Raw genomic sequence first — 57,671 nt, 5'->3', positions numbered from 1 at the left:
ACTCGCTGGCAACGCGCCGGGCAGAAGGTGAAGCCCGGCTTCAAAATAGCAGGTAAGCTGGTTCTGTTGACCGCGTTACGCTACGGGCCTGCCGGCGTGGCGGGATGGGCGGTAAAATCCGTCGCCCGTCGTCCGCTAAAAATGTTGCTGGCGTTTGCGCTGGAGCCAGTACTTCGTAAGGCGGCGAATAAAATTTCGCAGCGTTACAAATAGCGAGTCTGGTCATAATATTTCGTTAAGATCTGGCGTATAGTGTGTGCGAAATACATTACGTGTCAGGACGGAAGTATGTTGAAAAAAGGAATATTTGCGTTAGCGTTATTCGTAGCCATGCCGCTTTATGCCGCAGAATACTGGATAGATGTCCGCATTCCGGAACAATATCAGCGTGAGCATATTCAGGGCGCGATTAATATCCCATTGAAGGAGATTAAATCTCATATCGAAACGGTAGTTCCAGACAGGAACGATACGGTAAAGTTATATTGCAACTCCGGACGACAGTCGGGCATGGCAAAACAAATGTTGCTTGATATGGGGTATACGCACGCGATGAATATGGGCGGCATCAGTCGTCTTGATATGCCGAAAGTAAAAAAATAGATAATCTATTGCTCAATACTCATACTAACCGCGGCGCTTAATGCGCCGTTGTTGATCTCTCCGGGTAGTTGATAATAACGTTTTTGCACATATCTATAACGCAGGCTCGTTATTATTTTTTCTTCTCTTCAGGCTCAACAGGATGTCAATGAAGCGACTTAAAACTGAACTCAACGCGCTGGTCAATCGTGGGGTAGACAGGCATTTGCGTCTTGCCGTAACCGGGTTGAGCCGCAGCGGTAAAACAGCGTTTATCACGGCGATGGTTAACCAGTTGCTTAATGTCCACGCGGGCGCGCGCTTACCGTTGCTCAGCGCGGTACGTGAAGAACGCCTGCTTGGCGTAAAGCGTGTGCCTCAACGTGATTTTGGTATTCCCCGTTTTACCTACGACGAGGGGATACTTCAGCTTTATGGCAATCCTCCCGCCTGGCCCACACCGACGCGCGGCGTCAGTGAGATTCGGCTGGCGTTGCGCTATCGCTCAAACGACTCGCTGCTGCGCCATTTTAAAGATACCTCGACATTGTATCTGGAGATTGTGGACTATCCAGGGGAATGGTTACTCGATCTGCCCATGCTGGCTCAGGATTATTTAAGCTGGTCCCGTCAGATGAACGGCTTGTTGCAAGGGCAACGCGCTGAGTGGGCCGCAAAATGGCGGCAACTTTGCGACGGGCTCGATCCGCTGGCGCCCGCCGATGAAAATCGGCTGGCGGAGATTGCCGCCGCCTGGACGGATTATTTGCATCAGTGTAAATCGCAGGGATTGCACTTTATTCAGCCTGGACGGTTTGTTTTGCCGGGCGATATGGCGGGCGCGCCAGCGTTGCAGTTTTTCCCGTGGCCGGATGTGGACGCCTTCGGCGAGTCAAAACTGGCGCAGGCGGATAAGCAGACCAACGCTGGAATGCTGCGCGAACGCTTTAACTACTATTGCGAAAAAGTGGTCAAAGGGTTCTACAAAAATCATTTTCTACGCTTTGATCGCCAGATTGTGCTGGTCGACTGTCTGCAACCGCTTAATAGCGGGCCGCAGGCGTTTAATGATATGCGTCTCGCCTTAACGCAGTTGATGCAAAGTTTTCACTATGGCCAGCGAACTCTGTTTCGCCGCCTGTTTTCGCCGGTAATTGATAAATTGCTGTTCGCCGCGACGAAAGCCGACCATGTCACCCTCGACCAACATGCCAATATGGTGGCCTTGCTCCAGCAGCTTATTCAGGATGCCTGGCAAAATGCCGCGTTTGAAGGCATCAGTATGGATTGCCTGGGGCTGGCGTCGGTACAGGCGACCACCAGCGGCGTGATTGAGGTCAACGGCGAAAAAATCCCGGCTTTACGTGGAAACCGTTTGAGTGACGGCGCGCCGTTAACCGTGTACCCCGGCGAAGTGCCTTCGCGTTTGCCGGGGCAAGCGTTTTGGGATAGTCAGGGTTTTCAGTTCGAAGCTTTTCGTCCGCAGGTGATGGATGTTGATAAACCGTTACCGCATATTCGTCTGGACGCTGCGCTGGAGTTTTTAATAGGAGATAAGCTGCGATGAGCGAACCGTTAAAACCGCGTATTGATTTTGCAGAACCGCTAAAGGAGGAACCTACGTCGGCCTTCAAAGCGCAGCAAACTTTCAGCGAAGCGGAGTCGCGTACATTTGCGCCTGCGGCTATCGATGAGCGCCCGGAAGACGAAGGCGTGGCAGAAGCGGCGGTCGATGCCGCGCTGCGTCCCAAACGCAGCCTGTGGCGTAAAATGGTGATGGGAGGACTGGCGCTGTTTGGCGCGAGCGTGGTCGGGCAAGGCGTACAGTGGACAATGAATGCCTGGCAAACTCAGGACTGGGTCGCTTTAGGCGGCTGTGCCGCAGGCGCGCTGATCGTTGGCGCTGGCGTGGGATCGGTGGTCACGGAGTGGCGGCGATTATGGCGCTTGCGCCAGCGGGCGCATGAGCGCGATGAGGCGCGTGAACTGTTACATAGCCATAGCGTCGGGAAAGGTCGCGCATTTTGCGAAAAACTGGCGCAGCAGGCGGGGATTGATCAATCACATCCGGCATTACAACGTTGGTATGCCGCTATTCACGAAACGCAAAACGACAGGGAAATCGTCGGTTTGTATGCGCATCTGGTACAGCCGGTACTTGACGCGCAGGCGCGACGTGAGATTAGCCGTTTCGCCGCGGAATCGACTCTGATGATCGCCGTCAGTCCGTTAGCGTTGGTGGATATGGCGTTTATTGCCTGGCGTAATTTACGCCTGATTAACCGTATCGCAACGCTGTATGGCATTGAACTTGGTTATTACAGCCGCCTTCGTCTGTTCCGTCTGGTGTTGCTGAATATCGCGTTCGCGGGGGCCAGTGAGCTGGTGCGTGAAGTCGGTATGGACTGGATGTCTCAGGATCTGGCCGCACGCCTGTCCACGCGCGCGGCGCAGGGGATTGGCGCAGGTCTCCTTACCGCTCGACTGGGAATAAAAGCGATGGAGCTATGTCGACCATTGCCGTGGATCGACAACGATAAACCACGTCTCGGTGATTTTCGTCGTCAGCTTATCGGTCAGCTAAAAGAGACGCTGCAAAAGAGTAAGTCGTCGCCTGAGAAATGACCTTCCACAGGGCGCTGATTGCCTGGCTTTACGCCGCAGCGCCCGTTTTTCCGCCATGCTGTCAATATTTGTTGACAGAATCCTTCCTGCCAGCCGAATAGTGGCTTATCATCTATTTAATGGTTCATTATTCAGGTGAAGGTTCCCATGCGTCTGGAAGTCTTTTGTGAAGACCGACTTGGTCTGACCCGCGAATTACTTGATTTACTGGTGTTACGTAGCATTGATTTACGCGGAATCGAGATTGATCCCATTGGGCGAATTTATCTTAATTTTGCTGAGCTGGAATTCACCGACTTCAGCAGCCTGATGGCCGAAATCCGCCGTATTTCCGGCGTAACGGATGTCCGTACCGTTCCCTGGATGCCGTCCGAACGTGAACATCTGGCCCTGAGCGCGCTGCTTGAGGCGTTGCCGGAGCCGGTGCTCTCATTGGATATGAAGAGTAAAGTGGAGATGGCGAACCCGGCGAGTTGTCAGCTTTTTGCCCAGAACCAGGAGCGAATGCGGCACCATACCGCCGCACAATTAATCAACGGCTTCAATTTTCAGCGCTGGCTGGACGGTAATCCGCAAAGCTCCCATAACGAACATGTCGTGATCAACGGGCAAAACTTCCTGATGGAGATTACGCCGGTACATTTACAAAACGAAAATGACGAATACGTGTTGACCGGGGCGGTCGTGATGTTGCGTTCCACGATTCGTATGGGGCAGCAGCTACAGAATTTGTCCACGCAGGATCTGAGCGCGTTTAGTCAGATTATTGCCGTGAGCGCAAAGATGAAGCACGTCGTTGAGCAGGCGCGCAAACTGGCGATGCTCAGCGCGCCGCTGCTGATTACCGGCGATACGGGAACCGGCAAAGATCTTTTCGCCTATGCCTGTCACCAGGCAAGCCCTCGTTCAGCGAAGCCGTATCTGGCGCTCAACTGCGCTTCAATCCCGGAAGATGCGGTAGAAAGCGAACTATTTGGCCATGCGCCGGAAGGTAAAAAAGGCTTTTTTGAACAGGCGAATGGCGGTTCGGTGCTGCTGGATGAAATTGGCGAAATGTCGCCGCGTATGCAGGCGAAGCTGCTACGTTTTCTCAATGATGGTACGTTCCGTCGCGTCGGCGAAGATCACGAAATTCATGTTGATGTCCGCGTTATCTGCGCCACGCAGAAAAATCTGGTGGAGCTGGTGCAAAAAGGACTGTTCCGCGAAGATCTCTATTATCGACTTAACGTTCTGACGCTTAATTTGCCGCCGTTGCGCGATTGTCCGCAGGATATTATGCCGTTGACCGAACTGTTCGTGGCGCGTTTTGCCGACGAACAGGGCGTTCCGCGACCGAAACTGTCTGCCGATCTGAGTACGGTCCTCACTCGTTACGGCTGGCCGGGTAACGTTCGCCAGCTTAAAAATGCGATTTACCGGGCGCTGACGCAGCTGGAAGGGTATGAGCTGCGTCCGCAGGATATCCTGCTGCCTGACTACGATGCCGCGACGGTGGCAGTCGGCGAGGATGCGATGGAAGGTTCGCTGGATGACATTACCAGTCGTTTCGAACGTTCTGTCCTTACTCAGCTTTATCGTAGCTATCCGAGTACGCGTAAACTGGCGAAACGGTTGGGGGTATCGCATACCGCGATTGCCAATAAGCTGCGTGAATATGGTCTGAGCCAGAAGAAGGGTGAAGAGTAGAAAAAAAGAAGGCCTCCGGATAGAGGCCTTCTTGTGACAAAAGAGCACCGCCTGTAGCACTGACAAACGTAGCGCCAGCAGGCGCTGGCTTATGCCTTCAGGACATTAAGCGCGGCGTCGTAATCCGGCTCGTGGGTGATTTCATCCACCAACTGGCTGAAAATAACGTTGTCGTTTTCGTCAAGCACGATGACTGCGCGCGCCGCCAAACCTTTCAGCGGGCCGTCAACGATTTCGACGCCGTAGTTTTTCAGAAACTCGTTATTACGCAGAGTGGAAAGCGTAATAACGTTGCTCAGGCCTTCCGCGCCGCAAAAACGCGACTGTGCAAAAGGCAGGTCAGCAGAAACGCACAATACGACGGTATTCTCCACTTCTGTGGCCAGTTGATTAAACTTACGAACTGATGCGGCGCATACGCCAGTATCAATGCTTGGGAAAATATTCAGCACTTTGCGTTTGCCTGCATATTGGCTGAGGGAAACGTCAGACAAATCTTTTGCGACAAGAGTAAAAGCCTGTGCTTTGCTACCAGCCTGCGGAATAACGTTGGCAACGGTGACCGGGTTACCCTGGAAATGTACAGTCTGTGACATAATTATGTTCCTATTTACTTATAGTTAACGTCGAAATCCAGTTTAAGTCATTATTCATTAACACGGCAAATACTATTTGTAGCAAGCCGCGTCCGGCGCTATCAGAGGGGAAGAGATGAGATCTGTTAAGGTATATGAGGAAACCTGGCCGTTACATACGCCTTTCGTTATTGCGCGTGGTAGCCGAAGCGAAGCGCATGTTGTCGTTGTCGAACTGGAAGAAGAGGACGTAAAAGGCATCGGGGAATGTACGCCATATCCACGTTATGGTGAAAGTGATGCCTCGGTCATGGCGCAAATCATGAGTATTGTGCCTCAGTTGGAAAACGGGCTGACTCGCGAAGCATTGCAGAAACTGTTGCCGGCAGGCGCGGCGCGCAACGCGGTGGATAGCGCCTTATGGGATCTGCAGGCCCGCCAGCGGCAGCAAAGCCTTGCCGGGCTGCTCGGCGTGACGCTGTCCCCGGTTTTTACTACCGCGCAAACGGTAGTGATAGGCACGCCGGAACAGATGGCTGCCAGTGCGGCGGCACTATGGGAAAAAGGGGCGACGTTGCTGAAAATCAAACTCGATGCTCGTCTGATTAGCGAACGTATGGTGGCGATCCGCTCGGCGGTGCCGGAGGCGACGCTCATTGTGGACGCCAATGAATCGTGGCGCCCGGAGGGGCTGGCGGCGCGTTGCCAGTTACTGGCGGATCTGAATGTCGCGATGCTGGAGCAGCCGCTGCCCGCGCAGGATGACGCCGCCCTGGAAAATTTTATTCATCCGTTGCCCATCTGTGCAGATGAGAGCTGCCATACTCGCAGTAGTCTGAAAGCCCTGACGGGGCGCTACGATATGATCAACATTAAGCTGGATAAAACCGGCGGTCTGACCGAGGCGCTGGCGCTGGCAACGGAGGCGCGGGAGCAAGGATTCGGCCTGATGCTGGGCTGTATGCTCTGTACATCAAGAGCGATTAGCGCCGCGCTGCCGCTTATGCCGCAGGTGAGCTTCGCCGATCTTGATGGCCCAACATGGCTGGCGGTTGATGTTGAGCCCGCGCTACGCTTTACGACGGGTCAACTCCATCTTTAGGATGCCAGCGGAGCAGATTCGACATAGCCAGCAAGTATTTTTCGCTGGCTTCATCGGCAGAAACAGGGGGAAACTCGGCGGTAATGCAGTGCAGGTTGAGGTCGGCGCACCAGCTGCCAAACGAACCGGGCGTTTCGTAACCTACACTGGTTACCAGCGGCAACGCAAACGCATCGGCCAGCCACTCGCCTAGCTCGCTGCGACGTGGATCTTCAATGCAGGCTAGCGGATCGTGAAAAGAGACGACCCAGGCGGGTTGGAGTCGATGAATTAACTGGCAAAGCGCCTGGGTTTCCGGTTCTGAGCCGGGATGGTCGCCGGTTAGCAGCACGACATCACGCTCTTGCGCGCGGCTATTCCAGCGATAAACTGTCTCACCCGCTTTCCAGTTGGCGGCGGGAAAGTTACGGTTTAGATCAATGCCATTCGCATTTGCCCTTAACCCCAGTTGACAGCCATCAGGATTAACGGCAAGTACGACATGATGACGGCGAAGGGTTGGATTTAAGGTGCGTAACGCACAGGAGAGCGTCACCACGGATGAGGTTTCATCCCCGTGGGTGCCAGCCAGTATCAGACCGCTTTCGCGATTGGCGGCAGGCGCCGGAAACCAGATTAGCGGCGCGCCTAGTAGCGAACGTCCATAATGTTCAGTGCCTGGCGGAAATGCGCCGCGCTCGGCACGGGGGCGGGTGACAGTCATACGCGTTTCCCGAAGCTGAGACCAGTAGGGTAATCATCGTAGTGTTGTGTAAAACCCGCCGATTATCAAATGGTTTCTATTTACCCTCTTGTATGGCGCGATATCAACTTTCTGGCGGAAGATAATTGCATTTCTTTCTGCTGAAACAAATAATTACGTTGTCATTTAACTCATCTTTGAGGAACTTCTATGAGGCATTCTGTTTCAGTAACCTGTTGTGCGCTGTTGGTTAGCAGCTTTTCCCTGGCATATGCTGCGGATGTTCCCGGCGGAACGGTACTGGCAGAAAAACAAGAACTGGTGCGTCATATCAAAGATGAGCCCGCTTCGTTAGATCCAGCGAAAGCCGTTGGGCTGCCTGAAATTCAGGTGATCCGCGATCTGTTTGAAGGGCTGGTTAACCAGAACGAAAAGGGTGAAATTATTCCTGGCGTCGCCAGCCAGTGGAAGAGCAATGATAATCGTATCTGGACGTTTACGTTGCGGGATAATGCGCAATGGGCCGATGGAACGCCGGTGACCGCCCAGGATTTTGTCTATAGCTGGCAACGCCTTGTTGATCCCAAAACGCTTTCCCCCTTCGCCTGGTTTGCCGCTCTGGCTGGCATCACTAATGCGCAAGCCATTATCGACGGTAAAGTCACGCCGGATCAGCTTGGCGTCAGTGCCGTGGACGCGCACACTTTGCGTGTTCAGCTTGACAAGCCGTTGCCCTGGTTTGCCAGTCTGACCGCCAGTTTTGCCTTTTATCCGGTCCAAAAAGCGAATGTCGAAAGCGGCAAAGACTGGATGAAGCCGGGAAAACTGATTGGCAATGGCGCGTATGTGCTTAAAGAGCGCGTGGTAAATGAAAAACTGGTGGTCGTGCCTAATACGCATTACTGGGATAACGCGAAAACGGTACTGCAAAAAGTGACATTTTTACCCATTAACCAGGAATCGGCTGCGACGAAACGTTACCTTGCCGGTGATATTGATATCACCGAATCTTTCCCTAAAAATATGTACCAGAAGTTATTAAAGGATATTCCAGGGCAAGTTTATACGCCGCCGCAATTAGGGACTTATTATTATGCGTTTAACACGCAGAAAGGGCCGACGGCGGATTCCCGCGTTCGTCTGGCGCTAAGTATGACCATTGATCGCCGTTTGATGGCGGAAAAAGTCTTAGGTACCGGTGAAAAACCGGCCTGGCATTTTACACCGGATGTCACGGCAGGATTTAAGCCCGATCCTTCACCGTTTGAACAAATGAGCCAGGAAGAACTTAACGCCCAGGCGAAAACATTGCTGCGTGCAGCAGGCTACGGATCGCAGAAGCCGCTTAAATTAACTCTGCTTTACAATACCTCAGAAAACCATCAGAAAATCGCGATTGCGGTGGCGTCAATGTGGAAGAAAAATCTGGGGGTGGATGTGAAATTGCAAAACCAGGAGTGGAAAACGTATATCGACAGCCGGAATACCGGTAATTTTGATGTTATTCGCGCCTCCTGGGTGGGTGATTACAACGAACCGTCGACTTTCTTATCCTTATTAACGTCCACGCATACGGGGAATATTTCACGCTTTACTAATCCGACTTATGACAAAATCCTGACGCAAGCGACGATGGAAAATACCGCCGAAGCGCGTAACGCGGATTACAATGCAGCGGAGAAAATTTTAACGGAACAAGCGCCTATAGCGCCTATTTATCAGTATACCAATGGCCGGTTAATTAAACCGTGGGTAAAGGGATACCCCATTACTAACCCGGAAGATGTGGCCTATAGCCGTACAATGTATATCGTGAAGCACTGATGCGTACTGGTTTCTTGTTAACTCAAGGTAGCCAAGCCCGCCGCCTGATGCTGGCAGAAGGCATGGGGATTAAGCGAGCGCCTGATGCCGCCGTTCTCATTGCTGTGTTTTCAGCCAGGCGGCAATATCCTGTGTCGGCAGATGATGTTGTGCATTCCAGGTGTCACTCATCGGCCACCACATACCGTCACCACGCGCGAAGGCGACGCGATAGCGCAGCATTGGATCATGCGGATGTAAACGGAGCTGCTCCTGTAAGTCAGGTAGCGTCAATACGCCTCGGGTAAAGGTTTGCTGCGTCACGCGTTCGACCGTTTCCGCCAGTTTTGCATAAGAGGTCGTTTCCCCCGCGACAAAGACGACTTCGTTAGTGATACGCGGCTGATGCAGATAAATTTCAGTGGTCAGGCGACCAATATCCGCAGGCGACGTGACGGTGACCTGCATTTCCCATCCGCCGAGGGCATTGATGGTTTTTTTGGCTAAGTTGACCACACCAAAGGCTGGTTCGAAGAGAAAAGAGGTAAATATACCAGTTGAAACAATCACCCACTCTGTGACGTTTTGCTCGCGCAAAAGCGTCCTGACGTCATACTGTTCGTCCCACACCGGCTGGCCACTGCCTTTGCCGACCACATCGTAATTCACGCCAAACTGCCAGGGGAAATAGCGCTTAACGCCCGCCTCCAGTACCGCGCGGGTGATTTTTATCTGGGTACCCGCACCGGCGACAAACCCCATACAATTGATGATCGTATCAAAACCGTGGAATTGATCTTTTAACGCTGCAACCGAACTGCCTGCGATGTCGACCGGGATAAACCGCGCACCGGCATCTGCCAGTTGTTGATGAATGCTGGAACGTCGTTTGCTCTGTTTATCCCTGGATCGCCCTGACACAATAACGCTAACGGAACCATTACGCTGTGTGACCGCCGGAACCAACGACGCCAGCACTGACGCCCCCAGTTGTCCCGCACCCAGCACCAATACTTTTTCACCCACCTGATTATTGGATTGTTTCATTTGCACCTCTCTGTGTTGATTCACCTGTAGATAGAGATTACGTCAGGGATCTGCGTTCGATAAGACGCCGAAGACGGGTTAGACTGTTCTGATAAATGGGATAATTGGCGGGGGGAAAATGGACAAGCTGGAAGCGATGCAGGTCTATGTTTGCGTGGTGGATACCCATAGTTTTATCAGAGCCGCCGAAGTGCTGGGCGTGCCGCGCTCAACGGTATCGCGAGTGGTTAAAGAACTGGAATCCTGGCTTAAGATTCAACTTTTGCAACGTACAACTCGAAAACTTAGTGTGACCGCAGAGGGGCGGCGTTACTACGAAGAGTGCAAAAGAGTGCTGGCAGATATCGCGGCCATGGAGTCGTCATTTCCCGGCCGGGCGGCACAACCCAAAGGGCGTTTTAAAGTGGGGATGCCGCAATCTCTCGCCCGACATTGCATTATTCCCACGCTCCCGGCCTTTTTGCGCCAATATCCGGAGCTGGAGCTGATACTTTGTTCCAGCGATAGCGTGGAGGATATTATCCTTCAAGGGTATGACTGCGTGATTCGGGCCGGCAGGATCGATGATTCCACCACGCTGGTTTCCCGTCCACTTGCCAGCTTTAACTGGGTGATAGCAGCATCGCCCACTTACATTGAGCGCTACGGTAGCCCTGAAAATTTAGATGATCTGCAAAAGCACCATGCGGTCGGCTACCTGAACCACCGCACCGGGCGTACCACCGACTGGTTTTTTACGCGTGAAGGGAAGGATTACGCGATGCGGGTGCAGGAGACGCTGGTTGTCGATGATACGGACGCTTATATTCAGGCCGGAATACAGGGACTGGGGTTAATTCGCGTCGCCAGCTATCTGGTTGCGCCGTATCTGCACAGCGGGGCGCTGGTGACCTGCATGGACAACCATTCTTACGATTTGCCGCTTGCGCTGGTCTATCCGCAAAACAGGTTTCTGCCGCCTGCGGTACGCGCTTTTTATGACTGGTGCAAAACGGCGCTGAGCCAGCCGGAGCCTCTTCGCTAAAAAATATTATTCCGGATATCGCATTGCCTGTTCAGAAAACTTTTTTACAGACGGTCAAAATGACGGTACTGGTTTTTGACGCATAAGTAAAAGGCATTATCAAACAGGTGCTACACGGCGAGGATATAGCAAGCACGGAACGTTTGGATGCAATAAAAAATCTGTACAACTGTTATTAATGAACTTTTTGTATAAATATAATCGGATTTAACAATACTCATTGTACCTGTATTTTGCTCTTATCATGGCGTCTTTACGACGAAAGGGTGCTTTAGCGTGGAATATTCAATATTAAGTAACAACCTTAAAATGCCTATGGTGGGTTTTGGCGTTTTTAAGGTAACCGACAAAGAAGAATGCCAGCTGTCAGTGTTAAGCGCTATTCGCAGCGGTTATCGTCTTATCGATACCGCTGCGGTATACGGCAATGAAGATGCCGTTGGTGACGCTGTTCGTGAAGCCATCGCGACAGGTCTGTGTACCCGTGAGGAGTTATTTATTACTTCTAAACTGTGGGTGCAAGATATGGCTAACTACGATCTGGCCAAAGCAGGTATTGAAGCATCGCTGAAAAAATCCGGGTTAGATTATTTTGATCTCTATTTATTGCATCAGGCAATGGGCGATTATTTTAGCGCGTGGCGCGCGCTGGAAGACGCTTATGAAGCTGGTAAACTAAAAGCCATTGGCGTGTCCAACTTCTATGCGCATGTGTTAGCCAACTTCTGTGAAACCATCAGAATTACGCCAATGGTAAACCAGGTCGAATTGCATCCATACTTTGCACAACCCGCCGCGCTGGAAACCATGAAGCATTATAACGTTCAGCCTGAAGCGTGGGCGCCGTTAGGCGGCGGGAGACATAAACCGTATGAAAATGTCATGCTTCAAGGGATTGCCGATGCCCATCAAAAAACCATCGCGCAGGTTGTCCTGCGTTGGAACGTGCAGCGTGGCGTCACGGTTATTCCTAAATCCACTCGACAGGAACGTATTGAAGAGAACTTTGCTATCTGGGATTTCTCACTAACGGATAACGAAATGGCTCAAATCAACGCCCTTGATTTAGGCTACGTTGGCGAAGCGGTGAAGCATTTTAATCCTGAATTTGTTCGCGGTTGTCTTGGCGTTAAAATCCACGATTGATCCCGGCGCTTGCGGATGTTTTCTCGCATGAACAGCTTCTAACACGGTTGCCGGAGCGTAGACGGCAACCGTATGATATTCGCCTGGCCGTCAGGCGCCGAAGGCACCATCGATGGTGTGCATCGCGCCGGTGACGAAAGAGGCTTCCGGGCCGGCAAGCCATGCCACCATTCCAGCCACTTCTTCAGGTCTTCCGTGTCGTTTGATCGCCATGAAACTGTGCATCAGCTCTTTCATTGGGCCATCTTCAGGATTGATGTCGGTATCAATGGGGCCTGGCTGCACTACATTTATTGTAATCCCGCGGGGGCCAAAATCACGGGCTAAGCCGCGCGCCAGCCCTTGCAGGGCTGATTTACTGGCGGCGTACGCGGCCATTCCCGGTACGGGCATCCGATCGCCATTCACGGAACCGATAATAATGATGCGTCCACCTTCCGGCATGTTGCGGGCTGCTTCCACTGACGCATGGTAAGGCGCATGGATATTAATGCGGAACAAACGATCTATCGCATCGCTATCTTGTTCCAGCGCATCGCCGAAGAGAGCGACGCCCGCATTGACGACCAGAATATCCAGCGGTCCGTACTCACGCACGAGGCTGATGACGGCATCCCGATCGGCGCTATCCGTCTGGATGGCGGTGCTTCCGGTTTCCGCTGCCAGTTTTTCGGCGGCTTCATGCGATCCGGCGTAGCTGAAAACGACCGATGCGCCGTCAGCGCTAAAGCGTCGTACAATAGCCGCGCCGATACCACGACTTCCCCCTAAAACCAGTACAGATTTGTTGCGAAATAGCGTCATCAGGATGTCCTTTATGATATTGTAGTAACCACTACAATATGCGTAATGAAATCATGCCGTCAAGGAGTTATGTAGTAATGACTACAAAACATAGCCGAACGCCGGGTCGCCCTCGCCAGTTCGATCCGGAACAAGCCATTGAAACCGCTCAACACTTATTTCATTCACGCGGCTACGACGCGGTGAGCGTAGCGGATCTGACAAAAGCGTTCGGGATCAATCCTCCCAGTTTCTATGCGGCGTTTGGCAGCAAGCTGGGGCTGTATACTCGCGTATTAAAACGTTACAGGATGACCGACGCGATTCCGCTCGGGGCGCTTCTGCGTCACGATCGCCCGACCGCGAAGTGCCTTATCGATGTGCTGATGGAAGCGGCAAGACGTTACGCTGCCGATCCTGATGCCACTGGGTGTCTGGTTCTGGAGGGCGCTCATTGTAACGATAAACCGGCACGAGAGGCCGCCTGCGAGTTTTACATCGCTGCTGAAAACCTGATTCGCACTTATGTCGCCATGCGGTATCCGCAAGAGGCTGACCGGATGACGGACTTTATGGGGACGCTAATGGCGGGACTTTCCGCCAAGGCGCGAGCGGGGTATAGCCTGGAGCGTCTTCAGGAGAGCGTGCTTCTGGCTGGGGATGTGCTGGAGCGATTACTGCCGGATTAACGCAGTGCATCAAAAAACCTGAGCCAATCAGATACGGGCAAACAGGGAGCAATAGCCCTAATCATCCATCTTGCCGTTGCGGTATTCGGTAAAGTGCATCAAAAATAGAGGTGTCAGGGAAACGAGAAATGCAAAAATGTAGTCTTATTACGGTACTTAGCTTATCAGTGTTGATGTTAGCCGGATGTACAACGACCTATACCATGACGACCCGGACGGGAGAGATTATTGAAACGCAGGGTAAGCCGGAGGTTGACACCGCAACCGGAATGACGAAATACGCTGATGCTTATGGTTATCATCGCGTCATTAAAACCAGTGAAATAGTGCAGACGACAGAAGGCGCATCGAAGCTGGACTGGTAATGCGCTAAAGCAGTTAGGAGGCCGTGTCCAGTATGGGTACCGGATTGTTTCTGGGCCTGAATTGAATAGAGCGCCTGTATAGCCGAATTCCGGGTATCGGCTTGATTTGTGTTGTCAGTTATTTGGTTGTTCCCTGTATAGTGAAGATAAACAGTACTCATGGCTAACGGTCTGTTTTGGATTGCTAACTATCCCGGATTCTGCGCGTTTTATTTAGTCACAACCGTGGTTAAGAATATTTTGGGTCAGACTTACACGCCGGGTATTAAGATAATCCGTCGCATAGAGAGCTTGATCGGCATCATTCGGTTCAAGAAGAAACGGCGTAACTTTAGGTATGAGATCAGCAAACAGGTTATATTGATCCACAGAGGCAAAATGCCGGGTAGCGCTGGCCCAGGGCATTCGCATCAGCTCTGCGTAAGAAGGGGATAGTTGAACTGGCAAATCAAATTCTTTCAGATTAGCAAGCATCTCCTTACTCATATAAAATGTGACCCTGTTTCGCGAAAAGGTGTTAAGCACTGCCTTCAGTCGTTTAACTTTTGCTTCTTTACTCATGCTATTATCAAAAAAACGTGGTGAAAGCATAATAGCAATCGATGCATTTGATGAAATAACATTATGTAGTGGTTTCAGGGCTACAACAATCTGATCGTTTGTGAAGATACGCTGCGTACCAGAGGAAGTAGTATAGTTTCCACCCAGCCAGATCACATAATCTGTTGTTTTGAGGGGAAGCGCTTTTTCCGGTATATTACCCCTGTCAGGTGCCACTGTTTCAATTGCTAGTGAGTCTTGTCCCCAGACATTATTTACTTTAGAACTCAAAAAATTATATTCTGAAATATTCCTTAGTTTTAGTAGAGTTATCTGCGAGCGGGTAAAAAAGAGATTGAATCTCACTTTGTTCTGCAATTGCCGAAGTAATCTGAGCGTGTTCTGATCGATCAGATGACTATACAGACCAACCGTTTTTCCGGAAAGTATTGCTGAGGCATTGTTCGCAAGAAGCATCTCTTTTATAGCTCCTTGCCCAATAATCAGTATGCAACTGTATTTTTCTGGTCTGATTTTATCTATGGGGATATCGGTAAGATTGACCAGGTCAGGAGTGCCATGCCGCCAATTATCATGAATGACTGTGGCTCCGGAGGCGTCTCCTCCGGCTCCCCTGGTGATAATAAGAGGAGGGTAGGTACTGGCATGTGCGATATACGAAAAACAAGCTACCATTGCTAGCGCTGTGTTTCTGATGGTTGTATACATATCGTCTGCCCTGATTTCGAAAATATGAATAATGTCTCCTCTTATAATGTACATCAAAAAGAGAGCATTTTAATTAAACGTTATCTCAACGAGATAAAAGGTTAGCACGGGAAAGTATAGAGAGAATGTAATCATACCAACATTATAGATGTGGGAGCATGAAGGCCCCGCAAGCCGCCCGGCCAGCATACTCCCATTAATAGTTAAAGTATGGACTTTGCTTTTACCGTAAACTGTAGCCAATATTACCTGATCACTACACCGTACAGTACTGTCAGAAATCTATCCCCGGTGTCGCGTGCACGCAATTTATTTTTTTTCAATTCTTTCAAAATGTTAACTATATTTAATAGTCACTTATTTTACCAGAATCAATACTGAGAGTTTTATTACCGTTCTGAAAAGAGAAGACTTTTCAGATGAAATGCGTGGATGGTACGAAGTCATTACAGTACAGGGATGTAATAATAAAGATCGACAATGGATTCATTACTCTGTTGCTTTTGGACGGATGCCAAATGGAAGTATTCAATATCTTCTCCTTCTCTCCTGATAAGATTCAGTTTTGGCAATATACACATATATATTGTATTGGAAAATTGTTGATATTGTTCTTTATGACCAACGAAATGGAATTTTGCATATTTACCACATTTTATTACCCTCGACATGGGTATTTTGCCTCCATCGACGGAATTATGTTCCATACCAAAAAAACTGCTTACGGCGATGACCTGGTCTTTGGTATTATCCGGCTTAAAAGACGAGAGACAATACACATTTTCGCCCCACGTTCTGAGCGTCTCATGAATGATTTTCCATTTTATAGGCGACGCTTTTTTAGGAAGGTCATTTGTTGCGATCTGATGAGACGTTTGAAATCCGAAAATTTCTTTTGACGTAAGCTGACAAATTTCGAACTGATAATGCTCATCACAGTCAAGCCAGTAGGGAGGCCGTAGGTTTCTGAGATCCCAGAAATCAGCCTTGCGATAGTTATTGGGATTGACGCCAAATGTTTTTTTGAACTCTCGACTATAGGACTGCACTGAATCAAACCCCATTCTGAACGCGATATCTGTGACCGACTGAGAGGTCAGCTTTAGCAGAGTGGCGCTTCTGCTCAACTTGCGTTGTCTGATATATTTTCCGATTGAGACGCCACACTTTTCTTTAAAAAAATCCTGCAAACTCCTTCGCGAATAACCTGTTATAACAACCAGCTTTTCAATATCAATCCTCTCTTCAAGATTTTTTTCTATTTGCTCTAATACTGAGATTATTATGGCTTTTTTCATCATCATTCCTCTTTATTGAAGCCGAAAATATAAACATTTAAGGTGTTTGACATACTGTGTTATTAAACTGGTGGGTGGTTGTTAGCTTTTCTGGCAAAACAAGAAAGATTTAAATTGCTTGACGTTTCTGAATAAACTTTACACTTGGAGATCGGATTTTGCCAGTAAAGCTAAGTAATTAGCATGGCGAAGGGCATAATTTCACAGGCGGTTAAAATGATTGAATAACCCTGAATTTTTAGCCCGTGAGATTATAAATCTCGTAATCATTTCTAATGAATAAAAGGGAATTGTTTTGTACTTCAAAAGATCTTTATTAGCGTTAGCAATTTGTGCATCCGTGGTCTCAGTAGAGGCGGTGGCGAATACCAGAGCCAATGATATGGCTTCTTCTGCTACACCTGCTTCTGTTGGTCACCGTCCTGTGGCAACTACTAATGCAAAAAAAATAGAAGTGTCTGGGGAACTGACGACCGGTTCAACCCTCCAGATAGCGGATGTTTTTATTAGGGATGAGGATGGGGATCCCTTATCGCTGGATAAAATGAATAATGCCGACGATATTAAATGGTATCTGGTGGATAATGAGGCCGCCGATCCTTCTGGAACCCCGGCGGCAACCGGGACGGCTTTTACCATTCCTGCTGATGCAGGTGGTAAAAAAATTAAAATCGTTTACCGGATTAAGACGGCAACGGGGGTGCCGGATAGTGCATTCTTGCCTGCCACTGTCTTATTAACTTCTGCATCTTCTGGGGTGGGCGGCGACTCCGCCGCAGACGGTACAATTTCTAATAAGCTACGTTCTGTCACTATCAATGTGGTGAATGAAAGTGGTAAACCGACTGATAAACTCAACGGTACCAATGACGCCAACACCCCAGTGGTGGGCGGCACCCTTGAAGCGGTACTGGAGTGTGCCACCACAGCGGCGGCTGAGTGTGAGGTCAGTAATTATAACTTTACCTGGCAGATGGCGGATGCCGGGACACCAGATAAGTTCACCGATCTGAATAATACCAACGCTGAAAAACATAAATATATTATTAAAGGAACCGAGCAGAATAAACTGTTCCGTGTCCACGTTACGCCTAAAACGACGAAAGCCACGCCGGAGAATAAACGCGCTATCCGTCGCTGATTTTTATCGCTAAATAAACATCTTATTTAAATACTCCCCCTGCCAGGCAGGTGGATATAGCAGGAGACAATACAGTGGTTTTTTCTAAAAAACCCATTACTAAATATATAACCTGGGCCATTGTTACCAGTCAGATTCCACTGCCGGTCATTGCTGATAGCGATAATGAAATTCAGTCGTGGATTGCGGGGACGGCATCGTCTATTTCTCCGCATCTGCAGGAGGGGACGCTGGAGGATTATGCCAAAGGAAAAATAAAGGCATTACCAGGGCAAGCCGCTAATCATCTGGTGAACGAGGGGATGAAGAGCGCTTTTCCGGAGATTATTTTCCGTGGTGGCGTCAATCTTGAAGATGGCGCGAAATATCGCTCATCAGAGTTCGATATGTTTATTCCCGTCGAGGAAACGACATCGTCTTTACTCTTTGGCCAGCTTGGCTTTCGCGACCACGACAGCAGCAGTTTCGATGGCCGCACCTATGTTAACGTTGGTATGGGTTACCGCCAGGAGGTCAATGGATGGCTGCTCGGCGTCAATACGTTTCTGGATGCCGACATCCGTTATTCCCACTTACGTGGCGGCATTGGCGGGGAAGTTTATAAAGACAGTCTGGCCTTTTCCGGCAACTATTATTTCCCTCTCACCGGTTGGAAAACGTCAGCAGCGCATGAATTACATGATGAGCGTCCGGCATATGGCTTTGATCTGCGAACAAAAGGCACGCTTCCCGATTTTCCCTGGTTCAGTGGCGAGCTGACATATGAACAGTATTACGGGGATAAAGTTGATCTATTGGGTAACGGTACATTAAGCCGGAATCCCCGCGCCGCAGGTGCGGCTCTGGTCTGGAATCCTGTCCCCTTGCTTGAGTTCAGAGCAGGATATCGGGACGCCGGTAACGGCGGATCGCAGGCAGAGGGCGGTCTGAGAGTCAACTATTCCTTCGGTACGCCGTTACATGAACAGCTTGATTACCGCAACGTTGGGGCGCCGTCAAATACGACTAACCGGCATGCCTTTGTCGATCGTAATTACGATATCGTCATGGCGTATCGGGAGCAGGCCAGTAAAATCCGCATTACGGCAATGCCGGTGTCAGGCCTGTCCGGGACGCTGGTGACATTAATGGCGACGGTAGATAGCCGTTACCCGATTGAGAAGGTTGAGTGGTCGGGTGATGCGGAGCTTCTCGCCGGACTCCAGCTTCAGGGGAGTCTGGGCAGCGGCCTTATCCTTCCACAACTTCCGCTGACGGCGACCGACGGTCAGGAGTATAGCCTTTATTTAACGGTGACTGACAGCCGGGGTACTCGCGTGACCTCCGAGCGTATCCCGGTAAGGGTGACACAGGATGAGACCAGTTTCCGTTCATGGATAAATGTTATCAATGACGATGTTCAGGTTGAGGACGGCAACTTTGTTATCAGTACGCCGCTTCCTGCCGGAGAAGAGGGGAAGGTTATTGAGTGGCACTACGTGCGCGAGCGTTCTGAAGAGGAGTGGGCATCGCTCAAACCACGTCATATTAAGTATCAATCAGATACGCCGGGTCTGGCATTTAAAGCGCTCGGTGGTAGAGAGCGTGACGGCCATTGGATTGAACGGGTTCTGGTGACCCATATCGGCGATGATGCCCGCTCGCTCAAATTACATATTGAAGCAAGCGGACCAGACGATAAACATCCGGTGAAGGGTACCGTACTACTACGAGCGCAGTCAGACAGTATTGCGCAGAAGGTCACTTCTGTGGAGGTGCTTTTTACGCCGGGTACTGAAGAAGCCAACGGAAGCGTTACTGCGCCAGTCGTCGGAACAGAAATGCGAGCCAGAACGCTTTGTGTAAATAACACGGACTGTACTGATGCGTTTAATTATCAGTGGGATATCTCGGATGAAATGAAATCCTGGCAATCCGTACCGGGGGCGACAAAGGCCACCTGGCTTATCCCTTATAGCCTTAACGGGGAATCGCTACAGAATAAATATATCCGCGTCAGAATTATTTCTGATAAAGAAAATGCCAAGAGTTCTACCGCAGCATCTGATGCGAATTAATGTTTTAAAAAGGATCAACAGTGCGTATGTCGAAACATAATCTTATTATCTATAGCCTGCTTCTGGCGGCTGCGCCGATAAGCGTCTTGGCGGATTCGTCGACAACGTCCGCGGCAACCGTCAGGATGTTTTCTCCACCTACGGCGCCGAGCGTTGGGCACAGGCCTGGAACACCTCGCGATGGCTACGAATTGAAGTTTAATGGACTTGACTTTTCTATTGAAAAGTATACACCTTTTCCGGGAATGACTATTGAGAGGTATGCCAGAAATGTAGGCATCAGAGATCCGGATAATAACTATCAGTCTGCGGAAACTTTTACTACAGTATGTACGTATTATCAGATAAATAAAGATAACTCTCAGCATATACTTAAACGTGAAAAGCCATGTGAGCATAAATTTAATATCCAAAAGGAACATCGGGGTTCAAAGATTAAACTAGAAATTTATAATGAAACGGATATGGCTTCAGCGTCAGGGTACACGCCTGTGCCATCGGTATCTGAATTTCAGTATATTGAAACAGAAACTATATCTAATACGCCAAGTCGAGATTTAACAGTTATGAGTATAGATAAGTCTGTATTATCGCCGGGTGAAAGTGCCACCATCACAACTATTGTTAAGGATATCGACGGGAATCCTATAAATGAAGTTTACATTAATAAGTCTGTAGCGTGTGAAATTTTAGAGTGCTTATGGGATTATGGTCCCCTTAAGAAAGAAAATGCTCCAGGTAAATATACACAAGTTATAACCTATCGTGGGCATAGTAATGAGCGTATTGACATATCTTTTAAATATTCAGAGGCTTTTACGAAAACAATTTCCATCAGAGGAAGACCATAAAACTATATTAATCATTATGGGTAATGTAATTCTTTTTATCACCATCATCTTATTATGGATGTTTACCTGGTTTTTTAGCGGATTGCTAAATAATTATTATGGCTAAAATAATACAAACATTAAAAGGAGAGGTTTTTATGACGCCAACAACAACACAGGATTATATCTCATTGGGTCAGGAACACGCTGTCACCTTTGGCAAAACGCAGCTGACCCTCAAACCCGGTATACTGGCTGAAGGCGAACCATTACCCTGCACAAAGGGGCTGGTGAGCCATAATTTATTACCGGGTTACTGTATCCCGGGGATAAAAAAGCGGATTATTGTCGTCCCGTCACTGGATACGCCGGTTTGTGAATGGCAGGTAAAAGACTGTAGTGACCGCCTTAAATCAGCGGGTAGCCACTCAAACCGGGCGGTATATGTGCTGAGTATGGATACGCCATTTGCTCAGGCCCGTTTTATTCGGGAACATGATATTCATCCCGGCATAACCTTTGTTTCTGACTACGCTTGCCGCCAGTTTTTGGATAATTCCGGGCTGAAAATTAATGAGCTCAGTATTTTTGCCAGAGCGTTGATAGAGTGCGATGAAAATAATGTGGTTACGCGTGTTATTGTACCACGAGATATCACTCATCTTCCTGTTTACTAATCACTTATATCAGCACCGTCCCTGCACAGAGAACCGAATAACCGGCAATGCAGGGGCGCAGGCATCCTCCTGTAGTGCCCCCACATTTAACACATATACTATTGCATCACGCATAAGGAACTGAAAATGATGCCAGCGGATGGGGCAGGTTAACGTTATGGCACCCCTGAATTTCTGCAATAATCGTCTGGTAACCGGAAAGCCACTTATGACTTTGTGATTTGGCCTGCTGGTGCTGTAAATTATTTATCAATAGCTCCATTGATTCGCGGGTCTGCCAGTAATAATTATTAACCATTCTTCCGCTGGCGGCATCGGTATAGCTTTCCATCCCAATATAGCCATCAATAGACTGCGTATAGCGCTCAATCCAGCCATCCAGTTGATAAAACTCTTCGTCGTACTCTTTTTTTTCGAAAATAAAACTTGTCAGAAACAGCGACATGGTATTTCTCCTGTTACGCAATATCAATCAAACACCCATCAACGTGGATTCAAAACGTAAACCTGGCATCATTTTTTCAAGGCCGTCAGTCAGCATGTTTCCTGCCGCGTACAATTCATCAACCGGCATTTCCGGCAAGCTTTCAAGGATAAACCACATCGCTTTATCTGAAGCGCTTAGTCGGGTACGTACTCCCTGACGCCAGTTCCAGCGCCGACAGGTGACGCCTCTGTCATCGCGCCAGATAACTTCGCCCGGTTCTGGCGACTCGGTGGCGGGTTGTCCTTCTTTCAGAGTATCAAATGTTTCACTTCCGTCTGCGAAAACCAGCCGCGGCGATCCACAATAAGCCGCGCTATTTTCGCCGCCTACCGGTACGGCATAGCGCAGGCTCACCGCGTTATAAAGATCCACGACCGGGTCCAGCGACGCCATTGTTCCATCCTTCAACACGCGTTTTCGTAGCGCTTCAGCCGAGCAGGGGGTGCGCTTTGGTTTTGCGCCGAATGCTTTAAACACCGCATTCCAGGCGTCTATATGCGCCTGTGCCCACGTCGGTTGGCCGTTAATTACGGCCTGACAGGCCTCTTTTAGCGCGATTTCTCCGACCTGCGCATCGCGAATCGGAGCGGCAATAACATTAATACTTAATGCACGAAAGCCGGGAGCGATACGGGCCAGTTCCGGGCTGATTGACGGTAACATAGAAGACATCGCATAATCCTGTAATGACTATTTTCTTCTATGATATCGACCAATGACCAAAAAAGTCAATTTATCGACCACGGCGGGCGCCGACGTCAGCACAATAAATGAAGCTGTTTCCCAACGTATCAAACAATTTCGTAGCCAAAAAAAGATGTCGCTGGATGAGCTTGCGCGGCGTTCCGGCGTCAGTAAAGGAATGCTGGTGGAAATTGAAGGCTGTAAAGCCAATCCAAGCATTGCGCTGTTATGTAAGATCGCGGCGGCAATGGGAGTGTCCGTGGCGGATTTTGTCAACGTCGCCAGCGAGCCGATGGTCCATCTTATCGACCGGGATGCTATTCCGGTGTTGTGGCGCGGCGAGAAAGGCGGCAGCGCAAAACTGATGGCGGGAACCAGCGGGCCGGATATGCTGGAACTCTGGCAATGGATAATGCATCCTGGTGAACAGTTTGAATCGGCAGGGCATCCGGCAGACACCTGTGAATTACTGTTTGTTAATCAGGGAACACTGACATTAACAGTCGACGGTAGACGCTTTATTATTCGGGAGGGCTGCTCCGCTGTAGCCAGAACCGACATGCCTCATGCCTACGTTAACGACACTAATGAGGTGCTTGAATTTACCATGACGGTGAATGAAAAGAGCCGTTGATCACCGTAAGGTGCTAACAACCCGTCATCCGGACAGGGAAGCCTCGGTGCCCGATAAGCGTTATCGGGCACCGGCTATCTTTTATTTTGTCGCAGGCGCGGCCTCCGGGTCATCGATATAGAGCGTCTGGCTTGGGAAGGCGAAGTCAGCGCCGTTTTCCTGGACAATCGCAATAATTTTCAGGTAAACATCCTGCTGTACGGCAAGCCATTCCTGCCATACTGTTGTTTTGGTAAAGCAATACACCATAATATTCAGCGAAGAGTCGGCGAATTCATTAAAATAGACCAACAGCGTCTGTTTCTGATCGATATCTCTGTGCGCCTGCAGCATGTTTCTGATAGCGTCAACAATGAGGCCAATTTTGTCGGCATCTTCGTAACGTAATCCAATAACCGTTTTTATTCGACGGTTGGTCATCCGTCCCGGATTCTCAACGCTAATGGATGAAAAGACGGAATTAGGCACGTACAACGGGCGGTGGTCGAATGTGTTAATTCGCGTAATTCGCCAGCCGATTTCGGCGACCGTACCTTCGATATTTCTGTCAGGAGAACGAATCCAGTCTCCGATACTGAAGGGGCGATCGAAATAGAGCATAATACCGGAGAAAAAATTGCTCAGGACATCTTTGCCCGCCATACCAACAGCGATACCGCCGATACCGCCAAAGGTCAGCAGACCGGACAGACTCATGCCAAAATGTTCGCCATACAGTAAGACAATCGCGACAATAATGGTTATTTTTATGACCCGTGCCAGAATACGGGTACTGGTGACATCTCTACCTTTATTGACCTGTGCTTTTTCAAATTGGTTAATAATCAGGAAAAGTTTTATCGTCAGAATAAGCGCAATGAGCGAGGTGCAGATAAAATCAATGACCCCGGAAGAGATAAAACGCAAATTATAATCTTCAATAGCATTATTCAGGATGCTCCCGATGGTCCCAATAATAATTGCATAAATAAAAAACTGTGCCGCATGGAACGTGAATCCTTTCTTCCACTGTACGTTACGGCTGAGCCAAAATCTCACGACCAGCAACGCCATACCGCAACTGAAAAGTATCGCCAGATTAAATGCGTTTTTGAGAAAAAATTCAGTGAACATTATTGTTTTCCGCTCCTTCCTACGATAACAGCTCAGAATGACCTGATTAACAGGTATTTTACCCAGGATAAACGCGCAGATCATCGATAAGTAAAAAGAAGAAATAGTGCTATCAGCTTTAATCTCAGCGGTTTACTTTTTATGTAAATACAATGTCACGTTTTATAGAGCAGACATCGCGCGATTGTCATGGTATTGTTGCTATCAGGTAACAAAGTCATCTGTAAAGGACAATACTATGATCATGATGAAGCTGAAATCGGCGAAGGGGAAAAAATTTCTGTTATGCCTGCTGGCAGTGTTTATCGTTGCGGCATCGGTGGTAACGCGCGCGACTATCGGCGGTGTGATTGAGCAATATCATATTCCACTGTCCGAGTGGACAAGCTCTATGTATGCCATTCAGTCGGCAATGATTTTCGTTTACAGTCTGGTGTTCACTATTCTGCTGGCGATTCCTTTGGGGATCTATTTCCTCGGCGGAGATGAGTAACAGGAATAGGGTATTGGCCGGATGGCAGCGCCATCCGGCAGGACGGAAGAGGGATTAATCGTCCTCGTCGTCCAGTTCAACCGGTGTTTGATACTCATCAGGCTTAATGACTAACAGGTCGCAGCGCAGATGGTCAATGACCTGTTCGGCCGTGTTCCCCAGAAACGCGGCCGAGAGTCCGGTACGTCCAACGGTGCCAAGCACAACGATCCCCGCCTGGAGATGTTCAGCAAGATCCGGGATAACTTCTTCCGGCAAGCCTTTTTCTACATGCGTAACTTTTTCATCGATGCTGAATTTCTGGCGCAGCGCTTTCATCGCCAGTAAATGCTGGCCTCTGATGGCGTCGTTATACACGCTGGGATCAAATTCCGGCAGCTCAATGGCGATATTGATTGGCGTAACGGGGTAGGCGCCGACCAGGTGTACTTCGGTATGATTAACCTGCTCCGCCAATTGTAAGGTCTCTTTTACCAGCTTTTCGTTGAGAGCATTGTGATAGGGCTCTTCGCTTGCCAGGTTCACGGCGACCAGGGCTTTGCCGCCCTCTGGCCACGGCTGATCCTTGACCATCCACACGGGGCTTGGGCATTTACGCAGCAAATGCCAGTCGGTAGGGGTAAAAATGACCGCTTCCAGTCGATCGTGCTGATGCGCCATTTTCAACACCAGATCGTGACTGCCGGCGATAACCTCCTGGATGATGGCCTCAAAGGGACGATTGTGCCAGACCACTTTAATTTCAATGGGGACACCGGCTTCAAGATAATATTTCGCCTGCTCACGTATCCAGGCTGTGCGTTGGCTTATTACGCCCTGACGCATTGCGGTGCGTTCGTCAGGAGAAAGCAGGGTGGTCATCTCATACGAGAAATCGTAAATAGGCAGGAAAGCTTTAATTTTGCCGCCAATCCGTTGATGCAAATAAACTGCTCGCCGTAATGCGGGTTGGTCGTCCTGATTGGGATCGATGACCACCAGCATATTTTGATACATAGCCATACAGGGTCTCCTTACAACTGTCATCGCAGTTTGTAACTAAAGAGTAACTCAAATATGGTGAATGAAACAGAGGAAGCGCTTCTGCCAGATCAATAAATGAGAAAAATTTAACGATATGGCAGAAGATAACATCAATGGTTTAGCTGACGTTTAAGCGACGTTGCGGGTATGACCGGCGAGGGCCGCCAGCGCATCGCTGTTTTCAATAGTAATATACTTACCTTTCACCGCCAGCATGCCGCTTTTCTGGAAACGCCCCAGCAGACGGCTAATGGTTTCGACCGTTAAGCCAAGATAGTTGCCGATATCGCCACGGGTCATCGTCAGGCGGAATTCACGCGGTGAAAAACCACGCTGCGCAAAGCGGCGGGACAGGTTGTAAATAAACGCGGCCAGACGTTCTTCGGCGTTTTTCTTCGACAATAACAGGATCATATCCTGATCGCCTTTAATTTCACCGCTCATCAGACGCATCATTTGCTGACGCAGGTTAGGCATTTTGCCGGACAGGTCATCCAGCGTCTCAAAGGGGATTTCACATACCATTGAGGTTTCCAGCGCCTGTGCAAAGCTCGGATGATGACCGCTGCCAATGGCGTCAAAACCCACCAGGTCGCCTGCTAAATGGAATCCAGTAATCTGCTCATCGCCTTGCTCGGTAATGGTGTAGCTCTTAATCGTTCCGGAGCGGATAGCATAGAGCGATTTCAGTTCATCACCTGCTTTAAACAGAGTTTGCCCTTTCTGAATGGGCTTTTTGCGCTCGATGATATTATCAAGCTGATCAAGCTCATGCTCGTTAAGTGTGAACGGGATGCAAAGCTGGCTGATACTGCAATCCTGGCAATGGATAGCACAACCGCCAGACTGAATGCGCCGTATAATTCGCTTTTCCGGGATCATAGGTCTGCTCAAGCCGTAATTGATATTTGTCAATTTTAACATCTTTTTGGTGAGCGCGTAAGTCTGAGCTATCCCGGAGAAGGAATAATTCAAGTATAAGTTTGATGAATACTTTTATCTATTTGAAAATACGTAATTTATTTGTTGCTGCTTTACATAAAAGTGTGACCGATAAGGCACTTTTTGCCTGTATATTCATAATAAAAGATAGCCTTCATGGCGTAATAGCCACTCTTTTCGCTGCACGCCGCCTGCGTATCCGGTCAGAGTGCCGTTACGCCCGATGACGCGATGGCAGGGAACAACAATACTGATGGGGTTAGCGCCATTCGCAGCACCCACTGCGCGTGCGGCGCCCGGTCGTCCCAGTTGCGCCGCCAGTTGGCCATAGTGCATCACCTGCCCGCAGGGGATAGCGCGCAACGCCTGCCATACTTCCCGTTGAAAAGGTGTTCCCCCCGTGGCGGTTTCCAGGGTATCAATTACGGCGAGATTGCCTGCAAAATAATCTGCAAGCTTATCGCTGAGTCCACCGGGGTTAGTCGCAGAAACGCGTTCATAGCCTTCGTGACGGTAGTGGATATTTAGCAGTTGCTCCATACGATCGCGGTACTGTTCCCACTCAATGGCCCGCAGTCGAAACTGCTCATCGCAAACCACCCATAACGGACCTAATGGCGTGGCTATCTTCTCTTCAAGTAATCTCAGCATCCGTTCTCTCACATCGTCTTAGCCTAACGTAAGAGACAAGATATCATGCCAGGAATACCCGCAACCATACTCCTTAAAAGATAGTCAGGGATAACACATTTAGCGCCAGTAATATCGTTGGCGGAGAAAAAGGGAGCCTGGCGAGACGGTTAATTGCCTGACATTGTCGCTGTTATTGGAAATAACTGTAAACCGTTGTCGGTATAACAGGGCGCGGTTATGATAACGGCAGTCGCAAAAACGCTGGAGGATGAACCATGAACCTTGACGATAAAGCGCTGTTTCTTGACGCCATGGAGGATGTCCAGCCGCTGAAACGCCATACTGATGTACACTGGCAGCCAACGCGTAATCTTAAAACGCCCCAGCGTATCGACACGCTTCAGCTTGATAATTTCCTGACGACGGGCTTTCTGGATATTCTGCCGCTGAATGAACCGCTGGAATTTCGTCGGGAAGGATTGCAGCAGGGTGTCATCGACAAGTTACGCAGTGGGAAATACCCTCAGCAGGCCAGCCTCAATTTGTTACGCCAGCCGGTCGAAACGTGCCGAAAAATGCTGTTTCGTTTTATCCTGGAGGCGCAGAAAGAGGGGTTGCGTAATGTCCTGATCATTCATGGTAAAGGGCGAGAGGCGAAGTCACATGCCAATATCGTCCGAAGCTATGTGGCCCGCTGGTTGACAGAGTTTGAAGATGTACAGGCTTATTGTTCGGCGCTGCCGCACCATGGCGGCGGCGGGGCATGTTATGTCGCGTTACGTAAAACGGTGCAGGCTAAACAGGATAACTGGGAGCGCCATGCGAAGCGTAGTCGGTAAATCGTTGCCGCTGGCGGACAGGACCGCCAGCGCAAGCTCGCCACAGTAATAACACGGAGAAACAGTCATTCGCTTATTTAAGCGTCTATTAAAATATACTGGCTTTCGACTTAACTATTAAGCAGAAAATGGTGATAAGTACATCACTTGTCAATATGGATGGATGGATATCCTGGCATAGCGAATATAGGTGATTTTATCTGTTGCACTAAGGGAAATGGCGATGGTCTGGTATTGAATATGGAGAATGTCAAAGAAACGAATGGCAATAGCTATCTGAAATGCTATAAAAATAAAACCTGTCTCCTATCCTGGTTGTAGGCCGTCAAAAATGTTGAGAAATATCAGCGTCAGAACATGCATTATTCTATTCATGGTATGTACGTTTCTTTTGGTGGATACTTTACAAATAACCTTTCTGCACGATCTCCCTATTTTAATTACGTGTAATATCATTTATCTGATCTCGACATTACTGCTTTGGTGGTATATGACCTGCTATTTGGTAGTGCCGATTAATACCGTGAAGAAAAGTATTGAAGAGGTCGCAGCAGGAAACTTGTCTATTCATATCTCCGAATTTGGCAATAATTGCGCCGGACGACTCATCCCCGGTATTAATAGCCTGTCGGAGAATATTTCCGCGTTGGTACGTGAAATCAGATCCTCTTCGCAAACGGCAATGACCCTTTCCGAACAACTGGCGGCGCGCAGTCTGTCGCTATCCGTAAAGACGGAACAGCAGTCGGCCTCGTTAATTCAAACTGCCGCCAGTATGGATGAAATGGCGGCGAGTACCAAAAACAATGCGGATAATACCCGAATGGCGAGCATACAGGCGGATTATGCAACCCAATGCGCCCGTAAAGGCGGTGAATTAATGGTGCGGGTTACAGAAAATATGCGTTCTATTACCGACTGTGCCTCGCAGATGACGGAGATTATTTCATTGATTGACGGTATCGCATTCCAGACTAATATTCTGGCGCTTAACGCGGCGGTAGAGGCTGCGCGGGCGGGCGATCATGGAAAAGGTTTCTCCGTGGTGGCCGGGGAAGTGCGTAATCTGGCGCATCGTAGCGCCGAGGCGGCAAAAAGTATCAAGGCGCTGATCGACGTTACGCATGACAATGTGCGGCAGGGGGCCGCCATAGTGCAGGAGGCTGAAAAAAATATGCAGGAGATTGTTGGCGGCTCCGGGCAATTAAACGTGCTGATGAGTGAAATTTCCACCACCACGCGGGAGCAGGAAAAAGGCATTAACCAGATAACCCTGGCGTTGAGCGATCTGGAAAGCGCAACCCATAGCAATGTCTTAATGGTTGAAGCGCTATCTGCTTCTTCGGATGTTTTAAAGGCGCAGGTGATCGAGTTACAGACTAAAACCGACAAATTTCGTTTAAGCCTGCCGGGTTACAGTGAACATGCTCTGTCGCGCTCTCATGTATCACCTCTTTCGACCATCACCAGGCGCGGCCAGGCCTGATAATACATGTTTGGTAAGCGCCTGTTGCTAAGGCGCTTTTTTCGCACGTTCCCGTCATTCTTTTTGCGCAATGAGAAAATGAGAGATTGCTTAACCTTTCCCGAAAGCTAGACTAACGGCATGAGAGTTGTAACGTGGAGGCGCTGTGGAAGCCATTAAGGGATCGGATGTGAACGTGCCGGATGCCGTTTTCGCATGGCTACTGGATGGTCGTGGTGGAGTAAAACCGCTCGAAGATAATGATGTGATCGATAGTCAGCATCCCTGTTGGCTACATCTTAATTATACCCACCCGGACAGCGCCCGCTGGTTGGCTTCAACGCCTTTACTCCCCAATAACGTGCGTGATGCGCTGGCTGGTGAAAGCTCGCGCCCGCGCGTAAGTCGTATGGGGGAAGGGACGCTCATTACGCTGCGCTGTATTAATGGCAGTACTGACGAACGCCCGGATCAATTAGTGGCAATGCGTTTATATATGGACGAGCGATTCATTGTGTCTACCCGTCAGCGAAAGGTTCTGGCGCTGGACGATGTGGTCAGTGATTTGCAGGAGGGCACCGGGCCCGTAGATTGCGGCGGCTGGTTAGTGGATGTGTGCGATGCGTTAACCGATCACGCCAGTGAATTTATTGAAGAGCTACACGATAAAATTATCGATCTGGAAGATAATCTTCTCGACCAGCAAATCCCACCGCGCGGTTTCCTCGCATTGCTACGTAAACAGCTAATTGTTATGCGTCGCTATATGGCGCCGCAGCGCGACGTCTATGCCCGGCTTGCGAGTGAACGGCTGCCGTGGATGAGCGACGATCACCGGCGCAGAATGCAGGATATCGCCGACAGGCTGGGAAGGGGGTTGGATGAAATTGACGCTTGTATCGCGCGTACTGGCATCATGGCGGATGAAATTGCCCAGGTGATGCAGGAGTCTCTGGCGCGCAGAACTTATACCATGTCGCTTATGGCGATGGTTTTTCTGCCCAGCACCTTTTTAACAGGGTTATTTGGCGTTAACCTGGGCGGTATTCCTGGCGGCGGATGGCGGTTCGGCTTTTCTCTGTTTTGTATTCTGTTAGTTGTCCTGATCGGTGGTGTTACTTTATGGTTGCATCGCAGTAAATGGTTGTAACAAAAGCGCTTTTCAGACCATTTCGTATGAAAAAACGCCGAGAAATTTGAGCGAAGTCAATAAACCATCTACCTATTCGGGGCAATATCTCTCTCGCAGGTGAATGCAACGTCAAGCGATGGGCGTTGCGCTCCATATTGTCTTACTTCCTTTTTTGAATTACTGCATAGCACAATTGATTCGTACGACGCCGGCTTAGATTAGTCGGCTTTTTTTTGCCTGTAGGATATCAGCGTCTACCCTTTAAGAGTCTGAATGACATTCTGGAGGGTAATATGAGCTGTCTTTTAACCTTATTATATCTACACTCGTCCTTGTCGGACCCGATTCCCACTGACCCTGTTCCCATTCCTGAGCCGCTTCCCCGCCCTCAGCCGATGCCCGACCCGCCGCCGGACGAAGAACCGATTAAAATGTCGCATCAAACGTCCGGATCTGCGAGGATACGCGCCTGCTGACTATGAGTCGTTACCGCGAGAGTAAATTGTGACCGCTTTTTCAACCCTGAATGTTTTGCCCGCCGCCCAGCTCAATAACCTTACTGAGCTGGGCTATCTTGAGATGACGCCTGTTCAGGCCGCAGCATTACCCGTCATTCTGGCGGGAAATGATGTGCGTGTGCAGGCCAGGACCGGTAGCGGTAAAACGGCGGCGTTTGGTCTTGGGCTCTTGCATCGAATTGATGTCACTCTGTTCCAGACACAGGCATTAGTGCTGTGCCCGACGCGGGAGCTGGCGGATCAGGTAGCCGGGGAGTTACGTCGCCTGGCCCGTTTTCTGCCAAATACCAAAATTCTGACCTTGTGTGGCGGGCAGCCCTTTGGCGCACAGCGCGACTCGCTTCAGCACGCTCCGCATATCATTGTCGCGACGCCGGGGCGCCTGCTGGATCATTTACAAAAAGAAACCGTATCGCTGGATGCGCTGCACATTCTGGTAATGGATGAAGCAGACCGAATGCTGGACATGGGATTCAGTGACGCCATTGATGAGGTGATCCGCTTTGCGCCTGCGACGCGCCAGACGTTGTTGTTTTCAGCAACCTGGCCTGAGGCCATTGCGGCGATTAGCGGTCGTGTACAGCAGCAGCCAATACGTATTGAAATCGATACGGTAGATGCGCTACCGGCTATCGAACAACAGTTCTTCGAAACGTCTGCGCATGAAAAAATTTCGCTGCTACAAACGTTGCTTAGCCAGCATCAGCCAGCGTCCTGCGTGGTATTTTGCAATACCAAAAAAGATTGTCAGGCCGTTTGTGATGCGCTTAATGCGGTAGGACAAAGCGCGTTGGCGCTCCACGGCGATCTGGAACAACGCGACCGCGACCAGACGTTGGTGCGTTTTGCAAATGGTAGCGCGCGCATTCTGGTTGCCACCGACGTTGCCGCGCGAGGATTAGACATTAAATCGCTCGAACTGGTGGTTAACTATGAACTGGCCTGGGACCCGGAGGTGCATGTCCACCGTATTGGCCGTACGGCGCGCGCGGGAAGTAGCGGTCTGGCGATCAGTTTCTGCGCGCCGGAAGAGGCGCAGCGGGCAAATATTCTTTCAGAAATGCTGCAACTCAAACTGAACTGGCTGAATGCGCCCGCCCGGCAGTCGTTACTCCCTCTGGCCGCAGAGATGGCTACCCTATGCATTGACGGCGGCAAAAAAGCGAAAATGCGTCCGGGAGATATTTTGGGCGCGCTGACCGGCGATATTGGATTAGACGGGGCGGATATTGGCAAAATTAATGTGCATCCAATGCACGTTTACGTCGCCGTACGTCAAGCGGTAGCGCAAAAAGCCTGGAAGCAGTTGCAAAACGGGAAGATCAAAGGCAAGTCATGCCGGGTACGGCTATTAAAATGATCGATAGTATGGCGTCTCAGCGGAGTGCTGAGACGCCTGCAGATTATTTCACTTCGATAACATCAAGCCGCAACGCCTCTAAGGCGGTGTCATCTTCTTCCGGCTGCCAGCCAGCGGGCTGCAAGGGAATCTCTTCACGATCGAACGCTAAATCGCCGCCGTCGACGACCTCGGAACCGTGAGTGATTCCTTTGAAATCGAACAGGTTAGTGTCACAAAGGTGAGACGGCACGACATTCTGCATGGCGCTAAACATCGTCTCGATCCGTCCAGGATAGCGCTTATCCCAGTCGCGTAGCATGTCGGCAATCACCTGGCGTTGCAGGTTGGGTTGCGAACCGCACAGATTACAAGGAATGATAGGGAAGGCTTTGGCCTCAGCAAAACGGACAATATCTTTCTCGCGGCAGTAAGCCAGCGGGCGAATCACGATATGTTTGCCGTCATCGCTCATCAGCTTCGGCGGCATCCCTTTCATTTTTCCGCCATAGAACATATTCAGAAACAGGGTTTGCAGAATATCGTCGCGGTGGTGGCCCAGGGCGATTTTGGTCGCGCCCAGTTCAGTCGCCGTACGATACAGGATACCCCGACGCAAACGCGAGCACAGCGAGCAGGTGGTTTTTCCTTCCGGAATCTTCTCTTTCACAATGCCGTAGGTGTTTTCTTCGACGATTTTATATTCTACGCCCAGCTGCTCAAGGTAGGCTGGCAGGATATGTTCCGGGAAACCTGGCTGCTTTTGATCGAGGTTGACGGCGACCAGTGAAAAATTGATCGGGGCGCTTTGTTGCAAATTACGTAAAATTTCCAGCATCGTATAGCTATCTTTGCCGCCAGAAAGGCAAACCATAATGCGATCGCCTTCTTCAATCATATTAAAATCGGCAATCGCTTCGCCAACGTTACGGCGCAGGCGCTTTTGCAACTTGTTGAGGTTGTATTGCTCTTTCTTTGTATTCTTTTGAATTTCTTGCATTATTTCAGTTCTCTGGTACTAAATGGGGCAAATTGGGGGCAAACTTTGCAATTACGATAACCGCGCATTCAACATCGCTACTTGTTCGTCGTTCATGTCATCAATCCACATACCGTAAATTTCATACACCATCTGCGCAGTTTCATGCCCCATTTGGCTGGCGATAAATGCCGGGTTCGCTCCTGCTGTCAACAGCCAGCAGGCAAAAGTATGTCGCGTATGGTACGGATTACGGCGACGAATGCCAGCACGTTTTTATGGCAAGATACGCAATGGTTCAAAAGCGTCTTTATTCTGTCATCCGTATTACTTAAGATATCATCACGACCCGAAAAATATTGGAACGAAGAGATGTATGACTAAAGAAGCTGTAATCTTTCTATTTATCGCCATCGTGGTAGAAGTTATCGCCACGATCTCATTAAAATTATCAGATAGTTTTACGCGTCTGGTACCGAGCCTCGTTACTATCATCGGATATTGTATTGCGTTCTGGTGTCTTACCATCCCAATGCGAACCATCTCTGCGGGTATCATTTATGCTATTTGGTCTGGGGTAGGGATTGTTCTTATTGGATTGATAGGATGGTTATTTCTCGGCCAAAAACTGGATATGCCGGCTATTATTGGCATGTTGCTTATCATCTGCGGCGTAATCGTAATCAATCTGTTTTCAAAAAGTGTCAGTCACTAGGCGATGATGATTGATTTGAGCCCGCACTCTCTTATGCGGGCTCGGGTATTTAGCGTACCACCAGTACGGAGCATTCCGCATGACGCACAACGGCTGCGGCGTTGGAACCCAACAGATAGGTAGTAATATCCGGGCGATGCGAGGCGATAATCACCATATCGGCCGGTAATTTTTTTGCCATTTCCAGAATCTTATCTTTAGGAGAGCCTTCTGCAACGTGAGCCTGCACGCGGTCCGCAGGAAGGTTGAATTTCTTGATAATCGCTTCCAGTTGAGATTTGGCTTCGGCTTTCAAATCGTCCATTGCGGGAAGCTCTGCTGAATAAGCCAGTCCCAGGGAAGCGTAATAGGGCAAAGACGGGATTACAGTCAAAAAGTGCACTTTAGCGTCGTCAATCTTTGCTTCGGCTTCAACATGCGAAATCACGCGTTGAGTTAATTCTGAATCTGAAATATCGATGGGTACAAGAATCGTTCTGTTCATAAAACCTCCTGTTTAAGTATCCACTGAAATTCTACTCCCTAAAGGCACTTTATGTACAATGACATACGTCACATTTTAGGTGCTGCTCCACGATACTCTGCGGGGACTACCAACAGGGGAGGACGGCGTAATATTAAGCGCATTCCCCGTAAATAATCAGCGAGTTGACGTTAAAACGTTATTTATGCCTTGTCAGGAAAGACCTAAAAAGAGATGTTACCGTTTAATTCAATAATTAATGAAATAATTCGCAGTGAAATAGATATAATTTATACGAATGCTTTTGGGGGTATTATACGAAATAAAAATTATACAATATCATTCGGTTACGATATTCTACGCCTGTTATATGCCTTTATTGTCACATATTCATTTTGTCGCTGGGCCATTGCGTTAACCTTTGCTTTCCAGCGTATAAATTGACAAGCCCGAACGAATGTTCGGGCTTTTTTTGTTTCCAGGTTAATCCTTAGAATATTTTTTAATCTGCGCCGGGTTTTTCCGCTTTTCCTGCCAGCAAGGCAAGAAAGTCATAGCGTTTTTGCAAATCCAATGCGGCATCTCGCCATAATTGTTCAGCTACTTCAGGCTGTTGCGCATTCAGGCGACGGAAACGCTGTTCATTAAGCAACGTTTCCGCCAGGGCATCAGACGGTGGCCGAGAGTCCAGAGCCAGCGGCGGCTTGCCTTCATCCGCACGGCGGGGATCAAAGCGGTATAACGGCCAGAAACCGGTCGCCGTTAACTGGCGCATCTGGTCATGGCTTAGCGCCAGATCGTAACCATGTTCCTCACAGGGGCTATAGGCAATGATCAGCGACGGTCCTGGCCAGGCTTCGGCCTCCTGGATGGCTTTCACCGTCTGGTTTAACTGCGCGCCCAGCGAAATTTGCGCGACATAAACATGACCATACATCATCATGCTGACGCCAAGATCTTTACGGGCTTTACGCTTGCCATGTTCGCCAAACTTAGTGACGGCGCCAAGCGGCGTCGCCTTCGACGCCTGGCCGCCAGTATTGGAATAACACTGCGTATCCAGAACCAGAATATTGACATTCTCCGTCAGGCTTAACACATGGTCTAAACCGCCAAAGCCGATGTCGTATGCCCAACCATCGCCGCCAATCAGCCAGATTGATTTTTCTACCAGCGCATCAGCATCCTTTAACAGTTCCTCTGCGCCCGCAACCGATTTCAGATGTTGGCGTAATGCGGCGACCTGCTCACGCCGAACGTCAGGCGTTGCTTCGGCATGCAGCGCATCGTTTAATTCCGCCGGAATGCGATCGGCGAATTGCGCCAGTAAACGCATGACGCGCGCCCGGTGCTGATCCACACTCAGACGGAAACCGAGGCCAAATTCCGCGTTATCTTCAAATAGCGAATTCGCCCACGCCGGGCCGCGTCCGTTGGCATCGGTGGTATAAGGCGTAGAGGGTAAGTTACCGCCGTAAATAGAGGAACACCCCGTGGCGTTAGCGATTAACATTCTGTCGCCATATAACTGAGTCAGCAGTTTAATATACGGCGTTTCACCGCAGCCGGAACAGGCGCCGGAATATTCAAACAGCGGCGTAATAAGCTGCGATGTGCGGATATCAATTCGTTCCAGTTTGTTTCGATCGATTTCCGGTAAGTCGAGGAAGAAGTCATAATTCACTTTCTCTTCTTCCACATGCTCAAGGCGCGACATCATGTTAATCGCCTTGATCTGTGGATTTTGCCGATCTTTAGCCGGGCAGACCTCTACGCATAAATTACAGCCAGTACAGTCTTCCGGCGCGACCTGCAGCACATATTTCTGGCCGCGCATATCGCGGGACTTCACGTCCAGCGAATGCAGACTGGCTGGCGCGTTCTCCATCGCCTGCGGGGAAACGACTTTCGCACGAATTGCCGAGTGAGGGCAGGCAGCGACGCAGTGATTACATTGTGTACACAGTTCCTCTTTCCAGACAGGAATCTCTTCGGCGATATTGCGTTTTTCCCAGCGGGTGGTGCCCATTGGCCATGTTCCGTCCGGCGGCAGGGCGGAAACAGGCAGTGCGTCGCCGAGGCCCGCCAACATGGCGGCGGTAACGGTTTTCACGAAATCCGGCGCGGCGTCGGAGACGACCGGCGGGCGATGCGCGCTATGCGGATTAACCGCCTGCAACGGCACTTCCGCCAGCGATTCCTGCGCCAGAGCCAATGCCTGCCAGTTACGCTCAACCAGATCCTGTCCTTTGCTGCTATAGCTTTTGGCAATCGCGCCCTGCAGCTCAACCAGGGCGCTATCGCCCGGAAGAATATGCGTCAGGTGGAAGAAAGCCATTTGCATGACGGTATTGATGCGGGCGCCAAGTCCACATTCGCGGGCGATTTTCGCCGCGTTAACCACGTAAAAACGCGCCTTTTTCTGATTCAACACCGCCTGAACTTCTTGCGGCAGACGCGACCAGACCTCGTCGGCGCTGTACGGCGTATTAAGCAGAAAGATACCGCCGGGCTTTAGACGCTCCGCCATCTGATATTTATCGATAAACTGTAATTGGTGGCAGCCGACAAAATCCGCCTGAGCAATTAAGTAAGCGGAACGAATGGGTTTCTCGCTGACGCGCAGGTGCGATACCGTGAGCCCGCCAGCTTTTTTAGAGTCATAAACGAAATAACCTTGCGCATACCACGGTGTAGAATTACCGATAATTTTAATATTATTTTTCGTGGCGGATACGCTGCCGTCGCTTCCCAGACCGTAAAATAACGCTTCAAGTTTAGCGCTGCCGGGCAGGGTATTTTCCGGTAATGGCAGCGAGAGGTTAGTAACGTCATCATAAATGCCCACCGTAAACCGTGGCTTGGGTTTCGCATGGCTGAGTTCATTAAAGACCGCCAGTACGCACGCCGGGCCGAACTCTTTGGATGATAGCCCATAACGGCCGCCAATGGTGCGCGGCAACGTTTCGCGCTCGCCATTATTAAAGGCTTCCGCCAGTGCGGTCATCACGTCCAGATAAAGCGGCTCGGCCTGCGCGCCAGGCTCTTTGGTGCGATCCAGCACGGCGATAGCGCGAACGGTTCCCGGTAATGCCTGTAACAAATGTTTGGCGGAGAAGGGACGGAACAGACGGACTTTCAGAACGCCGACCTTTTCTCCGCGTATCAGTAGCTCGTCCACGACCTCTTCGCAGGTGCCGAGGGCGGAGCCCATCATAATGATGACGCGTTCAGCCTGGGGATGGCCATAATATTCAAATGGCTGGTACTGGCGGCCTGTAGCATCGCTAAATGCCTTCATCGCCTCTTCAACATGATCATAAACGGCGTTGTACCACGGGTTGGTCGCTTCGCGAGACTGGAAGTAGGTGTCCGGATTCGCAGAAGTTCCACGAATCACCGGATGTTCCGGATTCAGCGCGCGGGCGCGGTGAGCGTCGATCTCCGCCTGCGGCATCAGGTTCAGAATGGTTTCATCCGTTAGCGGTATAATTTTGTTGATTTCATGCGATGTACGGAAGCCATCAAAAAAATGAATAAACGGAACGCGGCTTTTCAGCGTAGCTCTGTGCGCGATCAGCGCAAAATCCTGCGCTTCCTGAACGCTGGCGGCGCATAACATCGCGCAGCCTGTCTGGCGGACCGCCATCACATCGGAATGGTCGCCAAAAATAGAAAGCGCGTGTGTGGCGACGGTGCGCGCGGCAACGTGCAGTACAAACGGCGTGAGCTGCCCCGCCAGTTTATACAGCGTTGGAATCATCAGCAGCAGCCCCTGCGATGATGTAAATGACGTAGAAAGCGAACCGGTTTGTAACGCACCGTGAACGGCGGCGATCGCGCCGCCTTCCGACTGCATCTCTACCACACGCGGCGTATCGCCCCAGACATTTTTAAGCCCATTGCCGGCCCAGGCATCCGCTTGTTCAGCCATTGTTGAACTGGGCGTAATCGGGTAAATGGCGATAACCTCGCTGGTACGGAACGCCACCGACGCTACTGCGCCATTACCGTCAATTGTTTGCATATGACACCCTTACATTGCGCAAAAAAGAGGGACACGCATAATCGTGAGCGCATCCTGTAGTTATCCTTTTATTTTAGCAAAGCCCTTCAAGCCCCATTTTCGCTTTTGTGTCCCTGGCGGGAGGAGAATGACGATTTCTTGCCGAAAAGACGTAAAAAATTGCCAATAAATGTTAATGAAGCGCATAAATGCGCGCTTTGCCTCTCGACGCGTCAGTTTCTGCTGCCTATTATTTAGGGCGGTGTCGTTTGGATGAATAAACAGAGGGGAGAGAAATGCGCGCAGCGTTTTGGGTGGGATGTGCCGCGTTATTATTGTCGGCTTGCAGTAGCGAACCTGTTCAGCAGGCAACCGCGGCGCATGTTTCGCCAGGGATGAAAGCGGCGATGTCCAGCGCCGGCGAAGCGAATTGCGCTATGATTGGCGGTTCGCTTTCAGCGGCCCGGCAGCTTGATGGTTCAGTAATTGGTATGTGCGCGCTACCCAACGGCAAACGTTGTAGCGAACAGTCGCTTGCCGCCGGAAGCTGCGGGAGTTATTAAGCGCGGCGTTTCGCCTGACGCGTATAACTTTTCACTTAATGGCTTAGTGCGCTAAATCCGCCAGTTTATACATTAGCGTTGTTTCTGCCGTCGCCAGCGTTAATTGGTTCGCGGTTAAATCGACTTGCGCGCCTTTGCTGAAGAGTTCGCTGAGGGTGCCGTCCAGCGCATTAAGCTGCGGATCGGCGCACATCATTCGGGTCATCGCTAAATTTTTCACTTTTAATTCGCCGTCCGATAGTTTTCCTTCGCCGGTGAATTGATTGCACATTTTGCCGGATACCGTCATGTCCTCGCCAAAGCTGAGCTCCGGGCCGGTGACCGTTTTACCGTTTACGCTTTCCAGAACAAAGCGGTGGTGCTCCAGTTGCTCGCGTTTGACGGACACTTTTCCACTGCTCACACACCCTGTCATTATGATGCTCAGGGCGACCAGCGTGACGATTTTCTTCATTGATATTCTCTGTAATCTGATAGTTAACACTGACTATAGTAATGATATGACCGGATAGATCTTCAGGGGTTATCCGAAAATGCTCCCCTGAGCGCAGGGGAGCGACAGGATTAGAACAGCGCGTTCGGGCAGGCTTCGCCCTTCTCAAGCTGGCTTAAGTTTTGTAACGTGGTTTCAGAGATGCTGATCAGCGCTTCTGCGGTCAGGAATGCCTGGTGCCCCGTAAACAGTACGTTATGGCAGGCCGACAGACGGCGGAAAACATCATCCTGGATAACATCGTTTGACTTATCTTCAAAGAACAGGTCGCGTTCGTTTTCATACACATCCATCCCCAGCGAGCCGATTTTCTGATTCTTCAGAGCTTCGATAGCCGCCTGGGAATCAATCAGCGCGCCACGACTGGTATTAATGACCATAACGCCATTTTTCATTTGGTCGAATGCCGCATGGTTCAGTAAATGGTAGTTTTCCGGCGTGAGCGGGCAGTGCAGGGAAATGACATCCGATTCGGCAAACAACGTTTGCAGATCCACATACTCTACGCCGAGGTCAAGCGCGGCGGTGCTGGGATAGGGATCAAACGCCAGTAAACGCATTCCAAAGCCTTTCAGGATACGCAGCGCGGCGACGCCGATTTTACCGGTACCAATGACGCCAGCGGTTTTTCCGTGCATGGTAAAGCCGGTCAGTCCCTCAAGGGAAAAGTTAGCGTCGCGGGTGCGTTGATAAGCGCGGTGAATACGGCGGTTCAATGTCATCATCATGCCAATCGCATGTTCAGCGACGGCTTCCGGAGAATAAGCCGGTACGCGCACCACCTGCAAGCCGAGCTCTTTAGCGGCATCCAGGTCGACATTATTAAATCCGGCGCAACGCAGCGCGATGTATTTCACGCCGTGTTTTTTCAGCTCTTCCAGTACAGGTCGGCTCCCGTCGTCATTCACGAAGATACAAACTGCTTCACATCCATTGGCGGTTTTCGCCGTTTTCTCGGTTAGCAGAAAATCAAAAAACTCCAGTTCAAAACCGAACGCTTCGTTCACTTGCTGTAAATATTTCTTGTCATACTGTTTGGTACTATAGACGGCGAGTTTCATATGACCTTCTCCAGTGATGTTTGAATCACACAAATATGCTTAAAATTATCTTACAAAAAATCAAAAATAATTGATAGTCATACATATAATGAATAATTTTAGGTTATCATTCTCCACAACGCCTCAAATAGCCGGAGGGCGCCCCTGCAACATGAACTATTAGGCTATGTACGGGCAATCATGCCAAAATAAAGAGATAGCCGACTGAATTTTTCGTTAAATCAGGAAATTAATGGCCCATGAAGGGTAAATATAAAGCCGCCCTTGCGCTACTGTTACTGCTGATTCTTATCCCTCTGACGCTACTGATGACCCTCGGGCTGTGGGTTCCCACTCTGGCGGGAATTTGGCTACCCGTCGGTACCCGTATCGCTCTGGAACAAAGTCCACGCCTGACACGTCATGGGTTAGTGATTCCCGATCTTCGCTATCTGGTCAATGATTGTTCGTTAGCGCATATTACCCAGGCGGAACTGACGCATCCCAGCCGTTGGTTGCTGAATATTAAAAGCCTCAAACTGGATGCCGCGTGCCTGGCGAAACTGCCCGCTACGGAAGCTTCCCCCGCCGCGCCGCGTACGCTGGCGCAGTGGCAGTCAATGCTGCCCAATACCTGGATTAACATCGATAATGTCATTCTCGCGCCCTGGCCGGAATGGCAGGGCAAGCTGGCTATCTCCATGACGCCGGTCATTCAGCAGATACGTTATCAGGGCGAAAAAGTAAAATTTCAAGGGCAGCTACGCGGTCAGGCATTGACGGTGAGCCAACTGGAGATCGCCGCGCTGGCCAACCAGCCTCCCGTTAGCCTGGCGGGGGAATTTGTGTTGCCGCTGGTACCGGATGGCCTGCCGGTCAGCGGTCATGCGGCAGCGACCTTGCGTCTGCCGCAGGAACCGTCGCTGGTGGATGCGGAACTGGAGTGGCGTGATAACGCCGGACAGCTCATCGTGATGGCGCGAGGTAATCCTGACCCGATTCTCGATCTCCCCTGGGCGGTAACGCGTCAGCGGCTTACCATCAGCGATGGCCGCTGGAACTGGCCATATCAGGGATTCCCCTTGAGCGGACGTCTGGCTTTTAATATCGATAACTGGCAAGCCGGGCCGGATAATGCGCGAGTCAGCGGACGCCTGAATATTCTGACCCAGGGCGATGCCGGTAAAGCGAACGCGGTACTGACTATCGGCCCGGGAAAACTCAGCATGGATAGCAGTGAGATGCCTCTACAGCTTACCGGCGAGGCTAAACAGAAGGATTTAATCTTTTATGCCGTATTGCCCGCTATGTTCCGCGGCAGCCTGGCCGATCCGCAGCTCACCTTTGCACCTGGCGCATTGCTACGCTCGCGCGGACGGGTGATTGATGCGTTAGATATTGATGAAATTCGTTGGCCGCTGGCGGGCGTTAAGGTGACGCCGCGCGGCGTTGATGGTCGATTACAGGCTATTTTACGGGCGCACGAAAATGAGATGGGCGATTTCGTTCTTCATCTTGATGGCCTGGCGAATGATTTTCTCCCTGATGCTGGTCGTTGGCGGTGGCGCTATTGGGGGCAAGGAAGCTTTACGCCAATGCGCGCCCACTGGGATATTGCCGGACAGGGCGAATGGCATGATAACACCATCAGGTTGACCAGTTTGTCCACCGGTTTTGATCAGTTGCACTATGGCGCAATGACCGTCACATCGCCAAGACTGGCGCTGAATAAACCTATTGTCTGGGTTCGCGACGCCACAACGCCGTCGCTACAGGGCGCGCTGTCTCTGGAGGCGGGAAAAACCGTATTTACCAGCGGGAGCGTGCTGCCGCCTTCTACCATTAATTTTAGCGTTGAAGGGCGCGAGCCAACCCTGTTCCAGTTTAAAGGCGACCTTCGGGCGGGGGCGATAGGGCCGGTACGGCTGAATGGGCGCTGGGATGGCGAACGCCTTCGCGGACAGGCCTGGTGGCCGAAGCAGTCGCTTATCGTTTTCCAGCCGTTGCTTCCACCAGACTGGAAAATGACGCTGCGCGAAGGCTCACTGTATGCGCAGGTGGCTTTTTCCGCCGCACAGGGGCAGGGATTTGAAGCAGGTGGACACGGCGTGTTAAAAGGCGGCAGCGCATGGATGCCGGATAACAAAATCAACGGCGTCGATTTCATTCTGCCATTTCGCTTCCACAACGGCGCGTGGCAATTGGGGACGCGCGGGCCCGTCTCGCTGCGTATCGCCGGGATAGTTAACCAGGTCACGGCGAAAAATATCACCGCTGATTTACAGGGCGGTTATCCCTGGAGCGAGTCGAATCCATTACTGCTAAGCGATGTCAGCGTAGACGTGCTGGGCGGTCAAATCATTATGAAACAGTTGCGAATGCCGCAGCACGACCCGGCGCTTTTGCGGGTGCAAAATATTTCATCCAGCGAATTGATTAGCGCCATAAATCCAAAGCAATTCGCCATGTCTGGTCCGGTCAGCGGCGCGCTGCCGCTGTGGCTGAACAATGAAAAATGGATAATCAAAGATGGCTGGCTTACGAATCCTGGGCCAATGACGTTGCGTATCGATAAAGATACTGCGGATGCGGTGGTGAAGGATAATGTCACGGCAGGCTCGGCGATCAACTGGCTACGTTATATGGAGATTACGCATTCGTGGACGAAAATTAACGTTGATAACCTGGGCGTACTAACGATGCAGGCGGCTATTACCGGCAAAAGCCGGGTAGATGGTAAAACCGCGATCGTTAACTTGAACTATACCCATGAAGAAAATGTGTTTACGCTGTGGCGCAGTTTGCGTTTTGGCGACAATTTACAGGCATGGCTTGAACAAAATACAGCGTTGCCGCAACCTCCTTGCCGGAAAGACAAGGACTGTGAGGATAAATAATGAAAATGAGTATTGCCATGCTGTCAGCGCTTGCGTCATTTATCGTGGTGGGGTGCACGCCACGTATTGAAGTCGCCGCGCCGGAACAGCCGATTACCATCAACATGAATGTAAAGATCGAGCATGAAATACATATCAAAGTCGATAAAGACGTTGAAGAACTCCTGAAATCACGCAGCGATCTATTCTGAGGCCATAATGAAAAAGTATTTAATACTATGGGTGCTGACGCTGAGCTTGCTCACACCTTCTGTGTGGGCCTTAACCCTGGACGAAGCGCGCACGCAGGGCCGGGTCGGGGAAACGCTGAATGGCTATCTGGTGGCCTTAAAGAATGATGCCGAAACCCAGAAACTGGTGCTTGATATTAATCATGCCCGCCGCGCCAGTTATCAGCAGTTAGCGGATAGCAATCATCTTCCCGTGGACGAGGTGGCGAAGATGGCAGGGCAAAAACTGGTTGAGCGCGCCAGGCCGGGAGAATATGTCCAGGGAATTAATGGCAAATGGATGCGTAAATAACCGCTTCCCGACAATTTTTTTACCGCAAAATGCATTTTTATATGGGTAATTTCTGAATACGAAGGTCGTATTTACATTAGGCGAACCGGAAGGCTATTTCTATACTGTTGGCTGGTATCACTATTCGCGAGAGTAACCAGGTATGACGTCTGAAAAATTATCTGCTGCCTGCCATTGTGGCAGCGTCGTGTTTACCGTTCAACTTAGCGATGGTTTTCATACCGCCAGGCGCTGCAACTGTTCGTTTTGCCGGATGCGCGGAGCGGTGGCAGTGTCTGCGCCGCTGTCGGGTATTAAAGTGCTAAAAGGGCAGGATAAGCTTACCGAATATCGCTTCAATACGGGCAAGGCGGTGCATTTTTTCTGTTCGGTATGCGGGATATATACTTTTCATCAGCGTCGATCCAATCCCGATCAATATGGGGTCAATGTGGCGTGCATCGAAAATATGTCGCCTTTTGATTTCGCCTGCGTTGAAGTCAATGATGGGGTAACGCATCCCAGCGATGGCGGCAGTAGCGGCGTGGTAGGATATTTGCGCTACGAACCGAAGAAGTCACCTCCCGTCGAAACGGGAGGCAAAAATATTTAAGCGGCCACTACGCTGTCAATCGCGGCTTTTGCATCGGCCTGAGCTTTAGCCGCCACTTCCGGCCCGTAGGCGATGCCTTCGGCAAAGACAAAATTCACGTCGGTGATACCGATAAAACCAAGGAACACTTTCAGGTAAGGCGCAATCAAATCCGTCGGGGTGTCTTTATGGATACCGCCGCGGCTGGAGAGAACCACCGCGCGTTTGCCGGTTACCAGACCTTCCGGGCCTTTTTCGGTATAGCGGAAAGTGATACCGGCGCGGGCAATCAGATCAAAGTAGTTTTTCAGCTGCGTCGGGATATTGAAATTGTACATCGGCGCCGCAATAACGATGACGTCGTGGGCTTTCAGTTCAGCAATGAGTTCATCAGACAGCGCCAGAGCGTCCTGCTGACGTGGCGTTAAAGGCGCATCGCCCGGACGCATCGCGCCCACCAGCTCGCCATCCAGCACCGGAACAGGGTTGGCCGCCAGATCGCGGACAGTAATTTCATCTGCGACGTGTTTTTCGCGCCATTGTTCAATAAAATAGTCAGTCAACTGACCAGACTGAGAGTACCCTGCCAGAATACTGGATTTAAGAACTAATACCTTGCTCATGGGTGTTTCCTTTTATGTGTTTGAAGGGGCGTGCCCCGTTGCTTGTTGACACTTTATTCACAAATATGTCGCAGGGATAGCGCAATATATCGAACCCTTTGTTCGAAATTATTGAACAACACAAAAAAAGCCCCAATGTGGTACTCTATACCTATCATTTAAAACGATTTTAAACAGGCAGAATGCTGCCCAAGAGCTTTATGACTGAACAATCTATGTTGACGCTTCAGGTGTTACAGCAGCGGCTGGATGCACTGATGCTGCGCGACAAACAGCGCTTTTCGCGCCGCCTGCATGGCGTAAAGAAAGTAAAAAATCCTGATGCGCAACAGGCCATTTTCCAGACGATGGCGAAAGAAATTGAACAGGCTGCGACGCAGGTCGCTCTCCGCGAAGCGGCGCGCCCCTCAATCACTTATCCGCAAAATTTGCCTGTTAGCCAGAAGAAACAGGACATTCTGGAAGCGATCCGCGATCATCAGGTGGTGATCGTAGCAGGGGAAACCGGTTCCGGTAAAACCACCCAGTTGCCGAAAATTTGTATGGAGCTGGGACGCGGAATTAAAGGACTTATTGGTCATACTCAGCCGCGTCGCCTGGCGGCGCGCACCGTCGCTAACCGCATTGCCGAAGAGTTGCAAACGGAGCCTGGCGGCTGCATCGGCTATAAAGTTCGTTTCAGCGATCATGTCAGTAGCAACACCATGGTCAAACTGATGACGGACGGTATCCTGCTGGCGGAAATCCAGCAGGACAGGCTATTGATGCAGTACGACACCATCATTATTGATGAAGCGCATGAACGCAGCCTGAATATTGACTTCTTGCTCGGCTATCTGAAAGAGCTTCTGCCGCGTCGCCCCGATCTGAAAGTGATTATTACCTCTGCGACCATCGACCCGGAACGCTTCTCGCGCCACTTTAATAACGCGCCGATTATCGAAGTCTCTGGCCGAACGTATCCCGTAGAAGTTCGTTATCGCCCCATTGTGGAAGAGGCTGACGACACTGAACGCGATCAGCTACAGGCAATTTTCGACGCTGTTGATGAACTGGGGCGTGAAAGTCCCGGCGATATCCTGATTTTTATGAGCGGAGAGCGGGAAATCCGCGATACCGCCGACGCCCTGAACAAGCTGAACTTACGGCATACCGAAGTGTTGCCGCTGTATGCACGCTTGTCGAACAGCGAACAGAACCGCGTTTTCCAGTCGCACAGCGGACGCCGTATCGTGCTGGCGACTAACGTGGCGGAAACCTCGCTGACGGTGCCGGGTATCAAGTATGTGATCGATCCTGGCACTGCGCGCATCAGCCGCTACAGCTACCGCACTAAAGTGCAGCGCCTGCCGATTGAACCGATCTCACAGGCTTCCGCCAACCAGCGTAAAGGGCGTTGCGGACGCGTATCGGAAGGGATCTGCATTCGTCTGTATTCGGAAGATGACTTTTTGTCACGTCCGGAATTTACCGACCCGGAAATTCTACGTACCAACCTGGCGTCGGTTATTTTGCAGATGACCGCCCTGGGGCTGGGTGACATTGCCGCCTTCCCGTTTGTCGAAGCGCCGGATAAGCGCAATATTCAGGATGGCGTGCGTTTGTTGGAAGAGCTGGGGGCGATTACCGCCGACGAACAGCAAACGGCATATAAGCTGACGCCGCTGGGCCGACAATTATCTCAGCTGCCGGTCGACCCGCGCCTGGCGCGTATGGTTCTGGAAGCGCAAAAACATGGCTGTGTGCGCGAAGCGATGATCATTACTTCCGCACTCTCTATTCAGGATCCGCGCGAGCGCCCAGTGGATAAGCAGCAGGCTTCCGATGAGAAACACCGGCGTTTCCATGATAAGGAGTCCGATTTTCTGGCGTTTGTTAACCTGTGGAATTACCTCGGCGAGCAACAAAAGGCCCTGTCGTCGAATCAATTCCGCCGTCTGTGTCGCACCGACTATCTGAACTATTTACGCGTGCGTGAGTGGCAGGATATCTATACCCAACTGCGTCAGGTGGTAAAAGAACTGGGGATTCCGGTAAACAGCGAACCCGCAGAGTACCGGGAAATTCACGTTGCGTTGTTAACGGGACTGTTGTCGCATATCGGGATGAAAGATGCCGATAAACAAGAGTACACCGGCGCGCGTAACGCCCGATTCTCTATTTTCCCCGGTTCCGGTTTATTCAAAAAACCGCCGAAATGGACAATGGTCGCAGAACTGGTGGAGACCAGCCGTTTGTGGGGGCGCATCGCTGCCCGCATTGAGCCAGAATGGGTGGAACCGGTAGCCCAGCACCTGATTAAACGTTCATATAGCGAACCGCACTGGGAGCGGGCGCAAGGCGCGGTGATGGCGACGGAAAAGGTTACTGTCTACGGTCTGCCGATTGTCGCCGCGCGCAAAGTGAATTACAGCCAGATTGACCCGGCGTTGTGTCGCGAGTTGTTCATCCGCCATGCGCTGGTGGAGGGGGACTGGCAAACCCGTCATGCCTTCTTCCGTGAGAATCTAAAATTGCGTGCGGAAGTCGAGGAACTTGAGCACAAATCTCGCCGCCGCGATATCCTGGTGGATGACGATACCCTGTTTGAGTTTTATGACCAGCGTATTAGCCATGACGTTATTTCCGCCCGCCACTTTGATAGTTGGTGGAAAAAAATCAGCCGCGAGACGCCGGATCTGCTCAACTTTGAAAAAAGTATGTTGATTAAAGAAGGCGCGGAAAAAATCAGCAAACTGGATTACCCGAATTTCTGGCACCAGGGCAATCTCAAGCTGCGTTTGAGCTATCAGTTTGAACCGGGCGCGGATGCTGACGGCGTGACCGTCCATATTCCGTTGCCGCTACTTAACCAGGTTGACGAGAGCGGTTTTGAATGGCAGATCCCGGGGCTGCGCCGTGAATTAGTTATTGCGCTGATTAAATCGTTGCCAAAACCGGTACGTCGCAACTTTGTTCCGGCGCCAAACTATGCTGAAGCGTTTTTAGGTCGCGTAACGCCGCTGGAGCTGCCGCTGCTGGACGCTCTGGAGCGTGAACTGCGCCGGATGACCGGCGTCACGGTCGATCGGGAAGACTGGCATTGGGATCAGGTGCCCGAGCATCTGAAAATCACGTTTCGCGTGGTGAATGACAAAAACAAGAAACTGCAGGAAGGGCGTTCGCTCGCCGAGCTTAAAAATGCGCTGAAAGGCAAAGTGCAGGAGACGCTCTCGGCGGTGGCGGATGACGGCATCGAGCAGAGCGGGCTGCATATCTGGAGTTTCGGCGAGCTGCCGGAAAGCTACGAACAGAAACGCGGTAATTATAAAGTGAAGGCGTGGCCGGCGTTAGTGGATGAGCGTGACAGCGTCGCTATCAAATTGTTTGATAATCCGCTGGAACAACAACAGGCGATGTGGTGCGGTTTACGCCGTCTGTTGTTGCTCAATATTCCTTCACCGATTAAGTATCTGCATGAGAAATTGCCGAATAAAGCCAAGCTGGGGCTGTACTTTAACCCGTACGGCAAAGTACTGGAGTTGATTGATGACTGTATCGCCTGCGGGGTAGATAAGCTGATAGATGCCAACGGCGGACCGGTGTGGAGCGAAGCAGGTTTCACCGCGCTGCACGAAAAGGTACGCGCCGAGCTGAATGATACTGTGGTGGATATCGCGAAGCAGGTTGAGCGGATCCTGACGACCGTATTCAATATCAATAAGCGTCTGAAAGGGCGGGTGGATATGAGCATGGCGTTGGGGCTTTCCGATATCAAGGCGCAGATGAGCGGTCTGGTATACCGTGGTTTTGTGACTGGCAATGGCTTTAAACGTCTCGGCGATACGCTGCGTTATCTGCAGGCAATTGAAAAGCGGCTGGAGAAACTGGCTGTCGATCCGCACCGCGATCGGGCGCAAATGCTGAAAGTCGAAAGCGTCCAGCAGGCGTGGCAACAATGGATAAATAAACTGCCTCCAGCGCGTCGCGAAGATGATGATGTTAAAGAGATCCGTTGGATGATTGAAGAACTGCGTGTCAGTTATTTCGCCCAACAGCTAGGTACGCCTTATCCTATTTCCGATAAGCGTATTTTACAGGCCATGGATCAGATTACGGCCTAAAAAGCCAGGCGACGACGTCTTTCAAAGCGATCCGGTACAAGTTCGGAACAAAAAGGAGGAATTATGAATACAACGCCATTTCCGGCGCTCTCTGCGGAAACATTGCTGGCGGTGAATACCGTCGGACAGTGGCTGGCGCAAAATGATTTTTCCGGCGAACAACCTTATTCGTCGGATTGCGTCGTCCTGGCGGGCAATGCGGTGATCCCCACTATCGACGCGGCCTGTCGCATCGCCAAAGCGCAAGGCGTTCCTTTACTGATTAGCGGCGGTATAGGTCATTCGACGCCGTTTTTGTACGCCGTGATTGCCCGGCATCCGCGCTACCACACTATTCGCACAACCGGACGCGCTGAAGCCGCGATCCTCGCGGATATCGCGAACCAGTTCTGGCATATTCCGGCTGAGAAAATTTGGCTGGAAGATCGGTCAACTAATTGCGGCGAAAATGCCCGTTTCTCCTGTGCACTGATCCGTCAGGCGAAAGAAAACATTAACACGGCTATCGTTGTGCAAGACCCCACCATGCAGCGGCGCACTATCGCGGCGTTTCGGCGCGTGACAAACGACGACACCGATGCGCCGCGCTGGCTGAGTTTTCCTGGTTTTGTTCCGGTACTGCGCCACCTTAATGACGGTACACGTTTTGCCAATGTTGAAGAGGGCATCTGGACGGTGGAGCGTTATCTGTCTCTGATTGCCGGCGAGCTGCCCCGTTTGCGTGACGATGAAACAGGGTATGGACCGCGTGGTAAAGATTTTATCATTCACGTTGATATCCCACGCGATATTGAAAACGCATGGCAGGTATTGCAGGCAGATACTACGCTGCGCAGTGCGTTAGGACAGAGAGCTTTACGCTAAAAATCGCCCGTTTGCGAGGGTGAACGGGCAAGTGCGACCACCATTTCATAAATTTGATGAATTATTTATAAAAGCTGGTTATGTTGTCGCTTTACGGTTTTCATTCAGGACGCGCTATGGGCAATAAGTATTCCGGCCTGCAAATTGGTATTCACTGGTTAGTCTTTTTTCTGGTTATTGTGGCTTACGCCGCGATGGAGCTGCGCGGTTTTGCGCCGCGTAGTTATCGGCCCTGGTTTAATATGACGCACGTTTCATGTGGTATCACTATTTTGCTTTTAATGGTGGCACGCTTGTTTATTCGGCTGAAATATCCCACGCCGCCCATTGTTCCTCGTCCAAAACCGATGATGACCGGAATGGCGCATTTAGGACATCTGGTGATTTACCTGTTATTTATCGCGCTGCCTGTTATTGGTCTGGTCATGATGTATAACCGCGGTAATCCCTGGGTCGCATTTGGCATTACTATGCCCCATGCCGCCGAAGCTAACTTTGAACGCGTAGATATGCTGAAATCCTGGCACGTCACGCTGGCGAATCTGGGCTATTTTGTTATTGGACTTCATGCCATCGCTGCTTTGATGCATCACTATTTCTGGAAAGACAATACGCTGTTACGGATGATGCCGCGTAAGCGTGACTGACCGTCCTGTATGACGTTTGCTTCAGGCGGGGTTAACTGCTTAAGGCAAACAAGGCATCTATCAGAGGGGATGGCGTATTCCATACAGAAAACGCCTGCGTCTAACCAGGACCCGTGACGCAGGCGAAGGAGGACGGGTCTACATCGGAAGCGGGTATTATACTTATTTGTATGACAAATAAAATAAGCAATTACTATTCCGTAATCCAATGTTTAATCAACGGGTTAAACCCACATGATCGCGCTGCCGACCGCTCGGAAGTGCCTGTACTTACGATGAGCGTGGCGTAGTGGCGGAAAATAGCGCAACGGCGCCATGTTGCTCCAAAGTCACCTTAGCGAAATGTTCGTCCAACACGCTGCGTAACGTATCGGCTGAATCATTGGTATTACTGAATATTCCTTTCTTGTTATAAACAGCCATTAATTTCTTACCAAAAGCATTGTGAGGAACCTCTTTGCCCAGAATCGTGGCGCCAAAAAGTGTGCCGCCGGGTTTAAGCGCCATACCGGCATTTTTAATTGCCTTCGCTTTTGTTGTCATCTCACCGGGTAAGCAGTGCAGAAGATAGTACATCGAAACGGAATCGAAGCGCCCGTGCCAGTCCGCCGGGAACGTGTCGAAAACATCGTGTTGTAGTGTGGCGCGGATTTTCGTATTACCCACTCGGCTGGCGGCTATTTTCAGGCTATCCGGATTTAAATCCATCAGCGAAATGGCATGAGTCGCAGGTGCATGTTTCAGGTAATAACCTGTACCTACGCCAATATCCAGGTGAGTCTCGCCCATGTGATGCAGGAAGAAAGGAAGTAGTCGCGTATCAGTAGGACACTTCCATGCATATTTGTTTGAGATATTGAGTACCCACCAGTCATATAAGCTAAGCGTGAATGGGTTATAGACTTTTGCGCCTGATTGTTGTGTATGCTTCATTGTTCTCTCACTAAATAATTTCGCGCTGGAATTAAAACAACGAAGCAATCGTTAGGCAAGCATTAATCAGGTGAGTGAGTAATTTAATGCGATGAATAAAGGAGATATTATGAATTAAGCGGCTATCTTAAAGAATATAGAGGATAATAATAGCTGATAAATGAATTGAACAGTCATATTATTATAAGCTGATAATTAATAATCGTTGATGTACGAGTATTAAGCCCTTTGATAATAACAATGCAATTAAATGCAGGGAGAACAATATTTATTCAAACACATAAAGCGATTATTGCACATTAATTGATATTTTAAATGTTACGCTGAGATAGCCATCTTTATTTAATATCACCTACCTGGAGGCGATATGATTGAGGTTTTTGAAGCGTTTGGCTGGACCTTACTTTTAGGCGGTCTGGCAGTGGCAGTACTGTTTATCACTGCACTGGATAAAAAACGGTAATCATTGCATTTGACGCGCCTGTTGAGTCGGTATTACAAATAACTGTACCTGAAATCTACCACTTCTGAAGTTTGCGATATTTTGCCATTCTGACGGCAAGGGATAATCCTGACTAAAGTTACCGCCGCTTACCAACCAGACACGATGGTAACTTTTTGAAAGCGTTGTCAGAGTATCAATATATGTCTGATCGGCTTGCGCATAAAACAGTGAACCAAAGCCATAGGCATTCGGTCTGCCTGATGTTCCATGAGCGTTAGGCGGTGTATAAAGAAACGTACGATAATCTCGCTTATTATAATACACATAACTTAAATAATCGAACATTTTACTGACTACCACGGCATCATTAGGCTGGTGACGGGTATTAATATAGTTTACCAGTGGTTTAAACTCGTCTATGTGCTCAGGGTTATTATGATATGAACCATAGCCGAATAATAAGGTGAATAAGATAAACCAGAAGCCACAAACCGCTTTTTTTGCGCGGGTAAGTAATACCGCGAGCAGGGGAGGAATGCTCAGCGATGAGAAGAAGAAATAACGATCGATAAATAACGGCATCCACCAGGAAATGATGAAGACCAGCATTACAGGGATGACCAGATTACAAAATAATATCAGCTGATATCTTTCATATTCTCCGTTGCATAAAGATATTCGCCCCACAGTACCGATAAAACCTCCCACAGCCAGCCACAGAATGAACGACGGAAAACCCTGTCCGTTGTTTCCGGTAAAAAAATGCCAGTACATCGCAGGCAGGTCACGCCATGTTACGGGGGGAATCCAACCGATATCATTACCGGCTCTCAACTGCGCCAGATGAGTCAGTAAATTAAACAATACGGGCAACCAGGGGAGATAAGCGACAGCAATCCCCAGGTTAGCAAACCACCAGCCAGGAAGTTTAAGGTAGCAGGCCGTTTTATGGCTTTGGCAGGATAATATTGTTACTGCGATCCAGTGGGCAATAAGTGTAAATAGGGTGAAATAATGGGTGTAAAAGCTGAACGTCATAAGTAAAGCATACGCGACAAGATAGCGATTATGGGTGGGTGTTTTTATCCACATCATCAATGCTAACGCGGCAGCGAGCGTTAGCATTCCCATTAACGCGTACATGCGCGTTTCTTGACTGTAATGGACTGCCATCGGCATCAGGGCGGCGAACCATCCCGCCAATAAGGCTGTACGTTCATTTGCCAGCCATCGCGTAAGCGCGATAACCAGCACAACTGTCAGGATCCCAAAGAGTAGACTGAGAGAGCGTACCGCTGCAATGCTATCACCCCATAATATCATCCAGTCATGCAGTAACAGATAATAAAGCGGAGGATGCACGTCAAAAGCGGCATGGAAGAGCAGATTATCTACGCTATGTCGACTAATCAGCACGCTGGACGCTTCGTCACACCAAAGGTAGCGGTCAGTTAAAAACAGCAACCGTATAAGGACGGAGAATATGACAATGAGACAAACATGATATTTATACTTTATTTTTCTTAACCCATCGCCGGGCTGCCATATTGATAGTTGTGGTAGCGCCATAATATCCTCAATGGAGTAAGACTTAGACCAGAATGGACATCTAACGCAATAATGAAGGTTAAAATCTTAATCAACGCTAAATAAAAATAACTTTGATAATGTCAGTGGTGAATTAATCAGAATAGTGCAGTACAACTCAGTAACCCTGACCGTAATGGCGAAGCAGTCTATGCTCTAAAAACCGGGTCAAACCGACGATAAAGGTAACGCCAATAAGATACACTATGGCGGCAAAAAGGTAAGCATGGAAGAATTTAAAGCTGGTTGCAGCAACCTCCTGAATTCGCGCGAAAAACTCAGTATATTGGATAAGAAAAACGATGGTGCTGTCTTTAAGGTTATTAATCACCTGATTCGTTAAGGCTGGAATGGAAGACAGCAATACCTGAGGCAGTATAATCCACAAAAAGACCTGCCGTTTGTTCAACCCCTGAACGACTGCTGCCTCCGTTTCATACTTATTCAATGCGTTATAGGCCGTTGTCATGTACGCGGCATTATATGCGCCGACATTCAAGGTAAAACCTGTAACCGCCACGGTAAAAGAGGACAGGTGAATGCCAGATTGAGGTAAACCATAATAGATAACAAATAGAATAAGAATGAGTGGCGTACCGATAAAGAAATCCATGTACAGTCGAGTTATGGCTTTTACCACGGGGCGATGGCTCAGGCTCAGAAAGAAAATAATAATTCCCCACAAAAAACCGGTGATGGAAACAATCAGCGCAAGTTTACAGGTTTCTTTAATACCGTCCACAACAAGTGGCAGTTGTTCAGTCAGGTCATTAAAGAAGAGAGACCAGCCAGCGATCATCGTTGTGCCTCGCTAAAAAAACAGTGGATATCTGGATCCGTTTCTCGTAAGGCAAGATCGGTAAAAGCGCCTTCTGCACGAATCTTGCCATGATTAAGAAACGTTACGTTATCGCTTAGTAATCTGGCGAGGCGAATATCATGAGTGACGCATAATATAGTGACGCCATTGTCGTGAAGTTGCTTGATCAACATTCCGACTTCACGAGTCATGAGCGGATCAAGCGCAGACGTCGGCTCATCAAAAATAATGAGTTCTGGGTCGGTGACCATTGTACGGGCCAGGGCGACGCGCTGTTGCTGGCCGCCCGATAATTGCGAAGGGTATTTCGCGCTATGCGAGGCCATATCAAGTTTTTGTAGCTCATGTAAGGCTTTCTCCCGGGCTAGTTTTCCCGACATGCCAAACACTTTACATAGGGCAAGGGTAATATTATCCATGACGTTAAGATGGCGATACAAAGCGTAATTCTGGAAGACACAACCAACTTTTTTTCTGAACTCAAGAATAGTAAATTCTTTGTCGTAAATATTTTTCCCGTGAAAATAAATATTGCCATAATCAGGTTCTTCTAATCGAAGCAGACAGCGTAAAAGCGTCGTTTTTCCACAACCTGATGGCCCCATGACTACTTTCATGTCTCCCGATTGAATTTTCAGACTAACCGTATCAAGAACCTTTTTTCCTGAATATTCCTTACTTATCTCTTTTAGTTTCAGTAAAGCCATGAGTATCACCTCTATTTTTATGGTTCAACTGATGCGATATTTTTTCTCAAACACTCCGGCCAGAAGAGTAAAAACTTTATAAATAATGAAATATAATACCCCGGCAAGAGTATAGATCTGTAACCCGTTCAGCGTGATGGCTGTCAGTGACATTGCCTGCTTCGTTATTTCAGCGATACCTACAGTATAAGCAAAGGGCGTCGCTTTTAATACAGAAGAAAACTCATTGATAATACCGGGCACAGAAAATCGCAACATCTGTGGCAGTTCAATATTTATTATAACCTGTAATTGACGCATTCCTGCTACTTTCGCTACCGTAATTTCGTATGGCTCAACTAATTTAAGCGCCCCTCTGAACACCTCGGCAAGATAGCTCCCACTGATTAAGCCGACGCTGAGGTTCATGGCCACCAGAGGTGAAACATATATGCCAATCGATGGCAATCCAAAATAAACAAGAAAAACAGCAATAAGTATTGGAATTCCCCGAAGAATAAAGACCAGTACGTCGAGTATCTTCTGTAGTGGAAGGGGAGATAGTCGCCGTAATACGGCGACTGTAAGCCCGAACAAAAACGCTGAGAGAAAACAGGTAAATGTTACAAGCAGCGTATTACCAATCCCTTCCAATAGGAAATAAAAGATAGCCAGCATATTACCTGATGACATAGCTTACTATTTCATCCAGCTATCGACAATGCCAGATATTTTTTGTGGCCCTTGCTCTTTAAGCCATAAGTTGAAATCATCGCGCACGGGAGAGCCTTTCTTAAAGGCAATGCCAAGCTGATCAACATTCTTGAAAACATAACGGCTTTCTATCGGCATCTTTTTCTTATTTTTGAAGGTAAAATAAACCGGCTCTTCTATAAAAGCCAGATCAAGATTGCCATTTTTTAGATCAGCCATCGTCTCATTATAGGTTGGATACAATTTTACTTTACTTAACGAGTAGTATCCTTTGGGCTCCAGATCGTTTTTGATAAGGTCGGAGTAAGCCATTCCTCGAGGGTATCCAATAGAATATTTATTTAATTCATTGAGGTTATTGAGCGTTATTTTATGATTGGCCATACTGACCAGATAAAAAGAGTTGATGTAATAAGGTTCAGAGAAATCAATAACTTTCTTACGTTTATCTGTGATTGAAATTCCCGAAAATGCTACATCTGCCTGACCACTCGCCACTGCGCCAAGCATTCCATCCCAGGCATATTCGGTGATGTTTAGCTTACAATGCCGTGACTGACAGTAAGACGAAAAAAGCTCCAGATCTATCCCCTGCAATTTGCCATCAGCACTTTTAAATAACATAGGGGGAGAGGCTGGTGATACTGCGACATTGAGTGTTCTCCCTTCAACGATGCTATCAGCAAACGCTGAAGACGACATTATTCCCAACACTATCATCGATAAGCCAAATTTTTTGGATAACATGCTATCTATTTCCTGTAGTAAGGTAATGCGTATTATAAATTAAGCATTAGGGCGTGAGCCTGACATTTGCAGGCGTAAAGTACTTAACGTTATGTATTCCATCGCTGTTAACTAATTTAATCAGGAGGTTTGACAGGAATCATCAAAGGGAATGGATTGAATATACCATGAGATATCAACTGGATATGAGTGCAGCGACACCATGAAAGGTGAAAATGTAAAGATACCATAGACATTAGTATACTGGACATAGTTTATGCTCCATTTACGCATACATATTTACATGATAAGCAGATAAATGCTTCAGTGACGGTGCCTTTCATGTCTCTAATTATCATCTTACCACTCTATCCAGGGCCAATATAAAGACTTATCTTTTCTTGTCAAATACATTTTTTGAGCTAAGTTGATTTGCGTGCTATCTATATTTGCAAGCATATAAATTATTTGTCTCATGAACAAACGACAACAAATCAGGATTTCTGACGATGTTGTTATGTTTATCAAAACGTTAACTTGTTTTAATCGATGATAATCTTAATTCAGAAATATCTGAATATATACGGT

56 protein-coding genes and 1 pseudogene (1 of these 57 only partly in view) are annotated in these 57,671 nt (G+C 49.5%); 31 read left to right on the top strand and 26 right to left on the bottom strand.

What is annotated here, in order from left to right; translation table 11 throughout:
* From pspD to tyrR, 5 genes are all read left to right on the top strand, one after another.
* On the top strand, positions 1–213 hold the 3' portion of the coding sequence (pspD, locus tag HV477_RS02295; RefSeq protein ID WP_001097607.1) for a phage shock protein PspD. The gene continues 6 nt to the left of window position 1, outside the view; only the last 213 of its 219 coding nucleotides appear in the window; its start codon lies off the left edge, out of view; the stop codon is at positions 211–213.
* 75 nt (positions 214–288) lie between these two features.
* The gene (gene pspE / locus HV477_RS02290; RefSeq protein WP_000913432.1) at positions 289–603 is read left to right on the top strand and encodes a thiosulfate sulfurtransferase PspE; all 315 of its coding nucleotides are present in this window, start codon (positions 289–291) and stop codon (positions 601–603) included.
* 148 nt (positions 604–751) lie between these two features.
* Positions 752–2,149 (top strand): YcjX family protein, encoded by a 1,398-nt coding sequence (locus HV477_RS02285; protein WP_000825860.1) that lies wholly within the window; start codon positions 752–754, stop codon positions 2,147–2,149.
* Entirely contained in the window at positions 2,146–3,207 is a 1,062-nt protein-coding gene (locus tag HV477_RS02280) for a TIGR01620 family protein (RefSeq protein ID WP_001294472.1), read from the top strand. The genes HV477_RS02285 and HV477_RS02280 overlap by 4 nt, the downstream gene beginning before the upstream one ends.
* Positions 3,208–3,354: 147 nt before the next feature.
* Positions 3,355–4,896, top strand: coding sequence for a transcriptional regulator TyrR (tyrR, locus tag HV477_RS02275; protein ID WP_001235484.1), 1,542 nt, complete (start codon positions 3,355–3,357; stop codon positions 4,894–4,896).
* Positions 4,897–4,985: 89 nt separating this feature from the next.
* Here tyrR and tpx read toward each other — a convergent pair whose 3' ends face one another.
* Positions 4,986–5,492, bottom strand: a complete 507-nt coding sequence (tpx, locus tag HV477_RS02270; RefSeq protein ID WP_000084401.1) for a thiol peroxidase — start codon at positions 5,490–5,492, stop codon at positions 4,986–4,988.
* 115 nt (positions 5,493–5,607) lie between these two features.
* Here tpx and ycjG point away from each other — a divergent pair, with 115 nt between their 5' ends.
* A complete protein-coding gene (gene ycjG, locus HV477_RS02265; protein WP_001258064.1) occupies positions 5,608–6,573 on the top strand; it encodes an L-Ala-D/L-Glu epimerase in 966 nt (321 codons plus the stop codon).
* Here ycjG and mpaA read toward each other — a convergent pair.
* Positions 6,548–7,276, bottom strand: coding sequence for a murein tripeptide amidase MpaA (mpaA, locus tag HV477_RS02260; protein ID WP_000219108.1), 729 nt, complete (start codon positions 7,274–7,276; stop codon positions 6,548–6,550). The two genes, ycjG and mpaA, sit on opposite strands and share 26 nt — an antisense overlap.
* A gap of 189 nt (positions 7,277–7,465) precedes the next feature.
* Between mpaA and HV477_RS02255 the strand changes: the two genes are divergently transcribed.
* Positions 7,466–9,079, top strand: coding sequence for an ABC transporter substrate-binding protein (locus HV477_RS02255; RefSeq protein WP_001216563.1), 1,614 nt, complete (start codon positions 7,466–7,468; stop codon positions 9,077–9,079).
* A gap of 96 nt (positions 9,080–9,175) precedes the next feature.
* Here HV477_RS02255 and HV477_RS02250 read toward each other — a convergent pair whose 3' ends face one another.
* Positions 9,176–10,105, bottom strand: a complete 930-nt coding sequence (locus tag HV477_RS02250; protein WP_000814362.1) for an aromatic alcohol reductase — start codon at positions 10,103–10,105, stop codon at positions 9,176–9,178.
* 118 nt (positions 10,106–10,223) lie between these two features.
* Here HV477_RS02250 and HV477_RS02245 point away from each other — a divergent pair, with 118 nt between their 5' ends.
* Together HV477_RS02245 and HV477_RS02240 are read left to right on the top strand one after the other, a co-directional pair.
* Entirely contained in the window at positions 10,224–11,129 is a 906-nt protein-coding gene (locus tag HV477_RS02245; RefSeq protein ID WP_000359211.1) for a LysR family transcriptional regulator, read from the top strand.
* 276 nt (positions 11,130–11,405) lie between these two features.
* Entirely contained in the window at positions 11,406–12,275 is an 870-nt protein-coding gene (locus tag HV477_RS02240) for an aldo/keto reductase (RefSeq protein WP_079898781.1), read from the top strand.
* A 90-nt stretch (positions 12,276–12,365) separates the two neighbouring features.
* On the opposite strand, the gene bdcA is transcribed toward HV477_RS02240, so the two are convergent.
* Positions 12,366–13,079, bottom strand: coding sequence for an SDR family oxidoreductase (gene bdcA / locus HV477_RS02235; protein WP_000171956.1), 714 nt, complete (start codon positions 13,077–13,079; stop codon positions 12,366–12,368).
* 77 nt (positions 13,080–13,156) lie between these two features.
* On the opposite strand from bdcA, the gene HV477_RS02230 reads away from it, so the two are divergent.
* Both HV477_RS02230 and HV477_RS02225 read left to right on the top strand, forming a co-directional pair.
* Positions 13,157–13,747 carry a TetR/AcrR family transcriptional regulator gene (locus HV477_RS02230; RefSeq protein WP_000208472.1) on the top strand — a complete coding sequence of 197 codons (591 nt, stop codon included), beginning with the start codon at positions 13,157–13,159 and terminating at the stop codon, positions 13,745–13,747.
* A gap of 128 nt (positions 13,748–13,875) precedes the next feature.
* Positions 13,876–14,112 carry a YgdI/YgdR family lipoprotein gene (locus HV477_RS02225; protein ID WP_001168016.1) on the top strand — a complete coding sequence of 79 codons (237 nt, stop codon included), beginning with the start codon at positions 13,876–13,878 and terminating at the stop codon, positions 14,110–14,112.
* Positions 14,113–14,325: 213 nt separating this feature from the next.
* Here the strand turns inward: HV477_RS02225 and HV477_RS02220 are convergent, their stop codons facing one another.
* Both HV477_RS02220 and HV477_RS02215 read right to left on the bottom strand, forming a co-directional pair.
* Positions 14,326–15,435 (bottom strand): hypothetical protein, encoded by a 1,110-nt coding sequence (locus tag HV477_RS02220; protein WP_079898782.1) that lies wholly within the window; start codon positions 15,433–15,435, stop codon positions 14,326–14,328.
* A 392-nt stretch (positions 15,436–15,827) separates the two neighbouring features.
* The gene (locus HV477_RS02215) at positions 15,828–16,685 is read right to left on the bottom strand and encodes a GyrI-like domain-containing protein (RefSeq protein WP_012543356.1); all 858 of its coding nucleotides are present in this window, start codon (positions 16,683–16,685) and stop codon (positions 15,828–15,830) included.
* Positions 16,686–16,974: 289 nt separating this feature from the next.
* On the opposite strand from HV477_RS02215, the gene zirU reads away from it, so the two are divergent.
* The 4 genes from zirU (at position 16,975) to HV477_RS02195 (ending at position 21,384) form a co-directional block, all read left to right on the top strand.
* Entirely contained in the window at positions 16,975–17,820 is an 846-nt protein-coding gene (gene zirU, locus HV477_RS02210) for a two-partner-like secretion system exoprotein ZirU (protein WP_131535266.1), read from the top strand.
* 74 nt (positions 17,821–17,894) lie between these two features.
* Positions 17,895–19,877 carry a two-partner secretion translocator ZirT gene (gene zirT / locus HV477_RS02205; protein WP_079898784.1) on the top strand — a complete coding sequence of 661 codons (1,983 nt, stop codon included), beginning with the start codon at positions 17,895–17,897 and terminating at the stop codon, positions 19,875–19,877.
* 20 nt (positions 19,878–19,897) lie between these two features.
* Entirely contained in the window at positions 19,898–20,728 is an 831-nt protein-coding gene (zirS, locus tag HV477_RS02200) for a two-partner-like secretion system exoprotein ZirS (RefSeq protein WP_079898785.1), read from the top strand.
* Between the two features lie 98 nt (positions 20,729–20,826).
* Positions 20,827–21,384, top strand: a complete 558-nt coding sequence (locus tag HV477_RS02195) for a redoxin family protein (protein WP_072103736.1) — start codon at positions 20,827–20,829, stop codon at positions 21,382–21,384.
* A 106-nt stretch (positions 21,385–21,490) separates the two neighbouring features.
* Here HV477_RS02195 and HV477_RS02190 read toward each other — a convergent pair whose 3' ends face one another.
* The gene (locus HV477_RS02190; protein ID WP_000051812.1) at positions 21,491–21,829 is read right to left on the bottom strand and encodes an antibiotic biosynthesis monooxygenase; all 339 of its coding nucleotides are present in this window, start codon (positions 21,827–21,829) and stop codon (positions 21,491–21,493) included.
* 27 nt (positions 21,830–21,856) lie between these two features.
* Positions 21,857–22,543: a B3/4 domain-containing protein gene (locus tag HV477_RS02185; RefSeq protein ID WP_023242339.1), complete on the bottom strand. Its 687-nt coding sequence runs from the start codon at positions 22,541–22,543 to the stop codon at positions 21,857–21,859.
* 43 nt (positions 22,544–22,586) lie between these two features.
* Between HV477_RS02185 and HV477_RS02180 the strand changes: the two genes are divergently transcribed.
* Complete coding sequence (locus HV477_RS02180; protein ID WP_000163366.1) at positions 22,587–23,189, top strand: helix-turn-helix domain-containing protein; 603 nt, start codon at positions 22,587–22,589, stop codon at positions 23,187–23,189.
* Between the two features lie 81 nt (positions 23,190–23,270).
* On the opposite strand, the gene HV477_RS02175 is transcribed toward HV477_RS02180, so the two are convergent.
* Positions 23,271–24,302, bottom strand: coding sequence for a mechanosensitive ion channel family protein (locus HV477_RS02175; protein WP_000493665.1), 1,032 nt, complete (start codon positions 24,300–24,302; stop codon positions 23,271–23,273).
* Between the two features lie 238 nt (positions 24,303–24,540).
* Between HV477_RS02175 and HV477_RS02170 the strand changes: the two genes are divergently transcribed.
* Complete coding sequence (locus tag HV477_RS02170) at positions 24,541–24,795, top strand: DUF2534 family protein (RefSeq protein ID WP_000605645.1); 255 nt, start codon at positions 24,541–24,543, stop codon at positions 24,793–24,795.
* Positions 24,796–24,849: 54 nt separating this feature from the next.
* Here HV477_RS02170 and uspE read toward each other — a convergent pair whose 3' ends face one another.
* The 3 genes from uspE to ogt all read right to left on the bottom strand — a co-directional run bounded on the left by uspE (position 24,850) and on the right by ogt (position 27,411).
* Positions 24,850–25,797: a universal stress protein UspE gene (gene uspE / locus HV477_RS02165; RefSeq protein WP_001262138.1), complete on the bottom strand. Its 948-nt coding sequence runs from the start codon at positions 25,795–25,797 to the stop codon at positions 24,850–24,852.
* A gap of 150 nt (positions 25,798–25,947) precedes the next feature.
* The gene (fnr, locus tag HV477_RS02160; RefSeq protein ID WP_000611914.1) at positions 25,948–26,700 is read right to left on the bottom strand and encodes a fumarate/nitrate reduction transcriptional regulator Fnr; all 753 of its coding nucleotides are present in this window, start codon (positions 26,698–26,700) and stop codon (positions 25,948–25,950) included.
* A 195-nt stretch (positions 26,701–26,895) separates the two neighbouring features.
* A complete protein-coding gene (ogt, locus tag HV477_RS02155; protein ID WP_000945036.1) occupies positions 26,896–27,411 on the bottom strand; it encodes a methylated-DNA--[protein]-cysteine S-methyltransferase in 516 nt (171 codons plus the stop codon).
* A gap of 257 nt (positions 27,412–27,668) precedes the next feature.
* Here ogt and smrA point away from each other — a divergent pair, with 257 nt between their 5' ends.
* The 4 genes from smrA (at position 27,669) to dbpA (ending at position 32,707) form a co-directional block, all read left to right on the top strand.
* Positions 27,669–28,232: a DNA endonuclease SmrA gene (smrA, locus tag HV477_RS02150; RefSeq protein ID WP_001046799.1), complete on the top strand. Its 564-nt coding sequence runs from the start codon at positions 27,669–27,671 to the stop codon at positions 28,230–28,232.
* Positions 28,233–28,563: 331 nt separating this feature from the next.
* Positions 28,564–29,718: a methyl-accepting chemotaxis protein gene (locus HV477_RS02145; RefSeq protein WP_079898786.1), complete on the top strand. Its 1,155-nt coding sequence runs from the start codon at positions 28,564–28,566 to the stop codon at positions 29,716–29,718.
* Between the two features lie 145 nt (positions 29,719–29,863).
* Complete coding sequence (gene zntB / locus HV477_RS02140) at positions 29,864–30,847, top strand: zinc transporter ZntB (RefSeq protein ID WP_000387373.1); 984 nt, start codon at positions 29,864–29,866, stop codon at positions 30,845–30,847.
* 486 nt (positions 30,848–31,333) lie between these two features.
* Entirely contained in the window at positions 31,334–32,707 is a 1,374-nt protein-coding gene (gene dbpA, locus HV477_RS02135; RefSeq protein WP_000123688.1) for an ATP-dependent RNA helicase DbpA, read from the top strand.
* Between the two features lie 43 nt (positions 32,708–32,750).
* Here dbpA and ttcA read toward each other — a convergent pair whose 3' ends face one another.
* Both ttcA and HV477_RS02125 read right to left on the bottom strand, forming a co-directional pair.
* Positions 32,751–33,686 carry a tRNA 2-thiocytidine(32) synthetase TtcA gene (ttcA, locus tag HV477_RS02130; RefSeq protein WP_001156217.1) on the bottom strand — a complete coding sequence of 312 codons (936 nt, stop codon included), beginning with the start codon at positions 33,684–33,686 and terminating at the stop codon, positions 32,751–32,753.
* A gap of 51 nt (positions 33,687–33,737) precedes the next feature.
* Positions 33,738–33,941: pseudogene (locus HV477_RS02125) on the bottom strand (tyrosine-type recombinase/integrase); the annotation flags it as partial.
* Between HV477_RS02125 and HV477_RS28890 the strand changes: the two are divergent.
* Both HV477_RS28890 and HV477_RS02120 read left to right on the top strand, forming a co-directional pair.
* Positions 33,897–34,049 (top strand): hypothetical protein, encoded by a 153-nt coding sequence (locus tag HV477_RS28890; RefSeq protein ID WP_000089155.1) that lies wholly within the window; start codon positions 33,897–33,899, stop codon positions 34,047–34,049. The pseudogene HV477_RS02125 and the gene HV477_RS28890 sit on opposite strands and share 45 nt — an antisense overlap.
* Positions 34,042–34,380 carry an SMR family transporter gene (locus tag HV477_RS02120; protein ID WP_079898787.1) on the top strand — a complete coding sequence of 113 codons (339 nt, stop codon included), beginning with the start codon at positions 34,042–34,044 and terminating at the stop codon, positions 34,378–34,380. Before HV477_RS28890 ends, HV477_RS02120 begins: the two co-directional genes overlap by 8 nt.
* A gap of 49 nt (positions 34,381–34,429) precedes the next feature.
* Here HV477_RS02120 and uspF read toward each other — a convergent pair whose 3' ends face one another.
* The 3 genes from uspF to HV477_RS02105 form a co-directional block, all read right to left on the bottom strand.
* On the bottom strand, positions 34,430–34,864 hold the full coding sequence (gene uspF / locus HV477_RS02115; RefSeq protein ID WP_001082296.1) for a universal stress protein UspF: 435 nt from the start codon (positions 34,862–34,864) through the stop codon (positions 34,430–34,432).
* A gap of 481 nt (positions 34,865–35,345) precedes the next feature.
* Complete coding sequence (gene nifJ, locus HV477_RS02110) at positions 35,346–38,870, bottom strand: pyruvate:ferredoxin (flavodoxin) oxidoreductase (protein ID WP_079898788.1); 3,525 nt, start codon at positions 38,868–38,870, stop codon at positions 35,346–35,348.
* A 60-nt stretch (positions 38,871–38,930) separates the two neighbouring features.
* Positions 38,931–39,242, bottom strand: a complete 312-nt coding sequence (locus HV477_RS02105; protein ID WP_031602436.1) for a hypothetical protein — start codon at positions 39,240–39,242, stop codon at positions 38,931–38,933.
* Here HV477_RS02105 and HV477_RS02100 point away from each other — a divergent pair.
* Entirely contained in the window at positions 39,146–39,412 is a 267-nt protein-coding gene (locus tag HV477_RS02100) for a DUF333 domain-containing protein (RefSeq protein ID WP_001200680.1), read from the top strand. The two genes, HV477_RS02105 and HV477_RS02100, sit on opposite strands and share 97 nt — an antisense overlap.
* A gap of 43 nt (positions 39,413–39,455) precedes the next feature.
* Here the strand turns inward: HV477_RS02100 and hslJ are convergent, their stop codons facing one another.
* Complete coding sequence (gene hslJ, locus HV477_RS02095) at positions 39,456–39,866, bottom strand: heat shock protein HslJ (protein WP_000725242.1); 411 nt, start codon at positions 39,864–39,866, stop codon at positions 39,456–39,458.
* A gap of 110 nt (positions 39,867–39,976) precedes the next feature.
* Entirely contained in the window at positions 39,977–40,966 is a 990-nt protein-coding gene (gene ldhA / locus HV477_RS02090) for a D-lactate dehydrogenase (RefSeq protein WP_000762206.1), read from the bottom strand.
* Positions 40,967–41,205: 239 nt separating this feature from the next.
* On the opposite strand from ldhA, the gene HV477_RS02085 reads away from it, so the two are divergent.
* The 4 genes from HV477_RS02085 to HV477_RS02070 all read left to right on the top strand — a co-directional run bounded on the left by HV477_RS02085 (position 41,206) and on the right by HV477_RS02070 (position 44,956).
* Entirely contained in the window at positions 41,206–43,842 is a 2,637-nt protein-coding gene (locus HV477_RS02085) for a YdbH family protein (protein WP_023137900.1), read from the top strand.
* The gene (locus HV477_RS02080; RefSeq protein ID WP_000784063.1) at positions 43,842–44,033 is read left to right on the top strand and encodes a YnbE family lipoprotein; all 192 of its coding nucleotides are present in this window, start codon (positions 43,842–43,844) and stop codon (positions 44,031–44,033) included. Before HV477_RS02085 ends, HV477_RS02080 begins: the two co-directional genes overlap by 1 nt.
* Positions 44,034–44,040: 7 nt before the next feature.
* Positions 44,041–44,364, top strand: coding sequence for a YdbL family protein (locus HV477_RS02075; RefSeq protein ID WP_000760345.1), 324 nt, complete (start codon positions 44,041–44,043; stop codon positions 44,362–44,364).
* Between the two features lie 142 nt (positions 44,365–44,506).
* Positions 44,507–44,956 carry a GFA family protein gene (locus HV477_RS02070; protein ID WP_001540112.1) on the top strand — a complete coding sequence of 150 codons (450 nt, stop codon included), beginning with the start codon at positions 44,507–44,509 and terminating at the stop codon, positions 44,954–44,956.
* Here HV477_RS02070 and azoR read toward each other — a convergent pair.
* Positions 44,953–45,558: an FMN-dependent NADH-azoreductase gene (gene azoR / locus HV477_RS02065; RefSeq protein ID WP_000048924.1), complete on the bottom strand. Its 606-nt coding sequence runs from the start codon at positions 45,556–45,558 to the stop codon at positions 44,953–44,955. The genes HV477_RS02070 and azoR overlap by 4 nt on opposite strands.
* 200 nt (positions 45,559–45,758) lie before the next feature.
* On the opposite strand from azoR, the gene hrpA reads away from it, so the two are divergent.
* From hrpA to cybB, 3 genes are all read left to right on the top strand, one after another.
* Positions 45,759–49,661: an ATP-dependent RNA helicase HrpA gene (hrpA, locus tag HV477_RS02060; protein WP_079898840.1), complete on the top strand. Its 3,903-nt coding sequence runs from the start codon at positions 45,759–45,761 to the stop codon at positions 49,659–49,661.
* A gap of 63 nt (positions 49,662–49,724) precedes the next feature.
* Complete coding sequence (locus HV477_RS02055) at positions 49,725–50,525, top strand: YdcF family protein (protein WP_023231530.1); 801 nt, start codon at positions 49,725–49,727, stop codon at positions 50,523–50,525.
* 116 nt (positions 50,526–50,641) lie between these two features.
* Positions 50,642–51,172 carry a cytochrome b561 gene (gene cybB, locus HV477_RS02050; protein WP_000527273.1) on the top strand — a complete coding sequence of 177 codons (531 nt, stop codon included), beginning with the start codon at positions 50,642–50,644 and terminating at the stop codon, positions 51,170–51,172.
* A gap of 270 nt (positions 51,173–51,442) precedes the next feature.
* Here cybB and HV477_RS02045 read toward each other — a convergent pair whose 3' ends face one another.
* The 6 genes from HV477_RS02045 to HV477_RS02020 all read right to left on the bottom strand — a co-directional run bounded on the left by HV477_RS02045 (position 51,443) and on the right by HV477_RS02020 (position 57,104).
* Positions 51,443–52,105 (bottom strand): class I SAM-dependent methyltransferase, encoded by a 663-nt coding sequence (locus tag HV477_RS02045; RefSeq protein ID WP_001520112.1) that lies wholly within the window; start codon positions 52,103–52,105, stop codon positions 51,443–51,445.
* Between the two features lie 463 nt (positions 52,106–52,568).
* Positions 52,569–54,119 carry a glycosyltransferase family 39 protein gene (locus HV477_RS02040; protein ID WP_079898789.1) on the bottom strand — a complete coding sequence of 517 codons (1,551 nt, stop codon included), beginning with the start codon at positions 54,117–54,119 and terminating at the stop codon, positions 52,569–52,571.
* A gap of 136 nt (positions 54,120–54,255) precedes the next feature.
* The gene (locus HV477_RS02035; protein ID WP_000560166.1) at positions 54,256–54,936 is read right to left on the bottom strand and encodes an amino acid ABC transporter permease; all 681 of its coding nucleotides are present in this window, start codon (positions 54,934–54,936) and stop codon (positions 54,256–54,258) included.
* On the bottom strand, positions 54,933–55,664 hold the full coding sequence (locus HV477_RS02030) for an amino acid ABC transporter ATP-binding protein (protein ID WP_079898790.1): 732 nt from the start codon (positions 55,662–55,664) through the stop codon (positions 54,933–54,935). The genes HV477_RS02035 and HV477_RS02030 overlap by 4 nt, the downstream gene beginning before the upstream one ends.
* A gap of 24 nt (positions 55,665–55,688) precedes the next feature.
* Positions 55,689–56,336 (bottom strand): amino acid ABC transporter permease, encoded by a 648-nt coding sequence (locus HV477_RS02025; protein ID WP_000094446.1) that lies wholly within the window; start codon positions 56,334–56,336, stop codon positions 55,689–55,691.
* A gap of 6 nt (positions 56,337–56,342) precedes the next feature.
* Positions 56,343–57,104 carry a transporter substrate-binding domain-containing protein gene (locus HV477_RS02020; RefSeq protein ID WP_000949370.1) on the bottom strand — a complete coding sequence of 254 codons (762 nt, stop codon included), beginning with the start codon at positions 57,102–57,104 and terminating at the stop codon, positions 56,343–56,345.
* Positions 57,105–57,671: the final 567 nt, after the last annotated feature.

The sequence above is a fragment of the Salmonella sp. SG203 genome, from assembly GCF_013350575.1.
GTDB lineage: Bacteria > Pseudomonadota > Gammaproteobacteria > Enterobacterales > Enterobacteriaceae > Salmonella > Salmonella enterica.
Note: the sequence above shows the minus strand (reverse complement) of the source record. Positions and strands in the feature narration are given on the sequence as shown.

Bases quoted from the DNA above. Each gene is read 5' to 3' on its own strand.
- HV477_RS02190 (WP_000051812.1), bottom strand. From the start codon at position 21,829: ATGTCGCTGTTTCTGACAAGTTTTATTTTCGAAAAAAAAGAGTACGAC.
- HV477_RS02120 (WP_079898787.1), top strand. From the start codon at position 34,042: ATGACTAAAGAAGCTGTAATCTTTCTATTTATCGCCATCGTGGTAGAA.
- HV477_RS02045 (WP_001520112.1), bottom strand. From the start codon at position 52,105: ATGAAGCATACACAACAATCAGGCGCAAAAGTCTATAACCCATTCACG.
- HV477_RS02220 (WP_079898782.1), bottom strand. From the start codon at position 15,435: ATGTACATTATAAGAGGAGACATTATTCATATTTTCGAAATCAGGGCA.
- HV477_RS02035 (WP_000560166.1), bottom strand. From the start codon at position 54,936: ATGATCGCTGGCTGGTCTCTCTTCTTTAATGACCTGACTGAACAACTG.
- HV477_RS02215 (WP_012543356.1), bottom strand. From the start codon at position 16,685: ATGATGATGAAAAAAGCCATAATAATCTCAGTATTAGAGCAAATAGAA.
- HV477_RS02255 (WP_001216563.1), top strand. From the start codon at position 7,466: ATGAGGCATTCTGTTTCAGTAACCTGTTGTGCGCTGTTGGTTAGCAGC.
- tpx (WP_000084401.1), bottom strand. From the start codon at position 5,492: ATGTCACAGACTGTACATTTCCAGGGTAACCCGGTCACCGTTGCCAAC.
- HV477_RS02070 (WP_001540112.1), top strand. From the start codon at position 44,507: ATGACGTCTGAAAAATTATCTGCTGCCTGCCATTGTGGCAGCGTCGTG.
- HV477_RS02180 (WP_000163366.1), top strand. From the start codon at position 22,587: ATGACCAAAAAAGTCAATTTATCGACCACGGCGGGCGCCGACGTCAGC.
- HV477_RS02175 (WP_000493665.1), bottom strand. From the start codon at position 24,302: ATGTTCACTGAATTTTTTCTCAAAAACGCATTTAATCTGGCGATACTT.
- mpaA (WP_000219108.1), bottom strand. From the start codon at position 7,276: ATGACTGTCACCCGCCCCCGTGCCGAGCGCGGCGCATTTCCGCCAGGC.
- ogt (WP_000945036.1), bottom strand. From the start codon at position 27,411: ATGCTGAGATTACTTGAAGAGAAGATAGCCACGCCATTAGGTCCGTTA.
- uspF (WP_001082296.1), bottom strand. From the start codon at position 34,864: ATGAACAGAACGATTCTTGTACCCATCGATATTTCAGATTCAGAATTA.
- HV477_RS02085 (WP_023137900.1), top strand. From the start codon at position 41,206: ATGAAGGGTAAATATAAAGCCGCCCTTGCGCTACTGTTACTGCTGATT.
- HV477_RS02285 (WP_000825860.1), top strand. From the start codon at position 752: ATGAAGCGACTTAAAACTGAACTCAACGCGCTGGTCAATCGTGGGGTA.
- hrpA (WP_079898840.1), top strand. From the start codon at position 45,759: ATGACTGAACAATCTATGTTGACGCTTCAGGTGTTACAGCAGCGGCTG.
- hslJ (WP_000725242.1), bottom strand. From the start codon at position 39,866: ATGAAGAAAATCGTCACGCTGGTCGCCCTGAGCATCATAATGACAGGG.
- ttcA (WP_001156217.1), bottom strand. From the start codon at position 33,686: ATGCAAGAAATTCAAAAGAATACAAAGAAAGAGCAATACAACCTCAAC.
- bdcA (WP_000171956.1), bottom strand. From the start codon at position 13,079: ATGACGCTATTTCGCAACAAATCTGTACTGGTTTTAGGGGGAAGTCGT.
- ycjG (WP_001258064.1), top strand. From the start codon at position 5,608: ATGAGATCTGTTAAGGTATATGAGGAAACCTGGCCGTTACATACGCCT.
- HV477_RS02080 (WP_000784063.1), top strand. From the start codon at position 43,842: ATGAAAATGAGTATTGCCATGCTGTCAGCGCTTGCGTCATTTATCGTG.
- HV477_RS02170 (WP_000605645.1), top strand. From the start codon at position 24,541: ATGATCATGATGAAGCTGAAATCGGCGAAGGGGAAAAAATTTCTGTTA.
- HV477_RS02185 (WP_023242339.1), bottom strand. From the start codon at position 22,543: ATGTCTTCTATGTTACCGTCAATCAGCCCGGAACTGGCCCGTATCGCT.
- HV477_RS02225 (WP_001168016.1), top strand. From the start codon at position 13,876: ATGCAAAAATGTAGTCTTATTACGGTACTTAGCTTATCAGTGTTGATG.
- smrA (WP_001046799.1), top strand. From the start codon at position 27,669: ATGAACCTTGACGATAAAGCGCTGTTTCTTGACGCCATGGAGGATGTC.
- HV477_RS02195 (WP_072103736.1), top strand. From the start codon at position 20,827: ATGGCTAAAATAATACAAACATTAAAAGGAGAGGTTTTTATGACGCCA.
- nifJ (WP_079898788.1), bottom strand. From the start codon at position 38,870: ATGCAAACAATTGACGGTAATGGCGCAGTAGCGTCGGTGGCGTTCCGT.
- HV477_RS02280 (WP_001294472.1), top strand. From the start codon at position 2,146: ATGAGCGAACCGTTAAAACCGCGTATTGATTTTGCAGAACCGCTAAAG.
- HV477_RS02230 (WP_000208472.1), top strand. From the start codon at position 13,157: ATGACTACAAAACATAGCCGAACGCCGGGTCGCCCTCGCCAGTTCGAT.
- azoR (WP_000048924.1), bottom strand. From the start codon at position 45,558: ATGAGCAAGGTATTAGTTCTTAAATCCAGTATTCTGGCAGGGTACTCT.
- HV477_RS02030 (WP_079898790.1), bottom strand. From the start codon at position 55,664: ATGGCTTTACTGAAACTAAAAGAGATAAGTAAGGAATATTCAGGAAAA.
- fnr (WP_000611914.1), bottom strand. From the start codon at position 26,700: ATGATCCCGGAAAAGCGAATTATACGGCGCATTCAGTCTGGCGGTTGT.
- HV477_RS02055 (WP_023231530.1), top strand. From the start codon at position 49,725: ATGAATACAACGCCATTTCCGGCGCTCTCTGCGGAAACATTGCTGGCG.
- HV477_RS02250 (WP_000814362.1), bottom strand. From the start codon at position 10,105: ATGAAACAATCCAATAATCAGGTGGGTGAAAAAGTATTGGTGCTGGGT.
- pspE (WP_000913432.1), top strand. From the start codon at position 289: ATGTTGAAAAAAGGAATATTTGCGTTAGCGTTATTCGTAGCCATGCCG.
- HV477_RS02100 (WP_001200680.1), top strand. From the start codon at position 39,146: ATGCGCGCAGCGTTTTGGGTGGGATGTGCCGCGTTATTATTGTCGGCT.
- HV477_RS02020 (WP_000949370.1), bottom strand. From the start codon at position 57,104: ATGTTATCCAAAAAATTTGGCTTATCGATGATAGTGTTGGGAATAATG.
- uspE (WP_001262138.1), bottom strand. From the start codon at position 25,797: ATGGCTATGTATCAAAATATGCTGGTGGTCATCGATCCCAATCAGGAC.
- cybB (WP_000527273.1), top strand. From the start codon at position 50,642: ATGGGCAATAAGTATTCCGGCCTGCAAATTGGTATTCACTGGTTAGTC.
- tyrR (WP_001235484.1), top strand. From the start codon at position 3,355: ATGCGTCTGGAAGTCTTTTGTGAAGACCGACTTGGTCTGACCCGCGAA.
- HV477_RS28890 (WP_000089155.1), top strand. From the start codon at position 33,897: ATGTCGCGTATGGTACGGATTACGGCGACGAATGCCAGCACGTTTTTA.
- ldhA (WP_000762206.1), bottom strand. From the start codon at position 40,966: ATGAAACTCGCCGTCTATAGTACCAAACAGTATGACAAGAAATATTTA.
- HV477_RS02075 (WP_000760345.1), top strand. From the start codon at position 44,041: ATGAAAAAGTATTTAATACTATGGGTGCTGACGCTGAGCTTGCTCACA.
- HV477_RS02145 (WP_079898786.1), top strand. From the start codon at position 28,564: ATGTTGAGAAATATCAGCGTCAGAACATGCATTATTCTATTCATGGTA.
- HV477_RS02245 (WP_000359211.1), top strand. From the start codon at position 10,224: ATGGACAAGCTGGAAGCGATGCAGGTCTATGTTTGCGTGGTGGATACC.
- HV477_RS02025 (WP_000094446.1), bottom strand. From the start codon at position 56,336: ATGTCATCAGGTAATATGCTGGCTATCTTTTATTTCCTATTGGAAGGG.
- HV477_RS02040 (WP_079898789.1), bottom strand. From the start codon at position 54,119: ATGGCGCTACCACAACTATCAATATGGCAGCCCGGCGATGGGTTAAGA.